The organism is Microbacterium alkaliflavum (genome assembly GCF_044325405.1).
GTDB lineage: Bacteria > Actinomycetota > Actinomycetes > Actinomycetales > Microbacteriaceae > Microbacterium > Microbacterium alkaliflavum.
The window spans coordinates 928578-979604 of the sequence record NZ_JBIQWL010000001.1 but is presented as its reverse complement, the minus strand read 5'-3'; the positions used below and the strand labels follow the sequence as shown (position 1 = coordinate 979604).

Sequence of the window (51027 nt, the reverse complement as noted above, 5' to 3'; positions counted from 1 at the left end):
GGATCCTCCGGGATCCGGCGCGGCGAGGGGCTGGCCGGATGGATCTTCACGGCGCCCGTGATCATCATCCTCGGGCTCTTCCTCTTCGTCCCGGTGCTCATGGCGCTGTGGGTGAGCTTCTCCGACTGGAGCGGCCGAGGCAGCCCCTTCTCCTCGCGCGTCGGGTTCGTCGGTTTGGAGAACTACGCCGCGGTGACGACCGGCGGCGGCCTGACCGAGCGGAACTTCGGGATCGCACTGCGCAACAACGCCTGGTACGTCGTCCTCGTCGTGCCGCTCCAGACGGCGCTCTCGCTCTTCCTCGCCGTGCTCGTGAGCCGGGCCGTGCTGCGCGGGCGCGGGTTCTTCCGCACCGCGTTCTATTTCCCGTCGATGACGAGCTCGGTCGCCATCACGATCCTGTGGCTGTTCCTGTTCAGCGCGACGGGGGTCGTCAACGAGGTGCTCTCGTGGATCGGCATCCACGGACCCAACTGGTTCCAGGATCCGCGCGGCATCATCCATGCGGCCCTTGGGCTGGGTCCACTCGGCGGCCCCGACTGGATGGTGCAGAACAAGTTCCTCGGCATCTCGTGGTGGGAGTGGTGGGCCGGACCCTCCTTCGCCATGTTCGCCCTGATCCTCATGGCGGTCTTCACGACGAGCGGAACCTTCATGCTGCTGTTCGTCGCGGCGCTCCAGAACATCGGCGGCGAGCTCGGCGAGGCGGGCATGATGGACGGCGCCAACGCGTGGCAGCGGTTCTGGTACATCACGCTCCCCCAGCTGCGGCCGACCATCTTCACGGTCCTGACGCTCGGCCTCATCGGCTGCTGGCAGGTGTTCGACCAGATCTACACCGGCACGCAGGGCGGCCCTGCCAAGACGACCCTCACGCCCGCCTACCTGTCGTATCAGGCGGCGTTCGAGAACCAGAAGTGGGGACAGGGCTCGGCGATCGCCTTCATCCTGTTCCTCATCATCATCGTCTTCACGATCTTCCAGCGCTGGGTGCTCCGCGAGCGTCCGGTGTCGAAGCGCCGCATCCGCCAGTACGAGGTGAAGGGCCAGCCGACCGTGCCGCCCGCACGGACCGCCGAACGGACGAAGGAGCCGACGCCATGACCATGACACCTGTCACCCCGACGGCGGTCGGAGACACCGCCGTCGTGGCACCGCAACGCCCGCCGGCCCGCCGTCGACGGTTCACGGTGAGATCGGTGGGCGGCCAGGTGCTGCTCTATCTCGTGCTCGTCGCCTTCTCGCTCATCTACATCTATCCGTTCCTCGTACAGGTGGCGACCTCGTTCAAGACGGATGCCGAGGCCACGGCCGACCCCATCTCGCTCATTCCCACCGTCTGGTCGTTCGCGGCCTATCAGCTCCTCTTCAACCGCAGCGACTTCCCGCTGTGGTTCGCCAACTCGGCGATCGTGACGATCTTCGTGACCCTCGGGCGCGTGTTCTTCGTCTCGCTCGCGGGCTACGCCCTCGCCCGGCTCCACTTCCGCGGCCGCGGCGTGATCTTCGCCGTCGTCGTCGGGGTCATGGCCGTGCCGGGGGTCGTGCTGCTGATCCCGAAGTTCCTCGTCCTGAACCAGATCGGCATCTACGACTCGTACGCCGGCATGATCCTGCCGCTGCTGGTGGATGCCGCGGGGGTTTTCATCATGAAGAACTTCTTCGAGTCCATCCCGGTGTCGGTCGAGGAGCAGGCGCGGATCGACGGCGCAGGCTCGTTCCGCCTCTTCTGGTCGGTCGTGCTGCCGATGGCGCGGCCCGCGCTCATCACGATCATCATCCTGTCGTTCCAGGGCTCATGGAACGAGCTGAACCACTTCATCGTGTCGACGCAGTCGCCCGCGCTCACGGTGCTGACCAAGGGTGTCGCATCGCTCGCCTCGGGCCAGTTGAGCCAGGGCAACCAGTTCCCGATCAAGCTCGCGGCGGCCGCCATCATGACGATCCCCGTCGCGGTGATGTTCTTCATCTTCCAGAAGCGCATCATGAACACGAGCGAAGGGGCGGTGAAGGGATGACGGAGCCGTCGGCGCACCCGCTGCAGCCCCTGCTCAACGACTCGGTGATCGCATTCCGCGCACCGACCCAGGTGTGGTCCGCGGCATCCGGCGATCTGGGTGTCGCGCCCATCCACGGGATGTATCACGGCGACCTCCGCCCTGTGCGCGAGGCGGTCCTCACCTGCGACGGCGCTTCTCCGGAGTGGATCTCGATGTCGCCCGACGGTCCGTCTCGGATCGTGTTCGGCGGGCTGCTCCGCGCGCTCGACGACCCGTCGCCCGACCCCAGGGTCCGCCTCCTCCGCGAGCGCGAGGTGGCCGACGGCGCGGTCGGAGAGACGATCACCCTCGTCTCCCGCGTCGCGCACGACATCGACACCACTCTGCTGCTGCGTGTCGTCCCCGATTTCGCCCCGATGCAGGAGGTCAAGGCCGGCACCGCATCCACTCGCCCGTGGCAGGCGTCGGGAGCCGTCGGCGTCGGTGCGCCGTTCACCGTGACCTCGGGTGCGCACTCGTTCACGGTGTCGGCACCGGAGGCGCAGCCTCGCATCGACGGCGACGCGCTCGTCCTGATGTGGGACGCGCACGTGGCCGCCGGCGAAGCCGTGTCGGTGTCGTGGTCGCTCTCGTTCGACGACCCCTCTCTCGTCGTCCGAGGGGTGATCGACCCGGCGAACGCCGTCGCTCCGACGTCGGACGCGCCCCGCGATCCCCGGATCGACCGGTGGCTCGACGGCGCGCTCGGCGACCTCGACGCGCTGCGGCTCGCGCTGCCCGATCACCCCAAGGACGAGTTCTACGCCGCCGGCGCGCCGTGGTTCTTCACCCTCTTCGGGCGCGACTCGCTGTGGGCGGCCCGCCTCGCACTGCCCGTCGACGTGGGGATGGCGGCATCCACTCTGCGCGTCCTCGCGCGGCTGCAGGGCGACCGCGTCGACGCGGCGACCGCGCAGCAGCCCGGCAAGATCCCGCACGAGCTGCGCAGCGCCCCGCTGTCGCTGCCCGGCGAGGACGTGCTGCTCCCTCCCCTCTACTACGGCACTGTCGACGCGACGCTGCTGTGGGTGTGCCTGCTCGCCGAAGCCCTGGATGCGGGGATGCCGCGGGACGAGGTCGCCGCGCTGGTGCCGTCGCTGCAGCGCGCGCTGTCGTGGATGACGGACTACGGCGACGGATCGGGGCACGGGTTCATCGACTACATCGACGAGACCGGGCACGGCCTCGCCAACCAGGGCTGGAAGGACTCCGGCGACTCGATCCAGTGGCGCGACGGCACGCTCGCGCGCGGCCCCATCGCCCTGTGCGAAGTCCAGGGGTACGCCTACGAGGCCGCGCGCCGCGGCGCCGACCTGCTCGACGCGCTCGGCGAGTCGGGCGGCGACGACCTGCGGTCGTGGGGTGCGGCCCTGCGCGAGCGCTTCCGATCCGCGTTCTGGGTCGAGACACCCGAGGGCCGCTACCCCGCCATCGCCCTCGACGCCGATCAGCGCCCCGTCGACACGCTCACGAGCAACATCGGCCATCTGATCGGCACCGGCATCCTCGACCCCGAGGAGGAGTCGCACGTCGCCTCTCTGCTGCTCGGCGCGTCGATGTCGTCGGGGTTCGGCATCCGCACCATGTCGACAGGCGCCGCAGGCTACTGGCCACTGAGCTACCACGGCGGAAGCGTGTGGCCCCACGACACCGCCATCGCGGTGCATGGGATGACGCGGGCCGGCCTTCACGACGAGGCGCTGCAGGTCGTCGACGGACTGCTCGCGTCCGCCGAGGGCTTCGCGTTCCGGGTGCCCGAGCTCTTCTCGGGAGACCCGGCGACCGACACGGCGACGCCTACTCCGTATCCGGCGGCGTGCCGGCCGCAGGCGTGGTCGGCGGCGGCGGCGGTCACGTGCGCCGAGGCGGTGCGCGCCGCGCGGGTCAGTCGACCTTCGTGACGGTGCCGTCGGTGAGGCGGATGAGCTCGTCGTAGGTCATCGGAACGACGGTGTGCGGCGTGCCGCCCGCCGTCCAGATCTCGGGGTAGTTCGCGAGGTCCGGGTCGATGACCGTGGTCAGCGGCGACGGATGCCCTGTCGGCGCCACGCCGCCGATCGCCTGGCCGGTCGCCTCGCGCACCTGCTCGGGCGTCGCCCGCTGGATCTTGCCCCGGCCGAGCCGTTCGGCGAGCGCGCGCGTGTCGACGCGGTGCGCGCCGCTGGTCATGACGAGGAGCGGCTCGTCGTCCGACCAGAACACGAGGCTGTTCGCGATGGCGCCGACCTCGACTCCGAGGGCCTCGGCCGCGAGCACGGCCGTGGAGGCGGCATCCGGAAGCACGACGATCTCACCCGTGATGCCCGCATCGCGGAGCGAGTCGTGGACGAGGCGGCTGCGGGCGGGGAGGTGCGCGGTCACCGGCTCAGCCTAACGGCGCGCGCCTTCCGGCCCGATCGCGGCCGGGTTCTCGGCCGCGCAGCGTCTCAGCCGCGCGCGATGATCTCGCCGTGCGGCATGAAGAACCAGCCGTCGTCGGAGGCCGCCCACTCGCGCCATCCCGCGGAGATGCGCTCGAGGCCCGCCTGGTCGGTCACGCCGTGCTCGACGGCGTGCTGGGCGAACAACGAGTGGAGCGCGCGATCGGCCCACGAGCCACCCCACCATTCGCGTGCGTCGGGCGACTCGAAGAGCCAGAACGACGCCGACGGCTCGACCACGGCGAAGCCGGCCTCGCGCGCCCAGGCCTTGAGGCGCCGACCCGCCGCGGGCTCCCCCGACACGAGTCGGTGCACGCGCAGGTAGACCTCGTGCCACTCGTCGAGCCCCGGCACCTCGGGGTACCAGATGACCCCTTGGTAGTCGACGTCGCGCGCCGCGACGAGGCCCCCGGGTGCGAGGACGCGCCGGAACTCGCGCAGCGCCTCGACGGGCCGCGAGAGGTGCTGCAGCACCTGGTGCGCGTGCACGATGTCGTAGGTGCCGGGCTCGGCCTCGAGCGCGTAGGCGTCGCCCGTCACGAACTCCACATTGCCGACGCCCCGGTCGGCGGCGAGCACCGTCGCCTTCGCGACGACGTCGGCGGCGGCATCCAGCCCCGTCACCTCGCCGGGCGCGACCCGCTCGGCGAGGTCGACGGTGATGGTGCCGGGCCCCGATCCCACGTCGAGCACGCGGAGCCCCGACCGCAGGTGCGGCACGAGGTATGCGGCGGAGTTCGCGACGGTGCGGCGCTCGTGCGACCGCAGCACGCTCTCGTGGTGGCCGTGGGTGTAGTGCTCGGGCATGTTCCGACAGTAGCCCGCCGCCGCACTCGGCGCGGTGCGTAAATGGTGCCTCACAGGAGCCTCCCGCACTGCGCAGAATGCGCAACACCCTGGCGGGGAGTTGAACACTCCGTCATGAGATGGTGCAATGGAGAGTGGATGCCGCAAAGCCGCGTCATCCGCCGAGCACTGCCCACAAGGCCCGCCGAAAGAGGATCGCGATGTCGCATCACCTGCCCCTGCCCGACTTCCTGCACGAGCGCGTGGAGGTGATCACGGGACGACGCAGCGGCCTGTTCATCGCCGTCGCCCTCCACTCCTCGGTGCTCGGCTCCGCCCTCGGCGGCGCCCGCCTGTGGACCTATGACCACTGGAGCGACGCCCTCGGCGACGCCCTGCGCCTCTCCGCCGCCATGACCCTCAAGAACGCCGCCGCCGGCCTCGACGCGGGCGGCGGGAAGTCCGTCATCCGCCTGGAGCCCGGCATGACGCTCGACGCCGAGCGACGCCGCGCCGCGTTCCTCGACCTCGGCGACGCCGTCGAGTCGCTGCACGGCCTGTACCGCACGGCGGAGGACGTCGGCTCCACGACGGAGGACATGCTCGTCGTGAGCGAGCGCACCGAGCACGTCGGGGGCCTCCCCGACGCCGTCGGCGGCTCGGGCGAGCCGGCCGGCCCCACGAGCCTCGGTGTCTACGAGTCGCTCCGCGCCACGCTCGAGCGCGTGACGGGGTCTGCCGATGTCGCAGGCCGTCGCGTCACGATCGCGGGCCTCGGCCAGGTGGGCAGCCGCCTCGCGGTACGGCTCGCCGCTGAAGGCGCGCGCCTCGCCGTGACGGACGTCAACCCCGCCAAGCGGGACCTCGCACGCGAGCTCGGCGCCGACTGGGCCGAGGCGGGCACGGAGCACCTCATCCCCGCCGACGTCTTCGTGCCGGCCGGCATCGGCGGAGTCCTCACCGACGACGTCATCGACGCGCTCGACGCGAAGGCCGTGTGCGGACCCGCCAACAACCCGCTCGCCTCGCACGAGGGCGCCGACCGCCTCGCCGCGCGCGGCATCCTGTACGCCCCCGACTTCGTCGTCAACGCGGGCGGGGTCATCTACCTCGACCTCGAGGCGAAGCACCTCGGCACGCGCGCCCAGATCATGGACCGCGTCGCCGCGATCGGCGACACCGTGCGGCGCATCTTCGACGAGGCCGAAAGCCGCGGCGTGACGCCACTCGAAGCCGCGGAGGGACTCGCGGCCGAGCGCCTCGCCCACGGCGCACACCACGGCGCACACGCGCTCGCCTGATCGCTCGACGAAGCACCGACGCTCGGTGCCCCCGGTGTCATTCCGGGGCAACGAGCGTTCGCTGTCGGTGGAAGCGGATCAGAGACCTGCCTGCGCCACGCCGAACTCCGCCTCCGCCTGGGAGAAGCCGTCGAACACGAGCTGGTCGATCAGACCCTGCCGAGAGAAGGGCTTGACGTCCAGATGGCTCTGCGCCTTGAGCGCTGCCTGCGCATTCCAATCCGGCGCGATGTAGTCGACCGCGAAGGTGGCGTCCTCGGTAGAGAAGTCGTTCAACTCGAGCTGATCGATGAGGCCGCTGCGGCTGAATGCCATGACGGAGAGGTAATCCCTGGCCTTCGCGACGGCCTGTTCGTGTCCCAGCGTGAGGGTGGGCTTGGGACGCTCGGCAGCAACCGTGACCGTGGCACCCGAGTCGACCTTCTCCCCGGCGGCGGTCGTCTGGCCGGTGATGACCCAGTCATTCCCGACACCGTCAGGCGCTGCGAGCTCGAGCCCCAGCACCTTGAGCTGCGTGCGGGCACGTTCGACCGTTCGACCGGTGAGTTCGGGCACGACCACACTCGCAGCCGCCTGCTCCTCAACCGTCTGGGACGGGCTGGTCCCCGGCTTCTCCGAAGCCGCCTCCGCTCCGCCTCCCATCGCGAGGGCGATGCCGCCGATGGCAAGCAGCGCGCCCGCGACCGAGCTCACGACGGTGAGTCCCCCAGTCCTGTCGGCCACGGCTCCCCCCTTGATCAAGGCCGTCTACGGGCACTCTATGTGCTTGCTATAGCTACTGTATAGGCGTTATAAGCGATCTCTCAGTCTGCTCCTGCATCAGTCGGCATCGACATCAGCGCCACCACGGGTCGTACGGTGCGACTGAGTGCCACTGTCTCCGGGACTCAGTCGCACCGCCGAAGCGCACTGTGCGAGGATGGTCCCGCTCGGCACCGCTGCCGGCGAATCGCACGATGAGTCAAGGGAGAAGCCTCGTGTTCGAAAGCCCGTACCCCGACGTCGATATCCCCGACGTCAGCGTCTACGACTACCTCTTCGGGTCGCTCACCGCCGATGAAGCCGCCCGCATCGCGCTCATCGACCCCGCGACGGCCGCTGAGACGACCTACGGCGCACTCCGGGCTCAGGTCGACGCCTTCGCGGGCGCCCTCGCGGCCCGCGGTGTCGGCACCGACACCGTCGTCGGCCTGCTCTGCCCCAACGTCCCCGCGTTCGCGACGGTGTTCCACGGCATCCTGCGCGCGGGCGCCACCGTCACGACGATCAACTCCCTCTACACGGCCGGCGAGATCGAGAAGCAGCTGAAGGATGCCGGGGCCACGTGGCTCGTGACGGTGTCGCCCCTTCTCCCCCAGGCTTCTGCCGCCGCCGAGGCGATCGGCATGCCGCACGAGCGGGTCATCGTGCTCGACGGCGCGCACGGCCACCTGAACCTCCGCGGACTGCTCATGGAGCAGCACGCCGCCCCCGAGGTCACGTTCGACCCCGCGACGCATGTCGCCGTGCTCCCCTACTCGTCGGGCACGACCGGTGTGCCCAAGGGCGTCATGCTGAGCCATCGCAACCTCGTCGCCAACGTGCAGCAGTCGCGCGTGAACATCGACCTCAAGGAAGACGACCGGGTGCTCGCCGTGCTGCCCTTCTTCCACATCTACGGCATGACGGTGCTGCTCAACCTCGCGCTGCGCCAGCGCGCGAGCCTCGTGACGATGCCGAAGTTCGACCTCGTGGAGTTCCTCACGAACATCCAGAACTTCGGCTGCACCTACCTCTACATCGCACCGCCGATCGCGGTCGCGCTGGCGAAGCATCCCATCGTCGACCAGTTCGACATCTCGAGCGTGCACACCGTCTTCTCCGGCGCCGCACCGCTCGACGGTGAGACGGCCGAGCACGCGGGCGCCCGCATCCACGCCCGCATGATGCAGGGCTACGGCATGAGCGAGTTGAGCCCCGTGTCGCACGCGATGCCGTGGGACCGCGACGACATCCCCGTGAGCTCTGTGGGAACGATGCTGCCCAACCAGGCGTGCAAGCTGATCGACACCGAAACCGGCGAGGAGATCACCGAGCTCGGAGAGGGCGGCGTGACACGCCCGGGCGAGCTGTGGATCAAGGGCCCCAACGTCATGCTCGGCTATCTCAACAACCCGCAGGCGACCGCCGACACGCTCGACGCCGACGGATTCCTGCACACCGGCGACATCGCCGTGTACCACGAGGGCGGCTACTTCTCGATCGTCGACCGCGTGAAGGAGCTCATCAAGTACAAGGGCTACCAGATCGCTCCCGCCGAGCTCGAGGCTCTGCTCCTCGGTCATCCGAAGATCATGGATGCCGCCGTCATCGGCGTGCTCGACGACGACAAGCAGGAGATCCCGAAGGCGTTCATCGTGGCCGCGCCCGACTCCGGCCTGACGGCCGACGAGGTCATGGCGTTCGTCGCCGAGCACGTCGCTCCGCACAAGAAGGTGCGCCGGGTCGAATTCGTCGAGGCGATCCCGAAGTCGTCATCGGGCAAGATCCTGCGCAGGGACCTGCGGGCGCGCGAGCTGGCGAACGCCTGACGCGCTCCTACTTGTCGCCCCGGCTGGATGGGTGCAGTCTGGCGTGGTCCGGTGGGGGGCCGCCGGAGGCCGGGGGCAGAGATGCAACCATTCGTCGAGTTGCAGGTCGGTGGCGGGCTGCGCGGCGTCACGAAGCTCAAGTGGCGTGAATGGCCGACGCGTTCGTGGCTGAGCTGGGTGATTGCGGCACTGTTCGTGGGGACCGCCGGCCTCGTCTGCTATCTGCTGGCACCCTCGGCCGACGAGCTCCCCGAATGGGCGCGCATCGTGCGGCTCGTGGGCCTCGGCGTCCTCGTCCTGTTGATCGCCGTGCGTCTTCTGCTCGAGGCGACCGTGTCCAAGACTCTCCCTGGCGAGGCGCCCCCGGGTGACCGCAAGTTCGCGGATCCGTGGTGGTCGACGATCCACACGACGACCGGTGTCGTTCTCGGGCTGTGGCTCATCCCGTTCCTCGTGGTCGCGCTGCTCACGATGCTATGGGAGGTGCTGGAGATCAGCGTTCCCGGGTTCGGCGACGAGGAGATCAACGGCAACCGGATGTTCGACATCCTGCTCGCGTGGACGGGATGGCTCGTCGCCGGCCTCATCATCGCGCTGGGGACCGATCTCGCGCTTCGGCTCATCTGACACAGGGATGCCCCAGCCACGGCGGCTGGGGCATCCCTGTGTCTGCGGAGGTCGTCCCGATCAGGTCTTCGCGGCTTCCTCGGGCTCGTCCTCGGGCTTGGCCACCACCTCTGCGGGGAGGTTGCGCGAGAGCATGAGCGAGAGCACGAGGAGGCCGAAGACGATGAACAGGGCCTGCTTGAGCGCGTCGACCTGCGAATCCGCATAGTCCTGCGCAACGGCGGTCGCGACCTCTTCCGAGCCGCCGGCGTCGAGCACGATCTGCTTCGCCTGGTCCTCCGAGATGATCGGGACGCCCTGCTCGAGGGCGGTGTTCACCTGCGCCCGCGTGTCGTCATCGATGGTCGCGTTGTGCGCGACGGCCGACGCGAATCCGGACGCGAGCAGCATGATGAAGATCGAGCCGACGATCGCCGTGCCGAACGACGAGCCGAGATTCTGGAAGGTGCCCTGGAGGCCGCCGACCTCGGAGGTGTCGTCCTTCGAGACGGCGTTCATGTTGACATTGCCGAGCTGCGAGGCGAGGAGGCCGAAGCCGGCGCCGATGACGAACATGCCGATCGGGAACGCCCAGCCCGACAGTTCGGGCCCGATCGCGATGAGTACGAACAGCATGCCGACCGCCATCGTCGCCTGACCCGCGCGGGCGATGTACTTCGCCGAGCGGCGCGAAGTGAGCCACGACCCGACGATCGAGCAGAGGATGAGGCCCGCCGACAGCGGGAGGATCTTCAGGCCGGTCTCGAGGGCGTTGAAGCCCAGGATCGTCTGGAGGTAGACGGGGACGACGAAGAACAGCGCCGCGATCGCGAAGTACTGCACGAGGAAGCCGGCGAGGCCCCCGCGGAGGGCGGGGATGCGCAGCATGCTGACCTTGAGCAGCGGGTTCCTGCCGGCGGCTTCGAGCTTGGCCTGGCGCTTCAGGAACCACCAGAGCACGAGGATGCCGCCGATGATGAGGTACGTGACAGGCGAGACGCCGAGCGGCGCGAGCTCGACACCGTTGATCTCGGGCGGGTTGAGCGGCACGAACCAGCCCCACGTCTTGCTCTGCAGCACGCCGAAGACGAGGAGGGCCATACCGCCGGCGGAGAGGATGACGCTCAGGAGGTCGATCTTGAGCTTCGGGTCGTTCGGCACGTCCTTGATGCGGCCGGCGAAGATCAGCACGAGGATCATGACGACCGTCTCGGCGAAGAAGACCACGCGCCACGAGGAGTACGTCGTGAGGTAGCCGCCGATGAGCGGGCCGGCCGCGGCGGCGAGCCCGGTGACGGCACCGAGGATCGAGAACGCCGCGACGCGCGCCTTGCCCGTGTAGTTGATCGCGGCGAGAGCGGCGATGGCCGGGATGACGAGCACGGCGCCGAGGCCCTCGACGAGCGACCACCCGAACAGCAGCACCGTGAGGTTGGGGCTGAGGCCCGTCAGGAGCGAGCCGATGCCGTAGACGATCGACCCGATTGTGAATGCGCGCTTGCGACCCCATTTGTCGCCGAGCTTGCCACCCGTCAGCATGAACGCCGCCATCGTGAGCGCGTAGAACGTGATGGCCGCCTGCAGACCCGTGATCGTCGTGCCGAGGTCATGGGCGACCTGCGAGATCGACACGTTCATGACGGTGCTGTCGAGCACCATCACGAACTGCGCCACGGCGAGGATGACGATGACGAGCCAGTTCTTCATGGGGCGAAGATAGCGCCGAACCGCGCCGATTCCGTGCAGCGCCTACCCGAAACGGGTGAGCGGTTTCTGACGGCGTCACCGCCGGGAATGGGAAAAACCCCCGACGAGCGGGGGTTTCTCTCGGTGGACCTGAGGGGATTCGTCCCCACCGCTCCTCCACGCGCCGCTTCGCGTCGCGCGGAGCCTCTGCGGCGTGGGCCCGCCCAGGGGTTCGAATCGCTCTGTACACGACGAAACGAGGAAGGGCGCCCGCAAAGCGGACGCCCTTCCTCGTTTCGTGGACCTGAGGGGATTCGAACCCCTGACCTCTTCATTGCGAACGAAGCGCGCTACCAACTGCGCCACAGGCCCTTGAACCTCAGAAACACTATCACGCCGGATGGGGCGGGCCGAATCGGGGCGGGCTCACTGGCCCGACGCGCGACGCTCGAGCAGCCGACGCACGTGGGCCTCGATCTCGGCGTCGTCGACGTAGCCCATGCGTGCGAACTCGGACGACGCCGATTCCTCGCGCGCGCGGCGCGCGGCGTCGATCGACGGCGGGCGCTGCGCCTCGGCGCGGGCCCGCATGGCCTCTTCGCGTGCCGCCTCGCGCAGCGCCTCCCGGGCGTCCACGGCATCGAGCACGGCGGCCGCACGAGAGCCTGCAGAGGCCGTGAGCGGCCGCGGAAGCTCGCGCGGCGCCCATCCCCGCTCGTCGGCGAGAGCCACGTCCTGCAGCTCGGCAGGCTCGCGGGTCGCGGCATCCACCGTGTGCACGACGGCTGCGCGACGGCCGACCCGCGCCATGCGGCGAAGCAGCACGACGCACACCGTCATGAGGCTGACGCCCCACGCGAGCACGGCCCAGCCGCCGGTCGCGACGAGATCCCAGATGCCTGTCGCAATGAGGCCGAGCGACGCGAGGGCGATCGAGGTGGTCATCAGCCGCGCACGGCGACGTGCACGGGCGCGGCGCGCCGCGGGAAGGTCTCGGGCGATGGCGAGGGCCGCACGGGCCTCCTCGAGCCGCGCCTGGTCGAGCTCGACCTGTGTGCGCTTGGCGAGGTCCTCCTGCTCCGCGAGGGCGCGTCTGGCGAGCCGCTGCTGCGCGAGGGCTGTGCGCGCATCGAGTTCGAGGCGCACCTCCTCTGGCGCCTCGCTCGTCTCGGCGAGCACGCGCAGGGCCTGGTTGAGCCGCACGGCGTTGCGCTCGGTCGCGTCGAACTGACGCCGACTCGCCCACGACGGGAGCAGGTAGACGAGCCACAAAAGGGCCGCAACGAGGACGATGACCCCTCCGCCCAGCACCTGCCCGCCCATGGCATCAAAGGTAAGGGAGGCGATGTCGGAGGCAGGTGATATACCGGCGTGTCTCCCGAACCCCCGGCGTGTCTTGCGAAACCCTCGGGCGCGTCGCGCGTCGCGCGGGCGAGAGCCCGGACGTATCGCCCGGTGCGATCAGGCGTGCAGGCGGTCGGCCGGCGGGATCGCGGCGGCCTCCTGCGGCGCGCGCCCCTGCACCCAGCGCTCGAGCACGCCGTCCGGCACCTCTTCGCGCACGAGCGCGAAGGCGTAGTGGTCGCGCCAGTCGCCGTCGATGTGGATGAACCGGCGACGCAGCCCCTCGTAGCGGAAGCCGAGCTTCTCCACGACGCGCAGGCTCGCGCTGTTCTCGGGCCGGATGCAGATCTCCATGCGATGCAGCCGCAGTTCGGTGAAGCAGATGTCGGTGGCCATCGCGACGGCGGTGGGAGTGATGCCGCGTCCGGCGAAGCGCTCGCTCACCCAGTAGCCGATCGTCGCCGACGCGAGCGATCCCCGCGCGACGCCCCACACGTTGAGCTGCCCCGCGACCTCGCCGTCGTACTCCATGACGAAGGGCACGCCCTGGCCGTCGCGATACTGCTGCAGGAGACGGCGGATGCCCAGGCGCATGTCGAACGAGACCGGCCCATCGGGGCTCGTCGCCTCCCACGGGCGCAGCCACGACCGGTTGGTCAGCAGCTCCTGCTGCAGCACGCGGGCATCGCGCTGGCGCACGAGCCGGATCGACACCGACCCGTGCCGACGGGGAGCGGTCAGTTCCACAGGACCCACCCCCTCATACGGGCGGCCTCACCGTGTGGTCACAGTGTCGCCGCGAACTCCTTGAACCACGGTCGCAGCTCGGGACCGAGGTCTTCGCGGTCGGCGGCGAGCTGCACGATGGCCTTGATGTAGTCCACCCTATCGCCGGTGTCGTACCGGCGACCCCGGAAAACCACGCCGTACACGCCGGGACCGTTCGAATCGGCCGCCATCTCCTGCAGCGCGTCGGTCAGCTGGATCTCCCCGCCCTTGCCCGGCTCGGTGCGCTCGAGGATGTCGAACACATCCGGGCTCAGCACGTAGCGTCCGATGACGGCGAGATTCGACGGCGCGTCTTCGGCCTTCGGCTTCTCGACCAGCCCCGTGACGCGCACGACGTCGGGCGAATCGGTCGGCTCGACCGCGGCTGCGCCGTACATGTGGATGTGCTCGGGGTCGACCTCCATGAGGGCGATGACCACGGCGCCGGTGCGGTCGTGCTCGTCGAGCATCGTCGTCAGCAGCGGGTCGCGCTCGTCGATGAGGTCGTCGCCCAGGAGCACCGCGAAGGGGTGGTCGCCGATGTGCGAACGCGCCCGCAGCACGGCGTGCCCGAGTCCCTTCGGCTCACCCTGCCGCACGAAGTGGATGTCGGCCAGGTCGTTGGACTGCTGCACCTTGGCGAGCCGGTCCTGGTCGCCCTTCTTGACGAGGTTGCCCTCGAGTTCGGGCACCGAGTCGAAGTGGTTCGACAGGGCGTTCTTGTTGCGGCCGATGATGATGAGGATGTCTTCGATGCCGGCGTGCGTCGCCTCCTCGACGACGTACTGGATCGCCGGCTTGTCGACCACCGGCAGCATCTCCTTGGGCATGGCCTTGGTCGCAGGAAGGAAGCGCGTGCCGAGACCGGCCGCAGGGATCACGGCTTTGAAGGGCTTGTGAGGCATCCCACGATCCTACCGAGCGCCCTGGGAAGTGACCGGGACTTGCGAATCCCAGGGTCGGTGCGCCCGCCTACAATCGACACCATGTCCGACGCGATCGCCGATGCCAAGCGGGCGCTTCGCGCTGAACTGCGCGAGCGACGCCAGATCATGTCGGAGTCGGCACGGGATGCCGCCGCACGCGGCATCGCCCAGCAACTCGACGCCCTCGTCGACCGCCTGGGCGCGCGATCGCTGTCGTGCTTCCTGTCGACGACGACCGAGCCGGGCACGCGCGCGTTCGTCGACGGCGCTGTGGCCCGGGGCATCCGCGTGCTCCTTCCCATCACCCGCACCGACGGCCTGCTGGACTGGTCGGTCGCGACACCCGGGATCGACATCGCCGAGGGCATGTTCGGGCTTCCCGAGCCCGTCGGCGAGCTCCTCGGCCCCATCGCCGTGAACGACGTCGACCTGCTCGTCATCCCCGCCGCCGCCATCGACCGCACGGGCATGCGCCTGGGCTGGGGCCGCGGCTTCTTCGACAAGACGATCGGCTCGATGGAGCGCTGCCCGCCCGTCTACGCCGTCGTCTACGACTCCGAGGTGCTCGACGAGGTGCCCAGCGACGTGCACGATCAGCGCGTCACGGGAGTCGTCACCCCCACCCAGACCCTCGTCCTGTCGCCCGCGCGGCGCTGACCCCGAGAAAGCCCCATGCCCACCTACGCCTACGCCTGCAAGCAGTGCGGCCACCGCTTCGACGCCGTGCAGTCCTTCGCCGATCCCGCCCTCACCGAGTGCCCCGAGTGCGGCGGTCCGCTGCGCAAGGAGTACGGCTCGATCGGCGTCACCTTCAACGGATCCGGCTTCTACCGCACCGACTCGCGCACGACGCCGAAGGAGTCGTCGAGCGGTCAGGCCGGCACCTCGTCGAGTGGCGACTCCTCCTCATCTTCGACAGGATCGAAGTCCGAGGCGAAGGCCTCGCCCGCCAAAGCGGGGTAGGCCGGCCGCGGGCCGGAGACAGTGAGGGGCAATCACGTGATCAAGGGCTTCAAGGAATTCATCCTCCGCGGAAACGTCATCGACCTCGCTGTCGCCGTCGTCATCGGCGCAGCGTTCACGGGGATCGTCAATGCGATCGTGACGGGGCTCATCAATCCCCTCATCGCCTTGATCTTCCAGGCCGACAGTCTCAACAGCCTCGTGTGGAAGGTGCCCACGCTGACCGGCGGTGAGACGACCTTCAGCTGGGGCCTCATCCTCGGCGCCATCATCAACTTCCTCGCCGTCGCGATCGTCGTCTACTTCGTGTTCGTCTACCCGATGAACCGCCTGAAGGAGCGCGAGGAGAAGCGCCGTGGCATCGGCCAGCCCGACGAGCCGTCGCTGCCGACCGAGCAGGAGCTGCTCATCCAGATCCGCGATCTCCTCGAGAGGCAGGCGCCCGCCTCGAAGCCCTGACCACGCTGCGCACCGCTCGTCAGTAGTGCGGGGGGACGTCGCGGCGGAGGCGTTCGTCGTTCGGACCCGTGTCTGTTCGGGATGCCTCTTCCGCGGCCTCTTCGGGCTCATCGCCGGCGACCGGCTCGGCGGTCGTGTCAGGAGCCGGGGTCAGCTTGGCGCGGCGGGCGCCGGGAACCCGCTCGACCCGCTGCCGGTCACTCGATGACATCGAACGGCTGCGTGTCGGCGTGCGACGTCGCCGCCTCGGGCGCGACGCCGAGCAGCGCCGCGATCCGCGCCGCGACGCCCGCAGGGTCGCTGTAGAGGTCGAAGGCGTGCACGCGCACGTAGTGCCAGCCGAGCCGTCGCAGGATCTGGGGGCGCAGGCGCAGCGATTCGCGCAGCGATTCGCCGATCGTCTCCGGGTCGCTCTCCGCGACGACGGCCTTGCCGTCGTACTGGGCGACGAGGGGCAGGATGCCGCGGTAGTGCACGTCGACCGACACGCCCAGAGCCCGCAGCTCGTGCGCGAGCGACCGGGTCAGGGGGTCGGCGAGGTCTTCCAGTCGCGCCTCGCGTGCCCGTCCGGCGATGCCTCCGAGGATGCTCATGAGCGTTGCGGCCCCGTAGTCGAGGCGGCCGTCGTCGAAGGCCGAGGGGCGGATCGACGAGACGATCACCATCGAGCGCCGGGCCCGCGTCATCCCGACCGTGAGAAGCCGGTCGCCGTCGGGCGTCGAGAGGTCGCCGAAGTCGCTGAGGACGCGGCCGTGCCGGGTCAGGCCGAATCCGAGCGAGAAGATGACCCGGTCACGGCTCTCGGCGACCGATTCCTCGAGGGTCAAGACGGCGAACGGCTCGGCCGTGTCGCGGGAGACGAAGTCGGCGACGTCGGATCGCCCGGCGAACGCGGCGTCGACGGCGGCGCGCACGCGCTCGGCGTGCTTCGTCGACGCCGTGACGACCATGAGCGATTCCGCACCGCGGTTGACGGCGTGCTCGACGACGAGCGTCACGACGCGGTTCACCTCGGTGTCGGGGCTCTCGACGGCGCCCGTCACGGGGTCGGGTGCGCCCATTCCGCCTTCGACGTAGTCGACGCTGAGGCTGCCTCGGCCGAGGTACGAGCCGGCCCAGGGGAAGGAGACGAGTTCACCGCCGTAGAACGCGTCGTTGACCAGCTGCGCGAGGTCTTCTCCCCCGGCGCGGTAGCTGCGGGTGAGCGTCTCGACGGGAACGATCTCGGCGAGGCGCTCGAAGACGCTCGTCTCGTCGAACGGCTCGTCCTCCTCGTCGGCAGGCCGCGTGCCCGCCGCGACGCGGAACGGCGTCGGCTTCTGGGTCACCGGGTCGCCGAAGACGACGATCTGCCGCGCGCGACGGAGCGCGGGCACCGCCTCGGCGAGCGACTGGGCGCCGGCATCGGCGATCACGACGACGTCGAATCCGGGCTCGGCGGGGATGGCGGGCACGTCGTACGGCGACGCGAGCCAGACGGGCGCGAGCGTGCGGAGGAGGGTCGGCGCCGCCGCGGTCAGGGTCGCGGCATCCGTCACCCCCTCCTTGAGCGCCTGCTTGAGGCGTGCCGCCTCGTCGGCGTGGTCGACGATGCCGATGCGCCACTGCGTCGCGAGCTGGGCCGCGAGGAGCGGACCGGATGCCGCGGCGTGGGCCTCGTCGACGAGCCGGAAGTCGCGCTCGAGGCGATCGACGACGGCCGTGTTGGCGCCGAGCAGGGCGCGGTCGCTGCGCAGCAGGTGCTCGAGGGCGGACTGCCACCACGCGAACTCGAGTTCGGCCCCGACGCGGTCCTCGGGCACATGGCGCACCGACAGTTCGATGAGGAGCGGCTCGAGCCCGAGGGCGGCGAGCTGGGTGCGCAGCGTCGCGCGCTCGACGAGGTTGTCGAAGACTTCGGACTCCGCCGCGAGCCCTGCGAGGGTGCGGACGAGCTCGGGGATCGCGATCGTGGCGAGGCGACCTGTCTGCGGCCGGCGCAGGATCACATCGAGTTCGCCGAGCTCGGCGTCGACGCGCTGCCAGCCGACGTGGACGTCGGACAGTCCGAGCGGCACTTCGGGCACGACTCCGACATCGACATGCTTCTGCCACTCGGCGCGCTGCTGCTGCACACGCAGGAGCGCCTCGTGCATGTCGGCGATGTGCACGCCCGGGCGCACGTATTCTCGCGAGAGTCTCCGCAGATGCCTCCGTCGCGTGCCGCCCATATCCGGCGAGTCGCGCCGGGAGCCGTGCGCCTGGATGAGCTCGCCGAGCGGACGCTCGAACACCGTCGGGCTGAACTTGTCGAGCGAGTCGCGGATGCCCTGCAGGAGGCGCAGGTACTCGCCGAGCTCGGTGATGGTGCGGAACGGGCGCATGCGCGTCTGCGCGATGAGCTCGTACGAGCGCTCCAGGAGGTTCGGCAGGTTCTGGCGGTGCAGCGTGCCGGCGAGGCCGTGCGCGGACCGCGCCTGTTCGGTCGTCGCGAAGGACACGCCGTACCAGGGCGACTCCCCCGGGCCCACGCGGAACTCGCCGAGGCGCGCGGCGGCGGCGAGCTTGGACGCGGCCTCCTTGCGGCCCTTCGCGAGTCGCTCGAGGGTCACGAAGTCGAAGCGGGCCGCTGTCTCGGGTGCCGGGTTCCGCGCGGTCAGCGTGGAGAGCGTGCGGAGGATGTCGAGGATCGAGACGCCGAGACCGTTGTCGTGATTCGTCACGGCGCCGCGGTAGTCGCGCAGCACGCCGCGCAGACGCACGAGAGCGTCGTCGATGTCGGAGACCTTGGGCTGCTCGGCCTTCTCGTTGCGGCCGATCGCGCGGATGAGGTCGCGCTGCAGGTCGCGCGGAGACACCGCGAGGCCACCCAGCCCGATCCCGGCGAGGCGGTGACGCACGCCCTCCAGCGTCGAGCGCCGCGCGCTCACGACGAGGACGCGCTTGCCGTCGCGCACGAGGCGGCCGATCGCGTTGATGACGGTCTGCGTGCCACCCGTGCCGGGCAGCGTGTGCACGGCGAGCGAATGACCGTCGGCGATGCGGGCGAGGACCCGCTCCTGTTCCGCGTCGGCGTCGAGGAGAAGGATGTCGGATGCCGGGGCCCGATCGTCTGGGCTCGTCCAGACCGGCGTGCCACGGCGGATCGCGAGCGTCTCGCGGTCGTCGGCGTGCCCCGCGAGGGCGTTGAGGATCGTGTGGTCGAGGTCGGCCGCATCACGCGCCATCGCGGCGCCGACGTCGGCGAAGCTCGAGACGACGAGCCGCGGCTTGACCGTGAAGCTGTCGATCGTCGCGGTGAGGGCGCGGAGATGGTCGATGACGGGCTGCGGCTTGAAGACCCCGGCGTCGTACGCGAGGGAGGCGAGCGCGGCACCGTCGATCTCGATGCCGAAGTGCGTCCGCAGCGCCCGGACGAGCTCGGGATTGACCGTGAACGCGCCGTGCAGCTTGAGCTCGAAGTCGGTGTGGTGGCGACGGATCGCGAGGGGCCGCAGGAGCACGGGCGCCGTGCACGAGAGTCCGCCGATGCTCCAGGTCGCCAGCCCCACGCCGAGCCGGACGGCGTCGAGCCCGCGCGCCGTGCGCAGCTCGACGTTCTTGGCCGTGAGCCGTTCTGCCGCGAGGCGCGCGTTCCGAAGGGCGACCTCGTCGCGGAACAGATTCGACAGGAGCGTCGACCGCCCGGTGATGAACTGCGGGAGGCTGCCCGGATGGGCCTGCGTGATCTCGATGCCGGCATCGACGGAGTCGGCGTAATGCAGGAGCGTCGACCGCCCGCCGAGCACCGCGATCTCGCGCCGCAGGCGGTCGCGCTCGGACTGTGCGATGTGCACGACGGTCACGCCGGGTTCCGCCACGCCGAGGTCACCGGGGGTCACGGGTGCCGCGGGCACGGAGTCCTCTGCGCCGGCCACGACGCTTCCTTCTGCTCGCCACACACGTGCCAGGGTATGCGCCCCTCGCCGCGCGACGGGCATCCCCGTCCGAGTTTCGCCGGATTGACGACACGCCGAGTGATCAGCGCTTCCTCCCCAGGCCCCTGAAGAGGGATGCCGTGCACAGCCTGGCGCCCGGACGGCGGGCGGTCGGAGCCCGGCGGGAGGATGGTCGCATGACCGACATCGCTTTCCGAGTGCATCCCTCCCCCGTCGGAGAGATCCTCATCGTCGCGACCCCGGAGGGCATCGTGACACTCCATCCGATCGACGGCCCGCTCGACGCCGAGCTGGCGCGGATCGCCACCACGCTTCATGCTCTGCCCGTCCCCGACGACGAGGCGGGCGGCGATGTGGATCGCCAGCTCGACGAGTACTTCGAGGGCGAACGCCGCGAGTTCGACGTCGCGCTCGACTGGCGGCTCGTGAACGGCTTCCGGCGCGCTGCGCTCGAAGCCGTCGGCGCGATCCCGTACGGCGAGACCGCCGGCTACGGCGAGGTCGCGATCGCGGCGGGCAGTCCTGGCGCGGCGCGCGCGGTCGGCACCGCCTGCGCCACCACGCCGTTCTCGATCATCGTGCCGGTGCATCGGGTCGTGCGCTCCGACGGCTCGCTCGGCGAGTACGGCGGCCATCCCGAGGTGAAGCGTTTCCTCATCGACCTCGAGCGCGAGACCCTCGGCGACGTGCCCGTCGGCGCGATCCCCCCGGCGCCGGCCGGCGCCCGCGAGGAGGCCCCGGCCGTGGCCATCGGCACCCCCGCGTCCGCCGTCGGCGCCCCCGCGTCCGCCGTCGGCGCCTCTCAGACCGCGGACGAGTAGGCCGTCCGTGAGCGGCGGTCCCGGCCGGATCCCCCCGAGTCCGGCCGGGGCCACGTCGGCTTTGGTATCCTCGACGCTACGAAACCGGCGTCGTCGCCGTCACCCCCGGAAGCAGGTTGTGCGTGGTCGCACCCGTGGGCTCGAGATCGGACTCCCAGCTCATCGCCCGCGCGGTGAGGGATCTCGTGCGCCGAACCCGCTTCCCCGTCGCCTTCGGCGGCCTCGCACGCGATGACGCGATCCACGTCTCCGCGATCGCCGGAGCCCGCACGCGCAGCCTCGACGGGCTCATCGTGCACGCCGGGCGCGGCCTCGGCGGGCGCGCCTTCGTCGAACGGCGGCCGCGCCTCGCCCTCGACTACCGGTCGGCACGCGGCATCACGCACGACTACGACGGACCGGTGCTCGGCGAGGGCATCGCGACGCTCATCGCGGTGCCGATCGTCGTCGGGGAGCGCGCCCGCGCCGTCGTCTACTGCGGGTCGTGGTCGGCAGCGCCCATCGGCGACTCCGTGGCAGCCCCCGCGTTCCGCATCGCCGACGAGATCGCGACGGAACTCCGCGTGCAGGACGAGGTCGACCGCCGCCTGCGCGCGGCAGCGCCGGTGGCGGAGGCATCCACTCCCCTCACCACGGCAGCCCGCGAGACGCTGCGCGAGAGCTACGCCGAATTGCGGAGCATCGCCGCGACGGTGCAGGATGCCGGCGTCCGCGAGCGCCTGGAACGGCTGGAGCGGCGCCTGGCTGCTCTGTCATCCGACCGAGATGCGAGCCTCGAGCTCGAGGTGCGCCTTTCGCCACGCGAGATCGACGTGCTCGCGTGCGCAGCGCTCGGCTCGACGAACGCGGAGATCGGTGCGGCGCTGGGGCTCAAGGACGCCACGGTGAAGTCGTACCTGCAGTCTGCGATGGCGAAACTCGACGTCTCGACCCGTCACGCCGCGGTGCTCAAAGCGCGCCGAGCGGGCCTTCTCCCCTGAGCGCAATTCCCGAATAGGCCGCCCCCTATTCGCCTTCCGCGCGTGCGCGTGCTCGATAGTGGATCGCGACAATTCGGCGTAATGTCGCATTCATGGCCCGAAGAATCGTTCATCAACTCGTCGACGACCTGGATGGAACCGTCCTGGAAGTCGGAACGGGTGAAACAGTCCTCTTCTCTCTCGATGGCATCGCCTACGAGATCGATCTCTCCGACGAGAACGCGACGGCGATCCGCGCCGCGTTCGCGCCTTATGTCGACGCAGCGCGCTCCGTCTCGTCGCGCTCCAGCAGCCGTGCGCAGAGCAGCGCTGCGGCGCAAAGTGGCCGCAAACGTCGTCGCACGGGCCAGCAGGATTACGGGCCCGTGCGCGAATGGGCCAAGTCGAACGGCTACCAGGTCTCGGAGCGGGGCCGGGTGCCGGCATCCGTCCTCGAGGCCTACGAAGCCGCGCACTGACGCGCGATCACGCGTACGACTTGGGATCGACTGCTTCCGGCGACGGCCCGACCCGATGGGCCGTGTGCAGCATGGTGGCTTCCTGGTACGCCGTGGGCGACCGATAAAGCTGCATGTCGGTGCGGTGGCGGCGGGATCCGCCCTGCACGAGCGTTCCGCCGACGTAGCTCGCCGGCACGGCCGGGGTCGAAGACTCCGGCCAGGCCGACACACGGGGGAGTCGCGTGAGGCCGCCGAAAAGCGTGACGGGCTGGACCGAGGTGTAGCCGCCCTGATTGAGGTACACCTCGATCCAGCCTTTCCGCACATCGGCGGACATCTTGAATCCGAGAACGATGTCCGTCCACGCTCCGCGGTTGTAGCCGAAGTCCACGACGAAACCGGGATCGCCGCCGTTGAGCTGGTTGGCATCGATGTGGAATCGGTCGAGCGGGTCGCTGTCGGCGGTGCGGTTCGCGTCGATGATCGTGATCGCACCGCGGCCCGACGGATACTGCGTCGGGCTCGACGCCTGCGGGCCGTACATCTGGAAGATCGCGATGTGGAGGTTGGTCTCGCCCGCGTCGGAGAGCCGCACGCTCGGGAAACCTCCCGAGCCCGCCGCGCTGGAGTCGACTTTCGGCACGAAGGTCGAGAAGCCGACGTAGAACTCCTGCCCCTCGAAGATTCCGGCGCCCGGCGCGAGGGTCGACTGCTGCGCCTGAAAACGCGGTGATTTCGTCGGCTGATCGGCGTCGAGGCGAGCGTAGTCCGGCACGGTCACCTTGATCGCCTTGCGTCCGCGTCGAATCGGATCCTGGACCATCGACGCGTATTTGACTCCGATGACGGTCGCGGTGAAGGAGTCGAGCCACGCGCTCCACGAGGAATAGTCGGCGGCCCACGCCATCGAATCGGACCATCCCTTGTCGGGGAGGGCGCCGTAGGAATAGTTGCCGGTGTACACCGAGAAGGTCGGCGACGAGTGCGTCATGCCGGAGATCACGGCATCCGCCCGCACCCATGCCATGTAGTTGCTGGGAGAGCCGAGGTCGGGATAGGCCAGGCGCTTCGTCGTGTCCCACGGGTCGGCCGACCACAACGACGACGTGCCGACCCGCTTCAGCTGTCGCGTGTACCGTCCGAGCGTCATCGTGACCGACGTCGGCGTCGGAACACCCGGGTCGAACTGGATCGTGAGGGGCACGGCGCCCTTGTAGGTCTGGCCCGGCTTCAGCGACAGCGTCGCCATGAGGCCGAGGTCATTGCGCAGGGGCCGCGGGTTCGCGTACGCGACAGGGCCTGTCGCCGCGTGTGCACCCGGCGCGACGGCGGACGCGCCTGCCACGAGCAGGGGAAGCCCCCACGCCGCGCTGCGGAACAGCGATCTCCTCGTCAACCCGGCATCGTCGGCGCCCACGCGCACTCCTCACGTCGATGTGTGTCGTGCTGGAGGGCGGGGGGCGAGCCTCGGAACCCGGGTTTGAAACGAGGGACGCTCCCGCTTCCGGGCGCGACCTTGGTGGCAGTCTAGCGACGCCGTGTTTCGCGGTGGAGACGACCGCGAAACCGGTTCCTTTCCGCTCTGCCTCGCGCAGCTGTCCTCGGGACGCGAGGCGGTGCGCTCACCCGGTCTTGACGGTGAGGAAGGTGCGGTTCGACGCGCTGCCGTTGTTGATGTAGCCGACATAGCGGGAGCCGGCGGCCAGGCCCGACCACGAGGCCTGGTACGACGTCGCGACACCGGGACTCAGCGGCAGCGTCGAGGGCGAGAGCGTCAGGGTCGACCCGCTCGAACGGATGTTGGTCGCCCACAGGTTGAAGGTCGTTCCCGCGGCCGCGCGGTCGGCGATGACGTAGATGATGTACGTGCCGGCCGTCGGCGTCAGGATGTCGAGCGTCTCGTTCGGGCCGTACTGCGACGCGTAGTACGGATCGCCGACGGCGATGACACCCAGATACGTGCGGGTCGCGGCGAGCCAGAGCTCGGCATCCGCCCCCGACTCGAGACTGATGCGCGTGAGCTTCGTCCCGGAGGGAACCGAGAACGTGTAGGCGACCTGCTGGCCGGTCGAGATCACCCCCGACGCGCCCTTCGCCGTGCCGGCGGAGTTCTTGAGATACGTGCTCTTGTTGAGGGTGGATGCCGCCAGGGCGACCGAGGTGGATGCACCGCCCTTCACCTGCACCGTCGTCGACCCCGATTGTCCGGTCCCGGTGACCTCGTCGGGCGCATCGATGACGGTCGGGCGGACGGCGATCGGCGCTCGGACGGTCTTTCCCGCGCCCTTCCAGGTGAGGGAGCCGGTCGACCAGGCGTTCGCGGCCGCTGATCCTCGCGTGACCGTGACGGTGAACGACTTCGTCTCGCCCACGGCGAGGGTGAGGGATGCCGGCGACACCGTCGCCGTGATGCCCGGGAGCCCACTCACCGATGCCGTGTACGTGCCGGCCGTCAGAGCGGTGACGGAACGCGTCACGGTCTGCGTGCCCGCGAGGCTTCCGATCGAGATGGATGCCTGATTCAGGTCGCTCGGATCGATCGCCGGCGCCGGCTGGATCGAATAGCCGGAGCCTGCGAGGAACGACAGCCAGTCCGCGCGCGTGCTGCGGTACAACAGGCCCGGGTAGAGGAAGACCCTCGCCTGCACCTGCCCCGCGCCCTGGGCGAAGGGGTCGGAGTTCGCCGTGCCGTCGGCGTTGAGCGTGTTCTTGGCGGTCGTCATGAGCGCGGAGCGGATGTCGGACGGCAGCGCCTTCGGTCGCAGGCTCAGGTAGAGGGCGCCGAGTCCGGCGACGTGCGGCGAGGCCATCGACGTGCCGGAGAGGAACGCCCACTGCGCCTGGCCCGACGAGCCGTTCTGGACTGCCGCGAGCACGCCCGTCCCGGGCGCGGCGACGTCGGGCTTGAGCACGTCGGCGTCGTCGGCGGCGACGGGACCGCGTGAGCTGAAGCCTGCGATCTGGGGCGCCGGCGGGTTGTAGCCGGTCGGGTTGGTCGCCGAGAGCGTCGCCGTCGCGCCCGCCGTGCGGGCGGCGGCGACGAGGCCCGTGCGGTAGTCGGACTGCGCGTGGATCGTGGGCACCGCGTGCACGTCGAGGTCGAGCGAGTCGGGCTGCGTGTTGACGAGGATCATGCCGATGCCGCCCGCGGATGCCACCGCGGCCGACTTGTCGGTGCGGGCCACCTCACCCCGGTCGCACACGACGATGCGGCCCGACACCTTCGCCGAATCGAGGGCTCCCGGAGTGCAGATCGCGGATCCGGCGTCGCCCGCGTAGACGAGCGGGCCCATGACGGGGTCGGTCACCGTCGTGCTCGCGCCCGGCACCTGCAGCCCCGTCGAGATCGTCGCCGTCGCGACGTCGAAGGGCAGGGTGCTCGCCGCGACGGTCGTGTACCAGGGGTAGGCGTGGTCGAGCGTCGTCGCCCCGGGTCCGGAGTTGCCGGCGGCCGCGGCGACGAATACCCCAGCGGAGGCCGCGCCGAGGAACGCGTGATCCTCGGGCGAGAGGGTGGGCGACGGCGCGCCGCCGATCGAGAAGTTGATGACGTCGACGCCGTCCGCGACGGCCTGGTCGATCGCGGCGACCAGGTCAGACGACGCGCAGCCTCCGGCACCGTCGGGATTGGTCCAGCACGCCTTGTACATGGCGACCTTCGCCTGCGGCGCCACTCCCGTGATGGTCGCGGACGCGGCATCCGTCACCTTCACGGTCACCCCGCTGTCGCCCGCAGCCGTCGACGCCGTGTGGCTGCCGTGGCCCTCGACGTCGCGCGGCGACTTGGGGTCGCCGGACGACACGTCGCCGAAGCCCGACACGAAGAACCGCGCGCCCACGACCTTCGTCGAATAGTCGCCGCTGTCCCACTGCGGGCCGGTGACCCGCGTGGAGCGGAACGTGCCGCCGTCCTTCTTCGCGAACACGACGTCGTTGCCCACGAGGTAGGGCTCCGCCCCGGCGGCTGTGCCGAGCGGTGATCCCGCGAACGAGGGGTTCTCGGGGGCGATGCCCGTGTCGACGACGCCGACGACGACGCCCTTGCCCGCGCCCGCCTCTCCCCCGACGAGCGACCACGTGTCGGGCACGCCGAGGTAGTCGGTGCCCGTCGTGACGTCGACGTGACGCAGCTCGTCGGCGTCGACCTCGGCGACCCCCGGGAGCGCGGCGAGCGCTGCGGCCTGCGCGGCCGTGAGCTTCGCGCTGAAGCCGTTGAGCGCGACCGTGTAAGAGTACGAGATCGTGGCGCCGACGAGTCCGGCGATGCGGTTCTGTGCCTCGGTCAGGTAGCTCCGATACCTCTTCGCGGCGTCGGTCAGCACGTCGAGCTGGTCGCCCGAGGCGGGCGCCGTCGCGGTGAGGCCTTGGATCCCGCCCGCGTAGGTCGCCATTGCCGGGGCGTCGAGGCGCACGATGTAGCTTCCGCCGGCAGGCGCGGCAGCGGGAACGGATGCCGCGGCCGGGCCTGCGATGGCCGTGGCGACGAGCGCGGCGGCTGCGCCGATGGCGAGGGCGGAGCGGCGGAAAAGGGCAGACGGCGACACAGACATCGCACTCCTGTCTCGGACGGAACGATCACGAAGGTGGAGCGGTGGTGCGGTGGTGCTGCGCATCGGCGAGGGGCGCGACGCTGAGCAGAGCATGGCACTGCGCATCGCGGTCGCGCAACGTGCGATGGTGCGCCGCATGACTGCGGAGAAATCGCCCGGCACGCCGGCCGTCACCGGCGCGCCGTGCACAATCCCCGCGGTTGTGCCGCGACGCGATCAGTCGTTCGGGCGGTGTCCGGTGACGAAGCCGCCGCGGGAGGGCGCCGGGGCGTCTGCGCCGAGACGCAGCGAACGGTCGTAGCGCCGCTCGAGGTCGGTGATCGCCGTGTCGTGGGCGACCCAGCCCGCCGCCAGGAGCATGGCGACGGGGTCGGGCGGGTCGGTCCGAGCGAGCACGTCGTCCATCGGCAGGCCGGTCGCCTGCGCGAACGTCTCCAGCCGGGCCCGCGCCTCCGGGGTGTCCTCGATGGGCACGGCGCGCTCGACGACGAGCCGTGAGCCGGGCGCCGACAGGTGCACGACATCGTCGATCACGGCGGCCTGGTCGTGGGCGGAGAGGTAGGGAAGCAGGCCCTCGAGCACCCAGTGCGTCGGCTCGGCGGGGCGGAATCCGAGCGCGACGATGCGCGCCGCCCACGGCTCGGTCACGTCGGCGGCGACGGCGATTCGCCGGGCACGGGGAACGGCACGGGATGCCGCGAGCGCCGCTTCGACGAACGACACGACCTCGTCGCGGTCGAGCTCGAAGACGGTCGTGTCCTCGAGCCAGTCGAGCCGCCACGACCGGGTGTCCAGGCCGCTCCCCAGGATGACGACCTGGCGCAGCGCGCCCGCACGCAGCTCGTCGTCGATGAACCGCGTGCGCAGGCCGATGTAGAGCGATCCGAGGAGCAGCGACTGCTCGAGCGGGGCGACGTCGGCGAGGTCGGCGGGCCAGGAGTGCGGATACGGCACCTGCATCCTGGATGCCTCGACCAGGGTCGACGCGAACGGGTCGCGCACGAGCGCATCAGGCCGGGTGGATTCGAGGGCTCGCGCGGCCGCGACCGCGACGGCCGTGGTGCCGACGCCATGGAGTTCAGAGGTCATCCCGGCCATTCTCGCCCGGGCGCGGCAGCGGACGAGGCCACGTTCGCCGCGGGCGGAGCTGTTGCGGACGGGATGTCGGGGGGTCGGCGTAGCGTGCGGGGCATGGCGGAGCGGGTCGAGGCATGGTGGGCGCGGCGCCAGTTCTCGCGCGGCGTCGACGTGCCGTACGAGATCGGCACCTACCGGGAGGCGTGGGCGGCCTATCCGGCGCTCATCCGGCAGTACCACCCCGACCTCAACGCCGGGATCACGCTGACGCAGATCCCCCCGGCCGCCGACGTCCTGCTGCTGTGGCAGTGCGAGGCGGGGCATCTGTTCGCTGCGACCCCGACCGAGCAGCGCGCGCGGCCGGGGCGCGAGCGCCGCCGGTCGGCATGGTGTCCCGAATGCGCGACGCTCGCGGTGCCCCCGCGGGTTCAGCCCGCCGGCCCGCCGCGCCCGAAGCGTCCCAAGCCGCGCCGAGAAGTATGCGCCAAGACGCCCGATCTCCCCGTCGGCGAGGCGTTCCGCAGCGAGTGCGCGCCCAAGCCCGCGTCTGCGGTCGAAGCCGAGCTGCGGGCCCACCTCGTGGCGCGGCTCGATCTCACGACGGGGTGCAACGCGGTGCGGGTGGCGCGGCCGTTCTTCGACCACGTCGAGGTGTGGCCCGACATCCTGCTGCCCGAACTGCGCATCGCGGTCGAGTACGACAGCATCGGCCGGTTCGGGCTCGAGCATCTCGGCACACGGGAGGACGCCGACCGCCGCAAAGACCGCGCGCTGCGCGCGGCGCACTGGGAGGTCGTGCGCATCCGCACGGGGCGGCTCGAGAAGCTCGGCCCCTATGACCTGCAGCTGTCATCGCTCGGCAAGAAGGGCGTCGACCGGCTGATCGACGTGTTCCGCGACATCCGGGGACCGCTCCTGGTCGACGCGTACCTCAGCTGACGGGACGTCTGCCGTCGCGCGACGACGCTCGCCGGCGTCGGCCGGCGCCGAGACCGGGGATCTCGCCGAGGCGGGGCTGCTCGATCCCATGGCTCGACGAAACGCCATGTCTCGTCGCGGGGGATGCTGCGCCAGGCCGGTTGCGGCATCCAGGCTCATGTCGTCGGCGCGAGGGATGCTGCGCAGGCCGGTTGCGGCATCCCGCGGTGTCGCTCATGTCGTGGCGTCGCCCGCCGGTGCGGGAAGGGCCGGTTCGGCCGGGGTGACGGCCCATTCCGGTTCGACAGCGGCGGCGGGTGGCATCCCTCCCTCCCGTCCGATCGTCTCGAGCATCGACCTCGCCCGGAACGCGGCCTCGCGTGCGACGGTGCGGCTCTCGTACCAGCGGGCGCCCATGACGACGGGAGCATCGTCGTCGACGAGGTACCAGCCGATGCTCCGCACGGCCGGTGCCACGAAGGTGTGACACGTCAGGCCGGACGCGCGCCGAACGAGAGTCGCGGCGTGCGCCCGCGCGTCGGACTCGGACGCATGGAGAAGCGTCGAGCGCGCCATCTCACGATGGTTCGGGGCGACGAGCTGCCAGTAGACGCGGCCGGCCTGCTCCCCTGCGGATTCGTCGGGTGCGGCTCCGGCGTGCGCTTCGAAGACGGCGCGCGACGCGCGCCGCCAGGCCAGCAGTGCACGATCCGTCGATGCGCCGAAGTGCGCGAACACCACGCTCGGCGCGGCCACGGCAGCTCCTGTCTGCAACCTGAGAAGCTGCGCGGTCAGTGTCGCGGCCCCGTCCTGCGATCTGCTGACAGGCAAGTGAACGGCGGGTGTCGGATGCCTGGAGGAGGGGATGCCGGGATCATCGACGGTCACCCTCGCAGGACGAGTGTCATGACGGTATGGTCACGTTCACACCCGTCGCGCCGTAACCTCGATTGCGATACCCCTCGTCCCCAGGCAGGAGCACCACGATGGCCGCCGAGATCAACGAAGAAGTCGCCGTTCAGGAGATCGTCGATCGATTGGCCGAGAAGTTCCCCATGCTCCCCCGCGAGCGGGTCACGGAGGTCGTCCGGGAGGTGCACAGCTCGATGGATGCTGCCCCCGTGCGCGACTTCGTGCCGGTGCTCGTCGAGCGCGGCGCCAAGGACCGTCTCAAGCCCGAGGCGAAGGCGCTCTCCACCGCCGGCTGAGTCGCGACGCCGGACGCCCCCGACCCCGGGCTTCGGGCCCTCGACATGGTTGGAGCGGTGATGGAGGGCGTTGCATTCCGCTCACCATCAGCGCAGAGTGAGGGCACCCGCACGAGAGGAGTGCCCGTGCCGACGGTCACGTTCTCTTCACCGACCCCTGCATCCGCTCATGGCCGATGAAGCACCGGGGCGAAGCAAACGCCCGAGCATCTACGACGTCGCCAAGCTGGCCGGCGTCTCCCACATGACCGTTTCGCGCGTGCTGAACGGCTCGCCGAACATCAGGCCCGCCACGAAGGAGCGCGTCGAGGCGGCGATGAGCGAGATGCACTACCGGCCGAGCTCCGTCGCGCGCTCACTGGCCACCCAGCGCACGATGCGCATCGGCGCGATGGTCGACGCTCCCAGCGAGTACGGGCCGAAGACGACACTTCTCGCCCTCGAAGCCGCCGCCCGCGATCGCGGCTACTCGATCGTGCCGTTCTCCAATCTCGGCGACGACGAGGCGGAGTTCGAGGAGGGGATCGCCGAGCTGGAGCGCCAGGGCATCGACGCTCTCTGCATCATCGGCCCGAGGATCTCGACGCCGCGCATCGTCGGCGAGGTCGCCGCAACGATGCCCGTGATCCTGATCGGCGATCTCACCGCCGACGGGCTCGTGCACATCGACATCGACCAGACCGGCGGCGTGACGGCGGCGGTCGACCACCTGCTCGAACTCGGTCATCGCTCGCTCCTACACCTTGCGGGCCCACCGCACACCGTCGTCGGGGTCGCCCGCGAGCGCGCCTTCGTGCACGCCGTATCGGGAACCGGCGTGCGCTGGCGAACCGTCATCGGCGACTGGTCGTCGGAGTCGGGGTATGCGCTGGGCGCGAGCGCGGAGGCCGTGGCGGATGCGACGGCGGTGTTCGCCGCGAACGACCAGATGGCCCTCGGCGTCATGCACGGCCTGTGGTCCCGAGGACTGCGGGTGCCCGACGACGTGAGCGTCGTGGGATTCGACGACATGCCGGGCGCCGCCCATTTCCTGCCGCCTCTGACGACCGTGCGACAGGATCTCTACCACCTCGGCGAGGTCGTGATCGAGACGGCGATCAGCGCGATCGGCGGCGAGATCGTGCACTCGGCGACGGTCCCCTCGACGCTCGTGATCCGCTCGTCGACGGGCCCGCCCCGCTGATCGCGCGCCGTCTCGATTGCGTCGAGAAGCATGCTCCGGGCCGTATGCGAACCGTGAGGATCGCCGCCTGGCAGCAGGGTGACGGGTTGCATCTGATGCGTGCCTGATCTCCTGTATCTCGTCCTGACGGTCGCGCTGTTCGCGCTTCTCGCCCTCGTGGCGCGAGGGGCGGAGAAACTGTGATCGTCTTCTCGCTCCTCGCCGCGGCGCTCGGTCTCGCGGCCGTCGTCTACCTCGTCGTCGCACTCGTGCGGCCGGAGAAGTTCTGATGTCGGCCGACACGGTGTGGACCGGCATCCTGCAGCTCGCGACGGTCGTCCTGATCCTCGCCCTCCTGTACCGCCCGCTCGGCGACTGGATCGCCCGCGTCTACACGAGCGCGAAGGACTGGCGTGTCGAGCGCGGGTTCTATCGACTCGTCGGCGTCGACCCGGCCTCCGACCAAACCTGGCAGGCGTACACCCGCGGCGTGCTGGCCTTCTCGCTGGCGGGCGTCCTCTTCGTCTATGCGCTGCAACGGCTTCAGGCGGTGCTGCCCTACTCGCTCGGCCTGCCGGCGGTGCCGGAGGGCCTCGCCTTCAACACGGCCGTGTCGTTCGTCACGAACACGAACTGGCAGTCGTACTCCCCCGAAATCACGATGGGCTACACGGTGCAGCTCGCCGGCCTCGCGGTGCAGAACTTCGTGTCGGCCGCCGTCGGCATCGCCGTCGCAGTCGCGCTCGTGCGCGGGTTCGCGCGACGCGGCTCCTCGACGATCGGCAACTTCTGGGTCGACCTCGCACGCGGGATCACGCGGCTCCTCCTGCCGCTTGCGCTCATCGCGGCCGTCGCCCTGCTCGCGGCCGGGGTCATCCAGAACTTCAACGGCTTCATCGACGTGCACACCATCACGGGCGGCACGCAGGTGCTGCCTGGCGGACCCGTCGCGAGCCAGGAGGCGATCAAGGAACTGGGAACGAACGGCGGCGGGTTCTTCAACGCCAACTCGGCGCATCCGTTCGAGAACCCGACTCCGTGGTCGAACGTGCTCGAGATCCTGCTGCTGCTCGCGATCCCGTTCGCGATGCCCCGCGCCTTCGGAAAGATGGTCGGCGACGACCGTCAGGGCTACGCGATCCTCACCGTCATGGCGTCGCTCGCGATCCTCTCGGTCGCGGCGGTCAGCTGGCTCGAGTCGCGCGGCCTCGGCACCGCCCCGCAGCTCGCCGGATCGGCGATGGAAGGCAAGGAGCAGCGGTTCGGCATCCTCGGGTCGACGCTGTTCGCGGGCGCCACGACGCTCACGAGCACGGGTGCGGTCAACTCGATGCACGACTCGTACACGGCGCTCGGCGGCATGGTGCCGATGGTCAACATGATGCTCGGCGAGGTCGCGCCGGGCGGCGTCGGCTCCGGTCTGTACGGGATGCTCGTGCTCGCCGTCATCGCCGTGTTCGTGGGCGGACTGCTCGTCGGCCGCACACCGGAGTACCTCGGCAAGAAGATCGGCCCGACCGAGATCAAGCTCGCGAGTCTGTACATCCTCGTCACGCCGATCCTCGTGCTCGTCGGCACGGCGCTGAGCTTCGCCGTGCCCGGCATCCGGGACGACGTCGAGAGCGTGTCGATCCTCAACCCCGGCGTCCACGGCCTGAGCGAAGTGCTCTACGCCTTCACCTCGGCCGCCAACAACAACGGGTCCGCGTTCGCGGGCCTCACGGCGAACACGCCGTGGCTCAACACGGCCCTCGGCGTCGCGATGCTGCTCGGCCGCTTCCTCCCGATCGTGCTGGTGCTCGCCCTCGCCGGCTCACTCGCGGCGCAGGAGCGCACGCCCGCGACGGTCGGCACCCTCCCCACCCACCGCCCGCAGTTCGTCGGCCTGCTCGCCGTCGTCGCGGTCGTCATCACGGCACTCACCTACTTCCCCGTCCTCACGCTGGGTCCGCTCGCAGAAGGGCTCGTCTGAAACCATGACCACCTCAACTCCCACCATCACCGGCCCTGTCGCGGGCACCGTCACACCGAAGAGGCCCCGCACCACCCGCGCGTTCAGCTGGGCGCAGCTCGTGCAGGCGCTGCCCGGCGCCCTGCGCAAGCTCAACCCCGCGGCCCTGTGGCGCAACCCCGTCATGTTCCTCGTCTGGGTCGGAGCCGCGCTCACCACGGTGCTCGCGATCGCAGAGCCGTTCCTCGGCGCCGAACCCAGCGGCGGATCCCCCACCCCCGCGGGCTTCACGTGGGGCATCGCGATCTGGCTGTGGCTCACGGTCCTCTTCGCCAACCTCGCCGAAGCGGTCGCCGAGGGCCGTGGCAAGGCGCAGGCGGCGTCGCTGCGGAAGACCCGCACGACGACTCTGGCGCGTCGCGTCACGACCTATGACGAGATACGGGATGCCGCGGCCGCCGCGGCCGAGACCGTCGAGGTCGCGTCCGCCGAACTCCGCCTCGGAGATGTCGTCGTCGTGTCGTCCGGCGAACTGATCCCGGGCGACGGCGACATCGTCGACGGCATCGCGACAGTCGACGAGTCCGCCATCACGGGCGAGTCGGCCCCGGTCGTGCGCGAGTCGGGCGGTGACCGCAGCGCGGTGACGGGCGGGACCAGGGTGCTCTCCGATCGCATCGTCGTGCGCATCACCTCGAAGCCTGGCGAGACGTTCGTCGACCGCATGATCGCGCTCGTCGAGGGCGCGAGTCGGCAGAAGACCCCGAACGAGATCGCCCTCGGCATCCTGCTGGCGAGCCTCTCGATCGTCTTCCTGATCGTCGTGCTGACACTCAATCCCATCGCGTCGTACGCCGCGTCGCCCGTGAGCATCGCCGTCCTCGTCGCCCTGCTCGTGTGCCTCATCCCCACGACGATCGGCGCGCTGCTGTCGGCGATCGGCATCGCCGGCATGGACCGTCTCGTGCAGCGCAACGTGCTCGCGATGTCGGGGCGCGCCGTCGAGGCGGCCGGCGACGTCACGACGCTGCTCCTCGACAAGACGGGCACGATCACCTACGGCAACCGCCGGGCGTCGGATCTGATCGGGATGCCGGGGGTCGAGGCGGGCGACCTCGCCCGTATGGCCGCGCTCTCCTCGCTCGCCGACCCCACCCCCGAGGGCGTTTCGGTGGTCGAGCTGGCGGCGGTTCGGGGCATCCACGTCACGGAGCCCGCCGGGTCGGCGTTCGTCCCGTTCACGGCGCAGACCCGCATGAGCGGGGTCGACCTGGCCGGCGGCCCTCAGGTGCGCAAGGGCGCCGGGTCGGCGGTGCTGGCCTGGCTCGAGGCATCCGGATCGCCCGTCTCCGGCACCACGCGCGCCGCGCTAGTGCGTGAGACCGACGCGATCGCCGCGAGCGGTGGGACGCCCCTCGTCGTCGCGACGTTCGACCCCTCGACCAGCTCCGGGGCGGTTCTCGGCGTCATCCACCTCAAGGACATCGTCAAGGACGGCCTGCGCGACCGCTTCGACGAGCTGCGCGCGATGGGCATACGCACGGTCATGATCACGGGCGACAACCCGCTCACGGCCGCCGCGATCGCGAAGGAGGCGGGCGTCGACGACTACCTCGCCGAGGCGACACCCGAAGACAAGCTCGCCCTCATCCGGCGCGAGCAGCAGGGCGGAAACCTCGTCGCGATGACGGGCGACGGCACGAACGACGCGCCCGCGCTCGCGCAGGCCGATGTCGGCGTCGCAATGAACACGGGCACGTCGGCCGCGAAGGAAGCCGGCAACATGGTCGACCTCGACAGCGATCCGACGAAGCTCATCGACATCGTGCGCATCGGCAAGCAGCTGCTGATCACGCGCGGGGCCCTCACGACGTTCTCGCTCGCGAACGACATCGCGAAGTACTTCGCGATCATCCCCGCGATGTTCATGGGCGTCTTCCCTGGTCTCGCGGCGCTCAACGTCATGCACCTCTCCTCCCCCGCGTCCGCGGTCACGAGCGCGATCATCTTCAACGCGCTCGTGATCATCGCGCTCATCCCCCTCGCCCTCCGCGGCGTGAAGTACCGCGCGGCGAGCGCCTCGGCGATCCTGAGCCGCAACCTCCTGGTCTACGGACTCGGCGGCATCATCGCGCCGTTCATCGGCATCAAGCTCATCGACATCGTCGTGAGCCTCATCCCCGGCTTCTGAAGGAACGACATGTCCACCCGCACCACTGTTCGCACCGCCGGTGTCGCCGTCCGCGCGATGCTCGTCTTCACCCTCGTCCTCGGCGTGGGCTACACCCTCGTCGTCACCGGCATCGGGCAGCTCGTCCTGCCGTGGCAGGCGAACGGCTCGCTGGTCACAGACGCGACGGGGAAGACCGTCGGCAGCGCCCTGATCGGACAGGGATTCACGGATGCCTCCGGCCAGGCCCTGCCGCAGTACTTCCAATCGCGTCCCTCTGCCGCCGGCTACGACGGCGGAGCCTCGAGCGGCTCCAACCTCGGCCCCGAGAACAGCGACCTCGTGAATGCGATCGCCGAGCGCCAGTCCGCGATCGCCGGGCTCGACGGCGTCGCCGTGGGCGACATTCCGTCCGACGCCGTCACCGCGTCCGGCTCGGGCCTCGACCCCGACGTCAGCCCCGCGTACGCCCTGCTGCAGGTGTCGCGCGTGGCCGAGGCGCGCGGTCTGCCCGAGGACGAGGTGCGCACCCTCGTCGAGGCGCACATCCAGCAGCGCGACCTCGGTTTCCTCGGCGAGCCCCGCGTCGGCGTGCTCGAGCTCAACCTCGCGCTCGACGCGCTGCAGTGATGCCTGCGGATCGTCCGGTCCGCATGGCTCTCCCGCGGCACTCTGCGGGTCGCCGGGTCGAACACCCGCACAACGCCGCGGGTGAGGCATCCACTCCGCTGCCCGCCCGCGGGAGAATGCGAGTGCGCCGCTCCAGCACCCGCACTTCGCCGCGGGCGAGCGGACGCGGAAGGGAGCTCCACCGGTGAGACGCGGCAAGCTGCGCGTGCTGCTCGGCGCCGCACCCGGCGTCGGCAAGACGTACGAGATGCTCGAGGAGGGGCGCCACCTGCTCGCCGACGGTCGCGACGTCGTCATCGGCCTCGTCGAGACGCACGGCCGCTCGGCTACGGCGGCGCAGGCCGAGGGCCTTCCCGTCGTCCCGCGGCGGGTCGTGCGGCACCGCGACGTGGAGCTCTACGAACTCGACGTCGATGCGGTCATCGAGCGGCATCCCGCCATCGCCCTCGTCGACGAGCTCGCGCACACCAACGCCCCCGGCTCGCGCAACGCGAAGCGCTGGCAGGACGTCGACGAGCTCCTCGAGGAGGGCATCGACGTCATCACGACGGTGAACGTGCAGCACATCGAGTCGCTCGGCGGCATCGTCGAGCAGATCACCGGCGTCACGCAGCGCGAGACGGTTCCGGATGCCGTCGTGCGGGGTGCCGATCAGGTCGAGGTCGTCGACCTCGCGCCGCAGTCGCTCCGCGACCGCCTCGCGGCCGGCGTCGTCTACCCCGCCGAGCGCATCGACGCCGCCTTGTCGAACTACTTCCGCCTCGGCAACCTCACGGCGCTCCGCGAGCTCGCGCTGCTGTGGCTGGCCGACGAGGTCGACAGCGCCCTGCGGCTCTACCGCGCCGAGCACGGCATCCGCGGATCCTGGCAGGCCCGCGAGCGCGTCGTCGTCGCGCTCACCGGCGGCCCCGAGGGCGAGACGCTTCTCCGGCGCGGCGCCCGCATCGCGGCGCGGACGGCGGGCGGCGAGCTCCTCGCGGTGCACGTGTCGAGCCAGGACGGCCTGCGCTCGAGCGCGCCCGGGGCGCTCGCCGAGCAGCGCGGCCTCGTCGAGTCGCTCGGCGGCACGTACCACCAGGTCGTCGGCGACGACGTGCCGCGCACGCTCGTCGACTTCGCGCGCTCCGTCGATGCGACTCAGCTCGTCATCGGCGCGAGTCGTCGCGGCAGGCTCGCGGCGGCGCTCACCGGCGCGGGCATCGGGGCGACCGTCGTGCGGGAGTCCGGCGACATCGACGTGCACATCGTCACCCACGCCGCCGCGGGCGGACGTACGCACCTGCCCCGTCTCACCGGGGGCGCACTCAGCGTGAAGCGGCGCGCGCTCGGCTTCGCCGTCGCCCTCGTCTTCGGACCGCTCCTGTCGTGGTTCCTCTTCGCGTTCTCGAATGACGCCTCGATCACCTCCGACGTGCTCGCGTATCAGCTGCTCGTCGTCGTCGTGGCGCTCATCGGCGGCATCTGGCCGGCGCTGTTCGCCGCGGTGCTCTCGGGCCTGACCCTCGATTTCCTGTTCGTCGATCCGCTCTTCACCGTCACGATCGCCGATCCCACGCACGCCCTCTCGCTCGTCCTCTACGTCGTCATCGCGATCCTCGTGAGCTGGATCGTCGACCAGGCCGCCCGCCGCACCCGCGCCGCGCAGCGGGCCGCGGCCGAGTCCGAGCTGCTCGCGACCGTGTCGGGCAGCGTCCTGCGCGGCGAGAGCGCCGTTCCCGCTCTCGTGAGCCGGGCGCGCGAGGCGTTCCGCATGACGGGCGTGCGGCTCGTGTCGTCGAGCGGCGAGGTGCTCGCGACCGACGGCGAGCCCGTGCCCGACGAGCGCCAGATCCGGCTCCCCGTCGGCGATCCGGCTGCGCCTCGAGCGACTCTCGAGCTTCACGGCGGGGAACTGGATGCCTCGGAGCGGCGCCTCCTCGACGTCATCGTCGCGCAGCTCGCGGCGGCCCTCGAGCACAGCGACCTCACGCTCGCGGCGCGCGAGGTCGACGCCCTCGCCGAGACCGACCAGGTGCGCAGCGCCCTCCTCTCGGCGGTGAGCCATGATCTGCGCCGGCCGCTCGCCGCCGCCGTCGCCGCAGTCGGGGGGCTGCGCGCGGCAGGCGAAGGGCTCTCCCCCGACGACCGCGCCGAGCTGATCGCGACCGCCGACGAGAGCCTCGCGACGCTGTCGACGCTCGTCACCGATCTCCTCGACGTCAGCCGCGTTCAGGCGGGCGTCCTCGCCGTCTCGCTCGCCCCCGTCGACACGGTCGGCGCGGTCCTGATCGCGGTCGATGAGCTCGGACTCGGTCCCGATCGTGTCGAGCTCGCCCTCGATCCCGACCTGCCGCCCGTGCGCGCCGACGGCGTGCTGCTGCAGCGGGTGCTCGTCAACGTCCTCGCGAATGCAGACCGGCACTCCCCCGACGGGCACCGCGTGCGCATCGCGACGAGCCGGCTGGGCCGCACCGCGCAGCTGCGCATCGTCGACCACGGACCGGGCGTCGAGCCCGAGCGCCAGCCTGAGATCTTCGCGCCGTTCCAGCGCCTCGGCGACACCGACAACACCGTCGGGCTCGGGCTCGGCCTCGCCCTGTCGAAGGGGTTCACGGAGGGCATGGGCGGTACGCTCACCCCGGAAGACACCCCCGGCGGAGGCCTCACGATGGTCATCGAGCTGCCCATCGCCGATTCGCCGACCGGAAGCGAGCGCCTCCCGTGAAGATCCTCGTCGCCGACGACGACCCGCAGCTCGTGCGGGCGCTGCGCATCACCCTCGCAGCGCACGGCTACGAGGTCGTCGCAGCGCCTGACGGAGCCGCGGCGATCGCGCTCGCAGCGCAGGCCCGCCCGGACATCGTGCTCCTGGATCTCGGGATGCCGCGCCTCGACGGCGTCGCCGTCATCGAGGCGCTGCGCGGCTGGACGACGGTGCCGATCATCGTCGTCTCAGGCCGCACGGGCTCGGCCGACAAGGTCGACGCGCTCGACGCCGGCGCCGACGACTACGTCACGAAGCCCTTCCAGATCGACGAGCTCCTCGCGCGCTTGCGCGCACTCACGCGTCGCGCCGGCGCGACGGGCGGTGAGCCCGTCGTGACGTTCGGAGATGTCGTGATCGACCTCTCGGCGAAGTCCGTCACGCGCGGGGCAGCGCGAGTGCACCTGACGCCGACCGAATGGCGCATGCTCGAGTTCCTCGCCCGCAACCAGGGCGCGCTCGTCACCCGTCAGACGCTCCTGAAAGACCTGTGGGGCACCGACCAGGTCGCCGACACGGGCTATCTGCGCCTGTACATGTCACAGCTGCGCAAGAAGCTCGAGACCGATCCCGCGCATCCGCAGCACCTGCTCACGGAGCAGGGCATGGGCTATCGCCTCATGCCGTGAGGCTCGGACGGCCATCATCAGCCTGCGAGAACGGAGTCCCGCCGGGTGGATGCGCGCCGACATCGACGAGCGCACCGCTCTCGACGAGGCCTGCCCTGAGATCGACCGCTATGCATCGACTCCGACCATCACGTCCGAAGCCTTGATGACTGCATATGCCGTTGAGCCGACGGACAAGCCGAGTTCGTCGACGGCCTCATTTGTGATCGAGGCGGTGACGACAGAGCCGCCTCCGATGTCGATCCGCACGTGACTGGTCGTAGCACCCTTCGTGACGTCGACGACGGTGCCCTTCAACTGATTCCGCGCACTGACCTTCATGGCTGCTCCTTGGTCGCATCGCCGACTCACCGCCGTCGTGGTTCCCACGGTACGACGCCTGCCCTCGATCGGCGAGAGATCGCCGGCTCCTCACGGCCGGCGGCTCAACCGTCAGCCGAGCGTCTTGCGCAGGAACACCTGCTCGATTCCGTCGTCGCCCTCGACGCGCTGCGTCTCGCGGTAGCCGTGGCGTTCGTAGAGCCGGAGGTTCGCCTCGCTGAGCGATCCCGTGAACAGTTCGGCTTCGCGGCATCCCGTCTCTCTGCCCCGCCGCTCGACCGCATCCAGCAGCTGAGAGCCGAGTCCGCGGCCCTGCTGATCAGGCGCGATCACGAGGCGGCCGACCAGCAGGACGTCCGCGTCGCGCTGAGCGCGGACGGCGCCGACGATGCGGGTGCCGAGTTCCGCGACAAAGCCCAGGTTGTCCAGGAGTTCCGCTCGCAGCTCGTCGAGCGACTGCGTGAGGGCGGGCATCTTCACGGTGTCGTAGATGAGGGCCTCCTGCACGAAGGCGGCGCGCTGGATCGTCAGCACCTGGCCGGCGTCCCCGGGCCGGATGTCGCGGATCGTCGCGTCGTCGGTCGTGGGCTCTCCCATGGGACCAGTCAAGCGGTCCGAATGGGCTGTGGCCAACGCTTGACTTCGCGCGTGCCTGCATGTCCGAGATCGTCAAGACCGTGTCCTAGGTGGGGCGGGCGGCGGCTCCTACCGTGAAGACATCACCGCAGCACAGCAGAAAGGGAGTCCGAGATGTCGACGCTCATCGGGGCCCCGGCCGAGGGCGATCAGAGGGATACCGCCGCCGCCACGCACGGGCGACGCCTCGCCCCAGTCGTGCTCGCCTCGCTCACCCTTGGCCTGCTCGCCGCCATCCTCCTCGTCGTCCTGCCCTTCGGACGGGCAACCGACAGCGCAGTCACGGGCGCCGTCCTGTGTGGATTCGCCACCGGTTTGGCGACGCTCGCCGTCTTCACGACGCGCTTCACGGACCAGCCGCAGCGGTGGGCGTCCGTCCCGGCGCTGGTGATGGGTGCCGGCGGCCTCCTGCTCGTCGCGTTCGGCAGCAGCATCCAGCCCGCTTTGAATTGGATCTGGCCCCCGGTCATGCTCGCGGTATCGATCTTCATGCTCGTGCGCGTCCGCAAGAGCGTGGGTGCCCGCTGGGTGCTCTATCCGGTGATCGGGATGCTGGCTCTGGCCTCCGTCGGAGCCGGCTACGAGACGATGGGTGAGGCCGCGACCTCGCAGGCGATGCCCGGCCAGCTCGTCGATGTCGGCGATCACCGCCTGCACCTCTACTGCGCCGGCTCGGGCGGCCCGACCGTTGTGCTGGAAGCCGGCGGCGGCGCGGCGGCATCCGATCTGGAGCTGCTCCGCGAGGACGTCGCCGGCGACACCCGGGTGTGCGTGTACGACCGCGCGGGCCGTGGCTGGAGCGAGCCCGCCGCGACGCCGCCGCACGGCATCCAGATCGCGACCGAGCTCCACACCCTGCTGCAGCGCGCGCACGTGCCGGGACCGTACGTCCTGGCGGGCCACTCGTTCGGCGGGCTCTACGTGCAGATGTACGCCGCCCGCTACCCGAGAGAGGTCGCCGGCATGGTGCTGATCGATTCGACGGCTCCGAATGCCGCGGCGGCGGCCTACGAGCCGCACTCCTTCGTCCTGGATCGCGTCTTCGCGCTCGTCTCGGCGACCGCCCGGCTCGGGCTCGGCGAGCTGTTCGGCGGCACCGCCCGCGACCTGCGGAGCAGCATCGACGAGTACGCCGACGCCTCCGACGCGGTCAGGGAGGCGGCATCCCTCACCGACTTCGGCGACAAGCCCCTCGTCGTCCTCACCGCCGGCATCGGAAACGACGCCGCCTGGTTCGCGGCGCAGGATCGGATGGCCGCGGTGTCGACCGACAGCGTCCACCGGACGGTCGAGGATGCGAGTCACCAGACGCTGGTCTCAGACCGTGGAGCGGTGACGGCGCAGGCGATCCTCGATGTCGTATCCGCGGTCCGCAGCGGGCAACCTCTCGCAAAGTAGCGGGTCACGCCGGCCCGAAATGATGCCGATGCTCCCCCGGCGTCGTGTCGAGGCGGCGCCGGAACACGCGGTTCATGGTTTCAGGGGTTCCGAAGCCGCATTCGCGGGCGATCTCCTCCACCCCGAGCAGCGTCGTCTCGAGCAGGCGGCAGGCCGCCTCCATGCGCACCGCTTCGACGTGCTCGGCCGGGGTGATTCCTACCTCGGACTTGAAGACGCGGCTGAACTGCCGATCCGACAGATGGGTGCGCCTCGCCATCGCCGGTATGGAGAGATCGGCGGTCAGATTGTCGGGGATCCAGGCGAGCAGGTCGCGGGTGGGCTCATCGTCCGCCGACTGCGCGGCCAGCACCGCGGAGAACTGCGCCTGACCACCCGACCGGCGCAGGTAGACAACGAGGCGACGCGCGACGGTCGCGGCCGCCTTGCGACCGTGGTCGTCGGCGACCAGCGCCAGCGCGAGGTCGATCCCCGCCGTGACGCCGGCGGAGGTCCAGACGTTGCCGTCCTGCACGTAGATGGCGTCCGGTTCGACCGAGATGCTCGGATACTCGCGCTCGAGGTCGCCGCACTCCGCCCAGTGCGTCGTCGCACGCCGTCCGTCGAGCAGCCCCGCCGCAGCCAGGAGGAACGCACCTGAGCAGACCGACGTGACCCGGCGCGACTGCGCCGCAAGCCGGCGGACGTTGTCGACGAGCGTCGTGTCGGCCGCCGCCTCGTCCATGTCCCGCCCGCCGGACACGACGAGCGTGTCGACGTCGCCGACGATCTCTGCAATGGGCTCCGTCGCGAACTCGAGGCCACTCGACGAGAGCACGGATCCCCCACGCGCGCTGACCACGGTCGTCGCATACCGGGGTATCGGCAGGAAGCGGGATGCCGTCGAGAAGACTTCGAGCGGACCGGTGATGTCGAGGATCTGGGCGGAGGGGAACCCCACGATCACGATGCGCGGATCGGTCACTTGGGCTCGGGCGGTTCGTGGCTCGACTGCGGCTGGGGCGGTTCGTGGCTCGACTGCGCCACCGCGACGGCCGCCCGGACGGTGCGCTGGAAGTTTTCGGCGCCCAGTTCGTCGAACATCCCGGTCTTGCGGAGCAGCTCGACATGCGCTGTCCCGACGTTGACCAGGAGCACCCTGATCTGCTCGGCGGTCAGCTCGCGGGCGATCTGCCCGAGCACGCGCACTCCGTCCATGTCCAGCACGGTGACCACGCTCAGATCGATGACCAGCGCGTAGGGCTCTTCAGCCTTGACGTACTCCGCCACCGCGGCGCGGAAGTTGTCGGCGGTCGCGAAGAACAGAGGTCCGTGGATGCCGACGACGAGCACGCCGGGGACGAGTTCCGCCTCCGGGTGGGTGACGTGGTGGACGTACACGTCGTGCTCCCGGTCGAACGCCATCTGATGAGTCGGCGACTTCGAGGCCGACACGACGAGGAGCAGGAGAGAAAGCAGGACGCCGGCGATCACTCCCGCGAGGACGCCGACGAAGAACACGACAAGGGCTGTGGCGATGAAGGCGGCGAAGTCCCGGAGGCTCAGGCGGTAGTAGCGGAACTCCTTGAACTTGATGAGGCTGATGCCGGCGTCGATCACGACGGCGCCGAGCACGGCGTCCGGCAGGGTCGTGAAGAAGCCCGTCAGGAAGAGGATTGTGACCAGGATCAGACCCGCCGTGATGAGCGAGGCCAGCTGTGTCTTCTGCCCCGCCATGTCGGCGACGGTCGTCTTGGACAGGCTGCCCTCGACGGCGTATCCGCCGACCAGGCCCGAGGCGACGTTCGCCATGCCCTGGCCGATCATCTCCTGGCTCGCGTCGATCTCGTAGCCGTGCCTCCTGCCCTCCTCCTTCGCCGCGGCCAGCGACTCTGCATAGCCGATGAAGATGATCGCCAGTGAGCCCAGGATCACGTTGACCGGTGACACAGGTGGGAGATCGGGCCATACGAAGGACGGCAGCCCCGTCGGGATCTCGCCGACGACCTTGACGCCCTGACTCTCGAGGTCGAGGACCCTCGACAGCACGATGCCGAGGATCACCACGATGATCGTCCGCGGCAGCAGCGGCAGGAATCGGCGGAAGACGAGGAGCACGAGGATGCTGACCACCCCGACGATGAGGGTCGGGATGCTCGTGTCCGAGATGTTCTGGACCACACCGACGAGCACGTCGGAGTAGCTCCCGACGGCCTTCGGCAGTCCGAGGATCTTGGGCGTCTGGTCGACGATGAGCCCGAACCCGAAGCCGAACACGAAGCCGCCCAGCACCGCACCCGAGAGGAAGTGCGAGATCCAGCCCATCTTCAGCACGCCGAGCAGGATGTAGATCACACCCGCCGACACCGCGAGCGTCGCCGTGTACGCGACCCAGTCCTCCGAGCCGGCCGATGCCCAGAGCGCGACCACGGATGCCGACACCGCCGCGACCGCGGCGCTCGGTCCCGTGACGACCTGCCCGGATGTGCCGAAGAGCGCGTAGCCGACGAGAGCGCCGAGCGCGGCGTACAGCCCGTACTGCGGAGGCACCCCCGCGATCGACGAGTAGGCGATGCCCTGCGGCACCAGCAGAGCCCAGACCGACAGCGCGGCGATGAGATCGAACCGGAGCCACTTCCACTGGTAGTGCGGGAGCCAGTCGAGGACCGTGAAGATCTTGCGGACCGAGGCCGCGCGCGACGTGTCGCTCATGGCGCTTCGCGCCGGTCCCTCGTGCTCACGAGGTCAGGGTATGGCCTGGACCATTCGCGCGAAACCACCCGGGCCACGGGCATCCATCTCGGTCGCCCTCTCTGGGGCCGGCAACGGTCAGAGGTCGCGTGCTGCCTTCGTGCGGGCCATCAGGATGAGTCCGATCACGGCGATGGCGGCGAATCCGGCGGGGATGAGGAAGACGAGTGGCAGTCCGAACGCGGCGGCTCCCAGGCCTCCTGTGAGCCCGCCGAGCGCGGAGCTGAGGGCGGTGGAGCTGAGGAAGATCGCGGACGCGGTGGCGACGGCGACGGGCAGGAGTCGCTGCGCCGCGATGATGCCGAGGGCGGCGAACACGCCCCAGACGCCGCCCATCAGGATCTGACCGGCGAAGAGCCCGGCGGCGGTGCCGGTGAGGGCGAAGCAGAGGTTTGCGGCGACGCCGAACCCCGCGGCGACGATCATCGGCTTCATCATCCCCGTGCGACGAGCGACGACGACCGCGACCGGCATCAGGACGAGTTCGACGAGGGGCTGGATGCCGATGATGGCCCCGCTCAGTGCGGGAGCGAGGTGCAGCTGGTCGTTCATGTAGATCGGGAGGTAGGCGTACTTGATCGACTCGCCGGCGTAGACGCAGATGTACAGCGCGGTGAACACCAGCAGCGGGGCCATCACGCGCACGCCCGGTGCCGCCGGCGCGGTCGCGCCGTGAGCCGTCGCGGGGACGCTCGTGGGAACGTCCTTGAGTGCCCCGAGTGGCAGGATCTGCGCCAGGGTGCAGAGCGCAGTGGCGAACAGCATGACGCGAGCGCTGGTCTGCGCGGCGAGGAACGCGCCCGCGACCGGGCCGATCACCCATCCGGCGGTGAGCGCCATCCGCACGATCGCCACGACGCCGTCGTTGCTGGCGCGAGGGGTCTGGGCGAGCTGGTCGTGCAGTGCAGCGAACAGCTGCGAGGTCGCCGCGCCCGCGAACCCGAGGACGACGGCGCTGATCACGAACGGCATCCACAACTGAGTGGAGAACGCGATGCCCGCCCAGCCGAGGAATCCGGCAAGGGCACAGAGCCGGAACAGGCCGAGCCGGTTGCCGGTGCGGTCCGATCGCGCGCCGACGAGGTACCCGGCTACCGGCGCGGTGAGGGCGGTCAGGTAGTACAGGCCTGCCACCGTGAGGGACGCACCGAGATCGTTCACGAGGAAGGACGCGATCTGCGGGGCGGCGGCCGAGAATCCCAGCCCCGACAGGAACATCGCGATCGTCGCGCCGCGATACAGCGGCGTGGTGAGTGTGAGCCGCAGAGCGGTCTCCTCGCCCACGGGGTGCGCGGGCACCACTGCGCCGGACACGGGGTCTTGCACGACTTCCGTCTTCGGCGTCTCGTCGGTCATGGTGTGCTTCCTTCGCGGCGGTGCCACGATCGTACACGAATTCCTAGCATCCGCTCGGGATTCGTTTGCGGAAGGAGCAACCGATCGGCGAACCACGGTCGACGACGTGGTTGTCTACGCGGCAGCGGCACGCACCGACCGGTCGGCATCATCCGCATCGAGTCGCGATCGCATGCCCGCACTCCAGGTGCGGTACCCGCCGTCGAGGTTGACGACATCCCCGCCGAGCTGCGTCAGGATTCGCGTCGCAAGGTGACCACGCAAGCCGACCTGGCAGTGCACGATCAACGGCTCCCGAAGCAGCTCGGACGCCCGGTCGCGCAGCTCGTCCAGCGGGACGTTGATCGCACCCGGGATCGCCCCGGCGGCGAACTCGCCGGCTGTCCGCACGTCGATGAGAGTGGCACCCGCCGCCTGCGTCTCCTCGAGCTCGTGCCATTGGATCGTCGGGGTGATGCCCGCGCGGGTGTTCTCGGCCACGTAGCCCAAGATGTTGACGGGGTCTTTCGCCGAGCCGAACTGCGGCGCATAGGCGAGCTCGAGGTGTGCGAGCTCGGCCGCCGGCAGTCCGGCCTGGATCGCGGTCGCGATCACGTCGATGCGCTTGTCGACGCCCTGGCGGCCGACGATCTGTGCACCGAGGATGCGATCGAATGCCGGGTCTGCGAGAAGCTTCATGGCGAGCGCCTGCGCCCCCGGGTAATAGCCCGCATGCGAACCCGGGTGCACGTGCACCGCGTAATACGCCTGCCCCGCGGCCTGCAGCTGCTTCTCGCTCCAGCCGACCTTCGCCGCGGCGATGCCGAACACGCTCACGATTCCCGTCGCCACGGCGGGTCGCGCCGCATCGGCGCGGCCCGCGATGACATCGGCGACCATGCGCCCGTGGCGGTTGGCGAGGCCCGCCATCGCGACGAGCGCAGCATCCCCTCCGATGAGGTCGCTCTTCTCGACGCCGTCACCGACCGCGAAGACGTCCGGGTCGCTGGTGCGGTGCGAGGCATCCACCCAGATGCCTTCCGTTCTGCCGATCCGCAAGCCGGCCCTGCGGGCCAGGGCGGTCTCCGGCACGACACCGGCCGCGTCCACGATCAGCTCGGCGCGGATGCTGTCGCCATCGCTGAGGATCGCCCGGGCGCCCTCGACCCGGTCGATCGTGACGCCCAGTCGCACATCGACGCCGTGGGAACGGACTGCCTCCGTGATCGGCGCCGCCATTTCCGGATCCAGCGGGGAGAGGAGCTGCGCGCCGCGCTGCAAGAGGGCGACGTGTGCGCCTCGCGCGACGAGGTTCTCGACGGCTTCGAGCCCGGTGTATCCCGCGCCCACGACGATCACCCGCGCACCCGGCTGGTCGAGGGCGGCGTGGATGAAGTCTGCGTCGGCGACGGTTCGGAGACTGACTGTCGGGATCGCCGAGAGCGGCTCAGGCCTTCGCGGCGTGGCACCGGGAGCCAGGATGAGCTTGTCGTAGGTCGCAGTGGTGCGCACCCCGGACGTGAGGTCGGTCACCTCTACCCGCTTCGCAGCCCTGTCGATCGCCGTGACCTCGTGCTGCACGCGGACGTCGAGACGGAAGCGGCGATGCAGTGAGGCGGGTGTCTGCAGCAACAGCGACGAACGGTCAGCGATCGTTCCGCCGATGTAGTACGGCAGACCGCAGTTCGCATACGAGACCTCGGGACCACGCTCGAAGACCACGATGTCCGCCGACTCATCCAGCCTGCGCAGCCGCGTGGCCGCGGACATGCCGCCGGCGACGCCGCCCACGATGACGACCTTCATACCCGTCCTCTCCCTTGATCTCGTCATCGCTTCAGCGCCCGAACAGCTTCGAGAAGAACCCGCTCTGGCCGGGCTCCTCCTGGTGACCGGGGCACCACTGCGCCGACGGCACGGAGCGCCGCACCGCATCGACATGCTGGCCGCATCCCGCCCATGTGGTCTTCCCGCAACTGGCGCAGGTCACCGCTCGACACATTCCGTTTCCTCTCTCGTCGATACCCCCATGGGTATCCATTGATAATACCCCATGGGGTATCGTGTTCCACACACGGGCAGACTGGAGAGGGCCATGGCGACCGCAGACGAAGAGACGCAGCGCAAGATCGTGAACCGGCTCAAGCGAGCCCAGGGTCAGCTTGCGGGGGTCATCGCCTCGATGGAGCGTGGGAGCGACTGCCGGTCGGTCGTGACCCAACTCGCCGCGGTCTCCTCCGCCCTCGACAAGGCCGGATTCCAGATCATCGCGACCGCCATGAAGGACTGCCTGGTCGAGCCCGACGGCTCCGGCGAACCGAGTGGTCAGGTTTCGATGGCTGAGCTAGAGAAGCTGTTCATGTCACTTGCGTGAGCGATCTCTCTAGGCCATGGTCGCTGCGGCCGCCCACCGGCACAGGCCCCGCCAACTCCCCCGCTGAGGATCCTCACGGCTTCCATACCCGGACCGGCGCGTTCTCTACACAGCTGAAACGTCTGCCGATGGGCCTCCGGTCTACCTTCGCGATCGCAAGCGACAGCGCTCCGAAGAATGGCACGGCGACCGCCATGACAAACGCCGGCTCGACTGCTGTCATCGAGGTGTCGCCGCCGCGGTAGTCGCGTACTCCGGTCGGCGCTGGCTGTAGGGCTTGATCTCCACGATGCGGAGCTCGCGCCCAAAGTCCGCGTCTTGGGGGCGACTCGTCGAAAAGACGGGTCAAGCACCGAACTGTGCTGCTCTGGATTATGTGGCCTGATAGCCCTATTCTCGGCACCAACATTGCTGACCGTTTGTCTGGGGGGACGAAATGGTACGCAGGAAAAAGGAACGTCGCCCTGACGATGGCAGCCAGACCACGCCCTGGAACCCGGGTTGGCAGTTAGGGTTTCTGATATTCCTTGTGATCGCAAATGTCGCTGCGCTCGTCGCGATCCCATGGTTGATATCGATGTTGCGGGTATCCAACGCCCTCGCCCCGGAGATCACCGTATCCATCATCGTCATCGCTGGCGCATCTCTTCTCGTCGTCGGCCTGGCGACGGCAGCGGTGATATTCAGGCATATCCACTTGGCCAACAGGTCGGAAGCAATGGGACTCCCGGCCGGCAGCATGCGGGCATTGATCGCCTTGATGCTGATTCTGATCTTCACCTTCGTGTCCGTCTTTTTGATCTCTCACACGGACACAGTCACCAGTAATCTCGACTGTCTGACGCTCGATGAAGCCAATGCGATACCGATCGAGCAGATTCAGTCGCGGGTCGTGACCAAAGCCGATTGCGGCTCGGAAGGCCCCTACTTCATCGTCGCAATGAAGGAGTCGAAACCCTCCGCAGAGCTGTCGCAGCAACTGATGACCACACTGGGGACGCTCGTCGTGGCGATCGCCTCCTTCTACTTCGGCTCGCAGGCTGTAACGAAGGGACGAAAGAAGAACAAGAGGCAACCGACGGGTGTTCCGACAACTGATGGAAAGCCCGACGCTTCGACTGAAGGAACTGGGCAGGCAGAGCCGGATGGGAAGGCGGGTCCAGCCACACAGGTCGAGTCCGAATCCACAACCGACGCGAAGCCCTCTCCCCCGACGGATCAAGAGCCGGCTGGCGCGACCGACGCGAAGCCCGCTCCCACAAGCGAGACGAGGCCCGCTCCCATGACCGATGTAGAGGGCGCTCTCGCGACCGACACGAACCCCACCTCCCCAACGGACGTAGAGCCCATTCTCGCGACCGACGCACAGCCCGCTCCCGCGACCGACGTAATGCGGCGGCTCGCTGAGCCGGAGCCGAGCGGTACGGCGCTCGTGGAGCCGGACGACCAGGCGCCGTCAAGCGTGGGCCGAGGTGCTCAGGTCGTCGCCGCGGCCGTCAACGGTGCGGTGACCGGTGCATACACAGGGGCGGCCGCGGGAGCCATCATCGGGGCACTCGCCAAGGCGAGCGCAACTACGGCTCGCGAACCCGCGTCACCAAACGAACGTGCCGAAGCAGGTGCGGACAAGGCGCTCGATCCGAGTCTGACCGAGGACACGGTCGGAGAATCGTCTGTGGAGGAGGCGGCATCGCAAACCGAGGACGAGGCAACGGGTGACACCGAACCGACGGATGCCGAGCCGCAACCAGTGTGATCGGTTCCCGCGGACCAGTACACAACTTTCCGAGCTGCGTGCCCGCCGGAAGGCCGCTGGCTGAGTTCGCGGCGATTCGGATACCCCTGGGGGACTCGAACACGTTTTGAGCATTTTGCATAGCGACGTTGAACGACAACTTCCGCGGAATTACGCGGGTTCTCGGAACCCTGACGACATCGACAGTCGTCGAAAACAGCCAATCGCGCATGAAATGTGGGCAAGAATGTGGGCAAGAATGTGGGCAAGACTTGCCAGTAATGAACAGCAAGGTGCTTAAATGCGGCTCGATCGGTCGCCTTGCGGTCAGCACCCCATCGAGGGGCCTGACGAAGCCCAGGGAGTCGCGGCGAGCGGCTGCGCTGCTCTTCGTCCCGAACCCGAATTTTCGGGGGTCTATCCTCACAGCGGCTTGGCTGACCGAGCCATGGGTATGAATGGTTATACTCAGATCGTGAAGACCGCGATCTCGATCCCCGACAGCGAGTTCGAGCGCTTCGAACGCGTGGCCGCCCGGCACGGCATGAACCGTTCGGAGTTCTTCCGACGCGCCGGCCGCCGTTTCGTCGAGGAACTCGAGGGCGAAGCGGAGCTGACGGCGTTGGCTGACGCAGTCATCCAGCGCGTCGGGCAACCCTCCGCTGGCAGTCCCTTCCTTGGGGAGTCCGAGCGGAACATACTCGAGTCGACCGAATGGTGATCGCCCACGGTGATGTGGTCTGGGTCGACTTCGGCTCCCCACGAGGCTCGGAGCCGGCAAAACGTCGACCGGCCGTGGTGATGCAGGAGGACTGGTTGCTCGCGACCCGGATCGCCACGGTGCTGGTCGTCCCGCTGACGTCGAACGTCGAACTCGAAGCATTCCCGGGCAACGTACTCGTCCCCGTCGACGCGTCAGGGCTGGACAGAGACTCGGTGGCGATCGTGTCGCAAGTTGGCCCGGTCAGCAGGGAGTTCCTTGAACCGTTCCCTGTCGGCCACGTCCCGAGTTACGTCCTCGCGAAGATCGCCGCCGGAATCCGTCTCGTCACCGGAATCTGAACCAAAGTCGGGCAAGGCGCACACCAGGCGAGCCGCTCGGTGCTACGCGGGGCGCCAACACGCGAGCCGTCGAACTACTTCAGCGCGAGGTGCGCGATCGCCCGGACGGCGTCGGTCGGCGGGATGTCGCGACGGCGCCCGTCGAGACGCCACAGCCCGATCGGCTCGAACACGTAAAGGACCGGTTCGGTCAAGGACCGGAACCAGCGCTGATCGAGCTCTCGACCCTGCGAGTCGACGTACCCGAGCTCGTTGACGAGGTCGAGCACGTGTCGCTCAGCGTCCCGTCGCGACGAGATGCTCCCATCGGCCAGGCCGATCACGAATGCGGTGGGCGGCGACAAAGCGTACTCGTCGCGCGCGATCCGCGGC

Annotated in this window: 46 protein-coding genes and 1 tRNA gene; 26 read left to right on the top strand and 21 right to left on the bottom strand. The window is 69.7% G+C overall.

The window, feature by feature from the left end; genetic code table 11:
- The 3 genes from ACH3VR_RS04195 to ACH3VR_RS04185 form a co-directional block, all read left to right on the top strand.
- Window positions 1–1104 (top strand): carbohydrate ABC transporter permease (locus ACH3VR_RS04195; protein WP_396639485.1); only part of this gene is annotated, 1104 nt, incomplete at its 5' end.
- 2 nt (window positions 1105–1106) lie between these two features.
- Complete coding sequence (locus ACH3VR_RS04190; protein ID WP_396639653.1) at window positions 1107–2018, top strand: carbohydrate ABC transporter permease; 912 nt, start codon at window positions 1107–1109, stop codon at window positions 2016–2018.
- The gene (locus ACH3VR_RS04185; protein ID WP_396639484.1) at window positions 2015–3940 is read left to right on the top strand and encodes a glycogen debranching N-terminal domain-containing protein; all 1926 of its coding nucleotides are present in this window, start codon (window positions 2015–2017) and stop codon (window positions 3938–3940) included. The genes ACH3VR_RS04190 and ACH3VR_RS04185 overlap by 4 nt, the downstream gene beginning before the upstream one ends.
- Here the strand turns inward: ACH3VR_RS04185 and ACH3VR_RS04180 are convergent.
- Together ACH3VR_RS04180 and ACH3VR_RS04175 are read right to left on the bottom strand one after the other, a co-directional pair.
- Entirely contained in the window at window positions 3924–4400 is a 477-nt protein-coding gene (locus ACH3VR_RS04180; protein WP_396639483.1) for a YbaK/EbsC family protein, read from the bottom strand. The two genes, ACH3VR_RS04185 and ACH3VR_RS04180, sit on opposite strands and share 17 nt — an antisense overlap.
- Window positions 4401–4465: 65 nt before the next feature.
- Entirely contained in the window at window positions 4466–5266 is an 801-nt protein-coding gene (locus ACH3VR_RS04175; protein ID WP_396639482.1) for a methyltransferase domain-containing protein, read from the bottom strand.
- 200 nt (window positions 5267–5466) lie between these two features.
- Between ACH3VR_RS04175 and ACH3VR_RS04170 the strand changes: the two genes are divergently transcribed.
- The gene (locus ACH3VR_RS04170) at window positions 5467–6546 is read left to right on the top strand and encodes a Glu/Leu/Phe/Val dehydrogenase family protein (protein WP_396639481.1); all 1080 of its coding nucleotides are present in this window, start codon (window positions 5467–5469) and stop codon (window positions 6544–6546) included.
- Window positions 6547–6624: 78 nt separating this feature from the next.
- On the opposite strand, the gene ACH3VR_RS04165 is transcribed toward ACH3VR_RS04170, so the two are convergent.
- Complete coding sequence (locus tag ACH3VR_RS04165) at window positions 6625–7269, bottom strand: Ltp family lipoprotein (protein WP_396639479.1); 645 nt, start codon at window positions 7267–7269, stop codon at window positions 6625–6627.
- Between the two features lie 254 nt (window positions 7270–7523).
- Between ACH3VR_RS04165 and ACH3VR_RS04160 the strand changes: the two genes are divergently transcribed.
- Entirely contained in the window at window positions 7524–9116 is a 1593-nt protein-coding gene (locus ACH3VR_RS04160; RefSeq protein WP_396639478.1) for an AMP-binding protein, read from the top strand.
- Window positions 9117–9197: 81 nt separating this feature from the next.
- The gene (locus tag ACH3VR_RS04155; protein WP_396639477.1) at window positions 9198–9743 is read left to right on the top strand and encodes a hypothetical protein; all 546 of its coding nucleotides are present in this window, start codon (window positions 9198–9200) and stop codon (window positions 9741–9743) included.
- Between the two features lie 60 nt (window positions 9744–9803).
- On the opposite strand, the gene ACH3VR_RS04150 is transcribed toward ACH3VR_RS04155, so the two are convergent.
- The 5 genes from ACH3VR_RS04150 to galU all read right to left on the bottom strand — a co-directional run bounded on the left by ACH3VR_RS04150 (window position 9804) and on the right by galU (window position 14425).
- Window positions 9804–11429 carry an MFS transporter gene (locus ACH3VR_RS04150; protein ID WP_396639476.1) on the bottom strand — a complete coding sequence of 542 codons (1626 nt, stop codon included), beginning with the start codon at window positions 11427–11429 and terminating at the stop codon, window positions 9804–9806.
- A 278-nt stretch (window positions 11430–11707) separates the two neighbouring features.
- Window positions 11708–11780, bottom strand: a tRNA-Ala gene (locus tag ACH3VR_RS04145).
- A 54-nt stretch (window positions 11781–11834) separates the two neighbouring features.
- Entirely contained in the window at window positions 11835–12731 is an 897-nt protein-coding gene (locus ACH3VR_RS04140) for a large exoprotein (RefSeq protein WP_396639475.1), read from the bottom strand.
- Window positions 12732–12869: 138 nt separating this feature from the next.
- The gene (locus ACH3VR_RS04135) at window positions 12870–13499 is read right to left on the bottom strand and encodes a GNAT family N-acetyltransferase (RefSeq protein ID WP_396639474.1); all 630 of its coding nucleotides are present in this window, start codon (window positions 13497–13499) and stop codon (window positions 12870–12872) included.
- Between the two features lie 38 nt (window positions 13500–13537).
- Window positions 13538–14425: a UTP--glucose-1-phosphate uridylyltransferase GalU gene (gene galU, locus ACH3VR_RS04130; protein WP_396639473.1), complete on the bottom strand. Its 888-nt coding sequence runs from the start codon at window positions 14423–14425 to the stop codon at window positions 13538–13540.
- An 81-nt stretch (window positions 14426–14506) separates the two neighbouring features.
- On the opposite strand from galU, the gene ACH3VR_RS04125 reads away from it, so the two are divergent.
- Genes ACH3VR_RS04125 through mscL form a run of 3 tightly spaced genes read left to right on the top strand, consistent with a single transcriptional unit; the run spans window position 14507 to window position 15868 of the window.
- Window positions 14507–15103: a 5-formyltetrahydrofolate cyclo-ligase gene (locus ACH3VR_RS04125; protein WP_396639472.1), complete on the top strand. Its 597-nt coding sequence runs from the start codon at window positions 14507–14509 to the stop codon at window positions 15101–15103.
- A gap of 15 nt (window positions 15104–15118) precedes the next feature.
- Window positions 15119–15409, top strand: coding sequence for an FmdB family zinc ribbon protein (locus ACH3VR_RS04120; protein ID WP_396639471.1), 291 nt, complete (start codon window positions 15119–15121; stop codon window positions 15407–15409).
- Between the two features lie 36 nt (window positions 15410–15445).
- Window positions 15446–15868 (top strand): large conductance mechanosensitive channel protein MscL, encoded by a 423-nt coding sequence (mscL, locus tag ACH3VR_RS04115; RefSeq protein WP_396639470.1) that lies wholly within the window; start codon window positions 15446–15448, stop codon window positions 15866–15868.
- A 19-nt stretch (window positions 15869–15887) separates the two neighbouring features.
- Here the strand turns inward: mscL and ACH3VR_RS04110 are convergent, their stop codons facing one another.
- Together ACH3VR_RS04110 and ACH3VR_RS04105 are read right to left on the bottom strand one after the other, a co-directional pair.
- Window positions 15888–16079: a hypothetical protein gene (locus ACH3VR_RS04110; RefSeq protein ID WP_396639469.1), complete on the bottom strand. Its 192-nt coding sequence runs from the start codon at window positions 16077–16079 to the stop codon at window positions 15888–15890.
- Complete coding sequence (locus tag ACH3VR_RS04105; protein WP_396639468.1) at window positions 16066–19827, bottom strand: AAA family ATPase; 3762 nt, start codon at window positions 19825–19827, stop codon at window positions 16066–16068. The genes ACH3VR_RS04110 and ACH3VR_RS04105 overlap by 14 nt, the downstream gene beginning before the upstream one ends.
- 134 nt (window positions 19828–19961) lie before the next feature.
- Here ACH3VR_RS04105 and ACH3VR_RS04100 point away from each other — a divergent pair, with 134 nt between their 5' ends.
- From ACH3VR_RS04100 to ACH3VR_RS04090, 3 genes are all read left to right on the top strand, one after another.
- Window positions 19962–20606, top strand: a complete 645-nt coding sequence (locus tag ACH3VR_RS04100) for a methylated-DNA--[protein]-cysteine S-methyltransferase (RefSeq protein WP_396639467.1) — start codon at window positions 19962–19964, stop codon at window positions 20604–20606.
- A 122-nt stretch (window positions 20607–20728) separates the two neighbouring features.
- On the top strand, window positions 20729–21586 hold the full coding sequence (locus ACH3VR_RS04095; RefSeq protein WP_396639466.1) for a LuxR C-terminal-related transcriptional regulator: 858 nt from the start codon (window positions 20729–20731) through the stop codon (window positions 21584–21586).
- 92 nt (window positions 21587–21678) lie between these two features.
- Window positions 21679–22044, top strand: coding sequence for a histone-like nucleoid-structuring protein Lsr2 (locus ACH3VR_RS04090; RefSeq protein ID WP_396639465.1), 366 nt, complete (start codon window positions 21679–21681; stop codon window positions 22042–22044).
- A 7-nt stretch (window positions 22045–22051) separates the two neighbouring features.
- Here ACH3VR_RS04090 and ACH3VR_RS04085 read toward each other — a convergent pair whose 3' ends face one another.
- The 3 genes from ACH3VR_RS04085 to ACH3VR_RS04075 all read right to left on the bottom strand — a co-directional run bounded on the left by ACH3VR_RS04085 (window position 22052) and on the right by ACH3VR_RS04075 (window position 27665).
- Window positions 22052–23443, bottom strand: a complete 1392-nt coding sequence (locus tag ACH3VR_RS04085) for a hypothetical protein (protein ID WP_396639464.1) — start codon at window positions 23441–23443, stop codon at window positions 22052–22054.
- Between the two features lie 205 nt (window positions 23444–23648).
- Window positions 23649–26576: a S8 family serine peptidase gene (locus tag ACH3VR_RS04080; protein WP_396639463.1), complete on the bottom strand. Its 2928-nt coding sequence runs from the start codon at window positions 26574–26576 to the stop codon at window positions 23649–23651.
- A 216-nt stretch (window positions 26577–26792) separates the two neighbouring features.
- Window positions 26793–27665: an SAM-dependent methyltransferase gene (locus ACH3VR_RS04075; protein ID WP_396639462.1), complete on the bottom strand. Its 873-nt coding sequence runs from the start codon at window positions 27663–27665 to the stop codon at window positions 26793–26795.
- 102 nt (window positions 27666–27767) lie between these two features.
- Here ACH3VR_RS04075 and ACH3VR_RS04070 point away from each other — a divergent pair, with 102 nt between their 5' ends.
- Complete coding sequence (locus tag ACH3VR_RS04070; RefSeq protein ID WP_396639461.1) at window positions 27768–28592, top strand: zinc-ribbon domain-containing protein; 825 nt, start codon at window positions 27768–27770, stop codon at window positions 28590–28592.
- 213 nt (window positions 28593–28805) lie between these two features.
- Here ACH3VR_RS04070 and ACH3VR_RS04065 read toward each other — a convergent pair whose 3' ends face one another.
- On the bottom strand, window positions 28806–29327 hold the full coding sequence (locus ACH3VR_RS04065; RefSeq protein WP_396639460.1) for a hypothetical protein: 522 nt from the start codon (window positions 29325–29327) through the stop codon (window positions 28806–28808).
- Between the two features lie 230 nt (window positions 29328–29557).
- Between ACH3VR_RS04065 and ACH3VR_RS04060 the strand changes: the two genes are divergently transcribed.
- The 8 genes from ACH3VR_RS04060 to ACH3VR_RS04025 all read left to right on the top strand — a co-directional run bounded on the left by ACH3VR_RS04060 (window position 29558) and on the right by ACH3VR_RS04025 (window position 39064).
- Window positions 29558–29779, top strand: a complete 222-nt coding sequence (locus ACH3VR_RS04060; RefSeq protein WP_396639459.1) for a three-helix bundle dimerization domain-containing protein — start codon at window positions 29558–29560, stop codon at window positions 29777–29779.
- Window positions 29780–29948: 169 nt separating this feature from the next.
- Window positions 29949–30962 (top strand): LacI family DNA-binding transcriptional regulator, encoded by a 1014-nt coding sequence (locus ACH3VR_RS04055; RefSeq protein WP_396639458.1) that lies wholly within the window; start codon window positions 29949–29951, stop codon window positions 30960–30962.
- Window positions 30963–31141: 179 nt separating this feature from the next.
- Complete coding sequence (locus ACH3VR_RS04050; protein WP_396639457.1) at window positions 31142–31231, top strand: potassium-transporting ATPase subunit F; 90 nt, start codon at window positions 31142–31144, stop codon at window positions 31229–31231.
- Complete coding sequence (gene kdpA, locus ACH3VR_RS04045) at window positions 31231–32913, top strand: potassium-transporting ATPase subunit KdpA (RefSeq protein ID WP_396639456.1); 1683 nt, start codon at window positions 31231–31233, stop codon at window positions 32911–32913. The genes ACH3VR_RS04050 and kdpA overlap by 1 nt, the downstream gene beginning before the upstream one ends.
- A gap of 4 nt (window positions 32914–32917) precedes the next feature.
- Window positions 32918–35083 carry a potassium-transporting ATPase subunit KdpB gene (gene kdpB / locus ACH3VR_RS04040; RefSeq protein WP_396639455.1) on the top strand — a complete coding sequence of 722 codons (2166 nt, stop codon included), beginning with the start codon at window positions 32918–32920 and terminating at the stop codon, window positions 35081–35083.
- Between the two features lie 9 nt (window positions 35084–35092).
- Window positions 35093–35692 (top strand): potassium-transporting ATPase subunit KdpC, encoded by a 600-nt coding sequence (gene kdpC, locus ACH3VR_RS04035; protein WP_396639454.1) that lies wholly within the window; start codon window positions 35093–35095, stop codon window positions 35690–35692.
- A 184-nt stretch (window positions 35693–35876) separates the two neighbouring features.
- Window positions 35877–38396 carry a DUF4118 domain-containing protein gene (locus tag ACH3VR_RS04030; RefSeq protein ID WP_396639453.1) on the top strand — a complete coding sequence of 840 codons (2520 nt, stop codon included), beginning with the start codon at window positions 35877–35879 and terminating at the stop codon, window positions 38394–38396.
- Window positions 38393–39064, top strand: coding sequence for a response regulator (locus ACH3VR_RS04025; RefSeq protein WP_396639452.1), 672 nt, complete (start codon window positions 38393–38395; stop codon window positions 39062–39064). The genes ACH3VR_RS04030 and ACH3VR_RS04025 overlap by 4 nt, the downstream gene beginning before the upstream one ends.
- A 108-nt stretch (window positions 39065–39172) precedes the next feature.
- Here ACH3VR_RS04025 and ACH3VR_RS04020 read toward each other — a convergent pair whose 3' ends face one another.
- Window positions 39173–39385 carry a TOBE domain-containing protein gene (locus tag ACH3VR_RS04020; protein ID WP_396639451.1) on the bottom strand — a complete coding sequence of 71 codons (213 nt, stop codon included), beginning with the start codon at window positions 39383–39385 and terminating at the stop codon, window positions 39173–39175.
- A gap of 111 nt (window positions 39386–39496) precedes the next feature.
- Window positions 39497–39982 (bottom strand): GNAT family N-acetyltransferase, encoded by a 486-nt coding sequence (locus ACH3VR_RS04015; protein WP_396639450.1) that lies wholly within the window; start codon window positions 39980–39982, stop codon window positions 39497–39499.
- A gap of 153 nt (window positions 39983–40135) precedes the next feature.
- Here ACH3VR_RS04015 and ACH3VR_RS04010 point away from each other — a divergent pair, with 153 nt between their 5' ends.
- A complete protein-coding gene (locus ACH3VR_RS04010) occupies window positions 40136–41419 on the top strand; it encodes an alpha/beta fold hydrolase (RefSeq protein ID WP_396639448.1) in 1284 nt (427 codons plus the stop codon).
- 4 nt (window positions 41420–41423) lie between these two features.
- Here the strand turns inward: ACH3VR_RS04010 and ACH3VR_RS04005 are convergent, their stop codons facing one another.
- From ACH3VR_RS04005 to ACH3VR_RS03990, 4 genes are all read right to left on the bottom strand, one after another.
- The gene (locus ACH3VR_RS04005) at window positions 41424–42383 is read right to left on the bottom strand and encodes a GlxA family transcriptional regulator (RefSeq protein WP_396639447.1); all 960 of its coding nucleotides are present in this window, start codon (window positions 42381–42383) and stop codon (window positions 41424–41426) included.
- On the bottom strand, window positions 42380–44110 hold the full coding sequence (locus ACH3VR_RS04000) for a SulP family inorganic anion transporter (protein WP_396639446.1): 1731 nt from the start codon (window positions 44108–44110) through the stop codon (window positions 42380–42382). The genes ACH3VR_RS04005 and ACH3VR_RS04000 overlap by 4 nt, the downstream gene beginning before the upstream one ends.
- A gap of 117 nt (window positions 44111–44227) precedes the next feature.
- Window positions 44228–45505, bottom strand: coding sequence for an MFS transporter (locus ACH3VR_RS03995; protein WP_396639445.1), 1278 nt, complete (start codon window positions 45503–45505; stop codon window positions 44228–44230).
- A gap of 114 nt (window positions 45506–45619) precedes the next feature.
- Window positions 45620–47290: an FAD-dependent oxidoreductase gene (locus tag ACH3VR_RS03990; RefSeq protein ID WP_396639444.1), complete on the bottom strand. Its 1671-nt coding sequence runs from the start codon at window positions 47288–47290 to the stop codon at window positions 45620–45622.
- A gap of 289 nt (window positions 47291–47579) precedes the next feature.
- Here ACH3VR_RS03990 and ACH3VR_RS03985 point away from each other — a divergent pair, with 289 nt between their 5' ends.
- From ACH3VR_RS03985 to ACH3VR_RS03970, 4 genes are all read left to right on the top strand, one after another.
- Entirely contained in the window at window positions 47580–47858 is a 279-nt protein-coding gene (locus ACH3VR_RS03985; RefSeq protein ID WP_396639443.1) for a metal-sensitive transcriptional regulator, read from the top strand.
- 436 nt (window positions 47859–48294) lie between these two features.
- The gene (locus ACH3VR_RS03980; protein ID WP_396639442.1) at window positions 48295–49614 is read left to right on the top strand and encodes a hypothetical protein; all 1320 of its coding nucleotides are present in this window, start codon (window positions 48295–48297) and stop codon (window positions 49612–49614) included.
- A 454-nt stretch (window positions 49615–50068) separates the two neighbouring features.
- Window positions 50069–50314 carry a CopG family ribbon-helix-helix protein gene (locus ACH3VR_RS03975; protein WP_396639441.1) on the top strand — a complete coding sequence of 82 codons (246 nt, stop codon included), beginning with the start codon at window positions 50069–50071 and terminating at the stop codon, window positions 50312–50314.
- A complete protein-coding gene (locus ACH3VR_RS03970; protein ID WP_396639440.1) occupies window positions 50308–50655 on the top strand; it encodes a type II toxin-antitoxin system PemK/MazF family toxin in 348 nt (115 codons plus the stop codon). The genes ACH3VR_RS03975 and ACH3VR_RS03970 overlap by 7 nt, the downstream gene beginning before the upstream one ends.
- Before the next feature lie 74 nt (window positions 50656–50729).
- Here the strand turns inward: ACH3VR_RS03970 and ACH3VR_RS03965 are convergent, their stop codons facing one another.
- Window positions 50730–50999 carry a hypothetical protein gene (locus ACH3VR_RS03965; protein WP_396639659.1) on the bottom strand — a complete coding sequence of 90 codons (270 nt, stop codon included), beginning with the start codon at window positions 50997–50999 and terminating at the stop codon, window positions 50730–50732.
- Between the last annotated feature and the right edge of the window lie 28 nt (window positions 51000–51027).

Coding starts and splice junctions, on each gene's coding strand:
- ACH3VR_RS03990 (WP_396639444.1), bottom strand. CDS start 47,290: ATGAAGGTCGTCATCGTGGGCGGCGTCGCCGGCGGCATGTCCGCGGCC.
- ACH3VR_RS04055 (WP_396639458.1), top strand. CDS start 29,949: ATGGCCGATGAAGCACCGGGGCGAAGCAAACGCCCGAGCATCTACGAC.
- ACH3VR_RS04185 (WP_396639484.1), top strand. CDS start 2,015: ATGACGGAGCCGTCGGCGCACCCGCTGCAGCCCCTGCTCAACGACTCG.
- ACH3VR_RS04125 (WP_396639472.1), top strand. CDS start 14,507: ATGTCCGACGCGATCGCCGATGCCAAGCGGGCGCTTCGCGCTGAACTG.
- ACH3VR_RS03985 (WP_396639443.1), top strand. CDS start 47,580: ATGGCGACCGCAGACGAAGAGACGCAGCGCAAGATCGTGAACCGGCTC.
- ACH3VR_RS04120 (WP_396639471.1), top strand. CDS start 15,119: ATGCCCACCTACGCCTACGCCTGCAAGCAGTGCGGCCACCGCTTCGAC.
- ACH3VR_RS04075 (WP_396639462.1), bottom strand. CDS start 27,665: ATGACCTCTGAACTCCATGGCGTCGGCACCACGGCCGTCGCGGTCGCG.
- ACH3VR_RS04140 (WP_396639475.1), bottom strand. CDS start 12,731: ATGGGCGGGCAGGTGCTGGGCGGAGGGGTCATCGTCCTCGTTGCGGCC.
- ACH3VR_RS04080 (WP_396639463.1), bottom strand. CDS start 26,576: ATGTCTGTGTCGCCGTCTGCCCTTTTCCGCCGCTCCGCCCTCGCCATC.
- ACH3VR_RS04155 (WP_396639477.1), top strand. CDS start 9,198: ATGCAACCATTCGTCGAGTTGCAGGTCGGTGGCGGGCTGCGCGGCGTC.
- ACH3VR_RS04150 (WP_396639476.1), bottom strand. CDS start 11,429: ATGAAGAACTGGCTCGTCATCGTCATCCTCGCCGTGGCGCAGTTCGTG.
- ACH3VR_RS04010 (WP_396639448.1), top strand. CDS start 40,136: ATGTCGACGCTCATCGGGGCCCCGGCCGAGGGCGATCAGAGGGATACC.
- ACH3VR_RS03970 (WP_396639440.1), top strand. CDS start 50,308: ATGGTGATCGCCCACGGTGATGTGGTCTGGGTCGACTTCGGCTCCCCA.
- ACH3VR_RS04170 (WP_396639481.1), top strand. CDS start 5,467: ATGTCGCATCACCTGCCCCTGCCCGACTTCCTGCACGAGCGCGTGGAG.
- kdpB (WP_396639455.1), top strand. CDS start 32,918: ATGACCACCTCAACTCCCACCATCACCGGCCCTGTCGCGGGCACCGTC.
- ACH3VR_RS04190 (WP_396639653.1), top strand. CDS start 1,107: ATGACACCTGTCACCCCGACGGCGGTCGGAGACACCGCCGTCGTGGCA.
- ACH3VR_RS04100 (WP_396639467.1), top strand. CDS start 19,962: ATGACCGACATCGCTTTCCGAGTGCATCCCTCCCCCGTCGGAGAGATC.
- kdpC (WP_396639454.1), top strand. CDS start 35,093: ATGTCCACCCGCACCACTGTTCGCACCGCCGGTGTCGCCGTCCGCGCG.
- galU (WP_396639473.1), bottom strand. CDS start 14,425: ATGCCTCACAAGCCCTTCAAAGCCGTGATCCCTGCGGCCGGTCTCGGC.
- ACH3VR_RS04060 (WP_396639459.1), top strand. CDS start 29,558: ATGGCCGCCGAGATCAACGAAGAAGTCGCCGTTCAGGAGATCGTCGAT.
- ACH3VR_RS04070 (WP_396639461.1), top strand. CDS start 27,768: ATGGCGGAGCGGGTCGAGGCATGGTGGGCGCGGCGCCAGTTCTCGCGC.
- ACH3VR_RS04110 (WP_396639469.1), bottom strand. CDS start 16,079: ATGTCATCGAGTGACCGGCAGCGGGTCGAGCGGGTTCCCGGCGCCCGC.
- ACH3VR_RS04015 (WP_396639450.1), bottom strand. CDS start 39,982: ATGGGAGAGCCCACGACCGACGACGCGACGATCCGCGACATCCGGCCC.
- kdpA (WP_396639456.1), top strand. CDS start 31,231: ATGTCGGCCGACACGGTGTGGACCGGCATCCTGCAGCTCGCGACGGTC.
- ACH3VR_RS04020 (WP_396639451.1), bottom strand. CDS start 39,385: ATGAAGGTCAGTGCGCGGAATCAGTTGAAGGGCACCGTCGTCGACGTC.
- ACH3VR_RS03980 (WP_396639442.1), top strand. CDS start 48,295: ATGGTACGCAGGAAAAAGGAACGTCGCCCTGACGATGGCAGCCAGACC.
- ACH3VR_RS04175 (WP_396639482.1), bottom strand. CDS start 5,266: ATGCCCGAGCACTACACCCACGGCCACCACGAGAGCGTGCTGCGGTCG.
- ACH3VR_RS04090 (WP_396639465.1), top strand. CDS start 21,679: ATGGCCCGAAGAATCGTTCATCAACTCGTCGACGACCTGGATGGAACC.
- ACH3VR_RS04000 (WP_396639446.1), bottom strand. CDS start 44,110: ATGAGCGACACGTCGCGCGCGGCCTCGGTCCGCAAGATCTTCACGGTC.
- ACH3VR_RS03995 (WP_396639445.1), bottom strand. CDS start 45,505: ATGACCGACGAGACGCCGAAGACGGAAGTCGTGCAAGACCCCGTGTCC.
- ACH3VR_RS04105 (WP_396639468.1), bottom strand. CDS start 19,827: ATGCCCGTCGCGCGGCGAGGGGCGCATACCCTGGCACGTGTGTGGCGA.